This is a genomic window from Neisseria sp. P0020.S003 (assembly GCF_051957095.1).
GTDB lineage: Bacteria > Pseudomonadota > Gammaproteobacteria > Burkholderiales > Neisseriaceae > Neisseria > Neisseria subflava.
Genome location: NZ_JBQCWU010000014.1, coordinates 1 through 56,115 on the forward strand (window position 1 = coordinate 1; position 56,115 = coordinate 56,115).

Consider the following 56,115-nt stretch of genomic DNA (forward strand, 5'->3'; position numbering starts at 1 on the left):
GTGGGATCTAATCCCGTTGCCCGACAGCATCAATGAGCACGGCCAGCTCGACCGCCTATACCGCAATACCGTCAGCTAGCCCTACGACTGGTTCGGTGCCGTCGGCGTGGTATTCAAAACCCGCCAACGCGGCGACAAGTGGTTTTGCTCCGAGTGGTGCGCCGCCGCATTGGGGCTGCCCGACGGCTGGCGCTGGTCGCCCAATGACCTTGCCGCCATCGTGCCCGCCTTATTCCAACGGGAGGCGCAATAAAAACCCCGCCACAGGGGCGGGTATACGCAATAAGTGGGACGGCGACGTAGTGGTGCTGGAACACCGCTACGCCAGCCAAGCAGATCACCCCTGCATTGACTTCTAAGGCCGCCTTAGTCTCTAGAGACCGAGGCATTCTATCTGATACAGGAGTGGATGCAAATGCAAATCTATCGTGAATTACGCTGTAAGTTTTGTGGGAAATTGCTGGCAAAAGGCAGCGGTTGTGTACAAATAAAGTGCGCTCGTTGTAAAAATATCAACTCTTTCAGCTAATTAATAAATCAAAAGAATGCCTTTGAGCGTCATATTAAATCTGATTTAGAGCATCCCGAATGCCGAAAATTAGGAGTATATATATGATGCAAAAAACACAACAAACTCTACCGATTATCCCTTGGATGGGCGGCAAACGACGACTAGCAAAACACCTGTTGCCCATGTTTCCCGATCATTCCTGCTATGTCGAGCTGTTTTCCGGTGGTGCGGCGTTGTTCTTTATGCGCCAAACGCCTGCTAAAGTAGAGGTACTTAACGACATCAACGGACAGCTCATCAATCTCTACCGTGTGGTACAGCACCACTTTGACGAGTTCGTCCGCCAGTTCGAATGGACGTTGACCAGTCGCGAGGTATTTGCCCGCCTGCAAAGCACACCACCTGATTGCATGACCGATATTCAGCGTGCCGCTCGGTTCTTCTACCTTCAACATAATGCCTTCGGCGGCAAGACCGTCCATCAACATTTTGGCACGGCAACCACATCAAAAGCTTGGGATGCGTCGCAGATTAGGGCAAAATTGACAGCAGCCAAAGCCCGGCTGAGAGGTGTTTTCGTCGAAAACGAGACGTGGGATCGATGCTTCAAGCGGTATGACCGAGAGCATACCTTCTTCTACGCCGACCCGCCGTACTGGCAAGTCGCAGGGTACGACCACGCATTCGATTGGTCGCAGTATGAGCTGCTGGCTAAAGCGATGGCGGGGAGCCGAGGAAAATTCATGCTATCTATAAACGACCATCCTGATATAAGGGAGTTGTTCAAAGACTTTCGCATCACCCCGCTTGAGCTTGCCTATACGGTCGGCAGAGACAAAACCGGTAAAACAAGCGGCGAGTTGGTTATATGTAATTGGTAAAATAAAAAGCGACGGTGACGTCGCTTTTATAAAAAAGTGAAAAAAGATTGCAGATAGTGCAACAAAAAACAAAACGGATTTTCTCAAGAATCAGCGCAGTTTTTCGCAGGCCGCTTCAATTTGTCTTGTATATCAACAATATTTTGTTTTAAACCATCTTTTGCTACAATCATTCTTATTATTATATTAATCATTAAATGTTTTCAGACGGCCTGAGGAGAAGCAATGAAAGTAGCGATTGTCGATTATGGAATGGGAAACCTGCATTCAGTATTGAAATCTGTTCAGGCGGCGCAGGTTTTGTCTAATCAAAATGCCGAAGTTTATCTGACTTCTCGGCCTGAAGAGGTGATGGCGGCAGATAAGGTTATCTTTCCGGGGCAGGGTGCCATGCCGGATTGTATGTCGGCGCTGAAGGCAAGCGGTTTGGGTGAGGCTGTTTCAGACGGCCTGAAAAACAAGCCGTTTTTTGGAATTTGCGTAGGTGCGCAATTATTGTTTGAACACAGCGAAGAAGGCGATACAGATGGTTTGGGTTGGTTTGAAGGTCAAGTAAAACGGTTTTTGCCCAATCAAACCGATGCACAGGGAGGCCGTCTGAAAGTGCCGCATATGGGTTGGAATACAGTGCGCCAAACCTGTCCGCATCCTTTATTTCAAGACATTGGGCAGAACGAGTATTTCTATTTTGTTCACAGCTATTATTTTGCGCCGAAAAATGAAGAGGTTGTTTTAGGCGTCAGCGAATATCCGAATGAATTTGCCTGCATTGTCGGTAAGGACAATGTGTTTGCTACACAGTTCCACACGGAGAAAAGCCATCAGGCAGGATTGCTGCTGCTGCGTAATTTTTTAAATTGGCAGATTTGAGATTTTTAACATAAATCTGCTAAAAATCGCTAATTTGTGTAAAATATACTGAAATTGGATAGAGGAGAAAAAAATGCTGTTGATACCTGCCATTGATTTGAAAGAAGGACGCTGTGTTCGCTTAAAACAAGGCTTGATGGAGCAGGCGACGGTGTTTTCCGATTCGCCGGCAGAGATGGCTTTGCATTGGCGCAATCAAGGCGCACGCCGTTTGCATTTGGTTGATTTGAACGGCGCATTTGCAGGTGTTCCTCAAAATTTTCCGGCGATTAAAGAAATTTTGGCAGCCGTGGCTAAAGATATTCCGGTACAGCTTGGCGGCGGTATCCGTGATTTGGGCACCATTGAAAAGTATTTGGATTTGGGTCTGACCGATGTGATTATCGGTACGGCCGCGGTAAAAAATCCTGAATTTGTGCGCGAAGCATGTAAGGCATTTCCGGGTCAGATTATCGTCGGCTTGGATGCCAAAGATGGGATGGTGGCGATAGACGGTTGGGCAACGGTAACGGAACACCATGTCGTCGATTTGGCCAAGCGTTTTGAAGACGATGGCGTCAACAGCATTATTTATACCGATATCGGCCGCGACGGCATGATGAGCGGTGTGAATATCGAGGCTACCGTCAAATTGGCTCAATCAGTGAATATCCCGATTATCGCTTCCGGCGGCTTGACGAATTTGGACGATATCCACGCATTGTGTGCCGTTGAAAAAGAGGGTGTGAGCGGTGCGATTACCGGCCGCGCAATTTATGAGGGAAGTATTGATTTCGCACAGGCTCAAAAACTGGCCGATTCTTTGGCTTGACCTAAGTGCGTTTAATTATGCAGATTAGGGCTTTGCAAGGTGTAACAGCGCAGGAGTTGGCGTATAGCTGAAAATACCTTCAAAAGCGGCATTTTGCAAAGTCCTTAGACTTAAAATCTGTCTGAAATAATTATAAAAAACAACTCACTCAATATCTTATTTTATTAAGGGATTGGTATGCTTGAAGCGTTTGTTTTGGGTTTTTGGATTATCTGGTCATCCGATCGCGAAGTGTATCCGCTAAGCGAAAGTTTGTGGTTTACACTGATTGCAGTGATACTGCGACAGCTGACGGCGTTTGATTTGCCGATTATTGATACCTATTGGATGATTTTCAATGGGATAGTGTGGGCATTTGCCGGTTTGATTTTTTCCATTGTCGGCCGCATCGACAGCAATTTCATCATCTCCTGCATTTTGGCAATGATAGCGGGGATTGGTTATTTTCAGCTGTTGCAACATTTGCCGGATTGGTTGAGCAAATTTTTGGCCTGACGGTTTCAGACGGCCTGATAACGGATAAGAGGTATTGAGTATGGCATTGTCAAAACGAATAATTCCTTGTCTGGATGTAAAAGACGGTCGCGTGGTAAAAGGTGTCAACTTTTTGGGTTTGCGCGATGCAGGTAATCCGGTTGACGTTGCCAAACGCTACAACGATGAAGGCGCGGATGAGTTGACCTTTTTGGACATCACTGCTTCCAGCGACAATCGCGACACTATTTTGCACGTTATTGAGGCAGTCGCTTCACAAGTTTTTATTCCATTGACGGTAGGCGGCGGTGTGCGCACAGTTGCCGATATCCGTCGTCTGCTTAATGCCGGTGCTGATAAGGCCAGCATCAATACGGCCGCTGTAACCAATCCTGATTTGGTAAACGAAGCGGCCGGTTTTTTTGGTTCGCAAGCGATTGTTGTTGCCGTGGATGCCAAAGCGGTCAACCCTGAAAACACCCGTTGGGAAATCTTTACCCACGGCGGACGTAATCCGACCGGTTTGGATGCGGTGGAATGGGCTGTCGAAATGCAACGACGCGGTGCGGGCGAGATTTTGCTGACCAGTATGGACCGGGACGGTACCAAGCAAGGTTTCAACCTGCCTTTGACACGCGCGGTTAGCGAAGCGGTCGATATTCCGGTTATTGCTTCCGGCGGTGTCGGTTCGGTTCAACACTTGGTGGACGGTATTAAAGAAGGAAAGGCCGATGCGGTATTGGCCGCCAGTATTTTCCACTTCGGCGAAGCGAGTATCCGCGAAGCGAAACTGGCCATGCGTGAAGCAGGAATCGAAGTGCGTTTGTGATTGCTATCCAAAGGCCGTCTGAAAAATATGGGAGAAAGACGCACATGTCGAATATAAACGAAACGCTGCTGAATGCCGTAAAATTTGATGAAAAAGGTTTGGTTTGCGCCATTGCCCAAGATTGGCAGACACGCCGTGTGCTGATGGTTGCCTGGATGAACGCCGAAGCCCTGCAAAAAACTATAGAAACCGGTTTTGCCCACTATTACAGCCGTTCCCGCCAGAAACAATGGATGAAGGGCGAGGCGTCCGGACATAGGCAAAAAGTACATGAATTGCGCCTGGATTGCGATGGCGACGCGGTGGTCATGCTGATTGAACAAAATGGCGGCATTGCCTGTCATACTGGGCGAGAAAGCTGTTTTTACAAAGTTTGGCAAGAGGGCGCATGGCAGACAGTCGATGCCGTGTTGAAAGATGAAGAAGCAATCTACGGACATAAACATCCTTAAGGCCGTCTGAAAGAAAATAAGAGAAACCGACCATGACCGATACTATCCTTACCGAAATTCAAAACGTCATCGATTCGCGCAAAGGCGGCGATCCTGATGCTTCTTACGTTGCCCAACTGCTGCATAAAGGCGAAGACAAGATTCTGAAAAAAGTCATCGAGGAAGCAGGTGAAACCTTGATGGCCTCTAAAGATGGCGGTGGCGAACATTTGGTTTACGAAGTGGCGGATTTGTGGTTTCACACCATGGTTTTATTGGCGCATCACGGCTTGCGCACCGAAGATGTGGTCAACGAGCTTGCGCGCCGTCAAGGTTTGTCGGGATTAGTGGAAAAAGCTTCTCGCAAAGAATCTTGAATTTATATTACAATCCCGTATTTGACCTGTTTCAGAATCCGTCTCTTGGGGCAAAAACGATTTCCCTTTTTGGGTCGAAACCCGTCACGCCTGTTTTCAGACGGCCATTGGAGCCATTATGGATAATTGTATTTTCTGCAAAATCGCAACCAAAGATATTCCGGCACAAACCGTTTACGAAGACGACGAGATGCTTTGTTTCAAAGACATCCGTCCTGCTACGCCGGTGCATCTGCTGCTGATTCCGAAAGTGCACTTCGATTCACTGGCACACGCCACTGCCGAACATCAAACCCTGTTGGGCAAAATGATGTTGAAAGTTCCTCAAATCGCCCATGAGGCTGGTTTGACCGACGGTTTCAAAACCCTGATCAACACAGGCAAAGGTGGCGGACAAGAAGTCTTCCACCTGCATATCCATATCATGGGTACGCCTGCATAACTATTATCTATTTTTAACAAATTCAAGGATTTATCATGGGTAGCTTCTCTCTCTGGCACTGGATTATCGTACTGATTATCGTCGTTTTGGTATTCGGTACCAAAAAATTGCGCAACGTCGGCAAAGACCTCGGCGGTGCGGTACATGACTTCAAACAAGGCCTGAACGAAGGTACAGACGGCAAAGATGCCAAAAAAGATGAAGTCATCGAACACAAAAAAGACGAAGACAAAGCATAATCCATGTTTGATTTTGGTTTGGGCGAATTGCTGCTGGTCGGCGTTGTCGCCCTGATAGTGCTTGGCCCCGAACGTCTGCCGCAAGCTGCGCGCACGGCTGGGCGTTTGGTCGGCAAATTGCAAGGATTCGTCAATAACGTCAAGCAGGAACTTAATACTCAGGCTGAGTTGGACGAATTGCGCAAGGTGAAGCAGGAATTTGAAACCGCCGCATCTGAGTTTCGCGATGGTATCAAAGACTTGGGCAACGATGCGCAAAAAAACCTGAGCGATATTTCAGACGGCCTCAAGCCGTGGGAACGCCTGCCCGAACAGAAAACGCCTGCCGATTTTGGTGTGGACGAGTTGGGCAATCCTTTGCCTGATCTGGCTTCAAACAGCACTGAGCATGAAAGTGCAATCCAAACTTCTGAGCAGGGTGGGGCAGTGCAAACTCAAGAGCTTGTCGAGGCTGAAAATGCCGAGTCCGAGCAAGACCGCGCTTGGCGTGAGTATTTGACGGCTTCAGTTTCACCTGCACCTGCTCCGGCGGTAGAAGTCAGCTATATCGAATCCCCTGTTGCCGATGTTCCTCCGCTGCATACGACTTCTTTGCGTAAGCAGGCGATGAGCCGCAAACGCGATATGCGCCCGAAATTCCACGCCAAGCCCAAACTGCGTGTCCGTAAGTAAAAAGTGAGTCAACCGGTGTCCGAACCTCAACACGAACAACCCGTCCAACCGCTTATCGAGCATCTTCTCGAGCTGCGCCGCCGCATGATGTGGATCGTCATCGGTATCGTCGTCTGCTTTTTGGGCATGATGCCGTTTGCCCAGCAGCTCTATACCTTTGTTGCCGAACCATTGATGGCCAATCTGCCTAAAGATACCAGCATGATTGCGACCGATGTGATCGCGCCGTTTTTTGTGCCGGTCAAGGTTACTTTGATGGCGGCGTTTCTGCTATCGTTGCCGCACACGCTGTATCAAGTTTGGGCGTTTGTCGCTCCTGCCTTATACCAAAACGAAAAACGTTTGATTACGCCGCTGGTGTTGTCCAGCGTGACGCTCTTCTTCGTTGGGATGGCGTTTGCCTATTTTTTGGTATTTCCCGTGATTTTCAAATTCTTGGCCGGTGTAACCCCTGTCGGCGTCAATATGGCGACCGATATCGACAAATACCTGTCCTTTATTTTGGGCATGTTTGTCGCATTCGGTACGACGTTTGAAGTGCCCGTCGTTGTGGTGTTGCTTGCAAAAATGGGCATTGTTTCGACTGCACAGCTTAAGAATGCGCGTCCGTATGTGATTGTCGGTGCGTTTGTCGTGGCCGCAATCATCACGCCACCTGATGTAATTTCTCAAACCCTGCTTGCTGTTCCGCTGATTCTGCTCTACGAAGCAGGCATTTGGTTCAGCCGCTTTGCCAAAGTGAAAACGCAGCAGGAAGATGAAGATACACCGTAACCACCGGCAGAAGTTTAAGAATTAAGGCCGTCTGAAGAATTTTTCAGACGGCCTTTGTATCATGGCACTTCAGTTTTTAAGAAAAAGTATGATGGATGTTTGGGGAATCGTACAAAAACGCTACAGCCCCAAATTCTTTTGATGTGACTAAAAATTTCGACCTTACCCATGGCTGGGCAATTTGCGTGACTGGATGACGGAGCAGGCAAAAAATGGGGAAAAATATTCCATTGTTACTTGTTCCGCACTCAAACGCCAATACCGCGATATTCTACGTGGTGCAGAAGGGAAGGTGGCTTTTATCCATCTGGCCCCGCCTCAAGCAATCAATCTTGAGCGTATGCTGTCGCGTCAGGGGCATTATATGAAAGCCGGAATGCTGGATTCTCAGCTGGAAATTTTGGAAGAGCTGGGTGCTGATGAGTACGGTGTCAAAATCGACAATCCGGGTTCGCCTGAAGCCGTTGAGGCAGATATTGTGAACTGGGTGAAAGCGCAAGGCTTGATTGAGTAATGATCAGAAATGGAAAGGCCGTCTGAAATATTTCAGACGGCCTTTTTTGATGGAATTTAGAATGTTTTTTGCGAATCAAGCAATAAGGTAACCGGCCCGTCATTGCAAAGGGAGACCTGCATATGGGTTTGGAATCTGCCGGTTTCGACAGTCAATCCATGTTCGCGTAGAAGTTGTGTGGTGTATTGATAAAGTTTATCCGCTTGTTCTGCGGGCGCAGCATTGGAGAAAGAAGGGCGGCGGCCGCTGCGCGCATCGGCGTAAAGGGTAAACTGGGAAACCAGTAATATCGAGCCGCCGACATCTTTGAGCGATAAATTTAATTTGCCGTTTTCGTCTTCAAAGATACGTAGGTTGGCGGTTTTATCTGCAATGTATTTGGCGTCCGCTTCTGTATCGGTGTGGGTAACGCCGAGCAATATCATAAATCCGTTGTTGATTTCGCCGCAGGTTTCACAGGAGTTTTCGGACAAAACGTCAACTTTGGCTTGGGTAACTTTTTGGATAACAGCGCGCATAATCTTGTGTGAATAAAAGGAGTTGTAAAAAAAGGGCGTAAGATACGCCCTCTGAGTTCAAATATAGTTTCAGACGGCCTGAAACCATTGAATTAATTTACGGATTAATGCCGTTTTCTTTCAAGATACGTTCGATCTGATTCTCGACTTTTTGTCGTTTGACAGCTTGGGCAATCTGATTGCGTACCAGTTCGAAAGGTTCGGCATTAGGATTACGCTCTACGGCGCTGAGTTTAAACAGATAAAAACGGTTTCCCATCTGAATCGGCTCATGCGTTACATCACCTCGGTTCATGTCGGCAAAAGCGGTAGCCAGTTGAGGCGAAAGCTGCTGCGGAGAGATGAAGCCGTCGAACTCTTGTTCGGGGTTGGGATAGCGTTTCATCAGCTCTTCAAATGACAAGCCTTTGAGCAGCAGTTCTTGCGCTGCGCGGACTTCTTCGGCTGAAGCAAAGCTGACTTGTTGCAGCTTGATGATGCGTGTTTGCTGGTCGTAGAAACGGCGCAACTCGGCATCGTCAACCACAGTTTGGCGTTCTAAATAAGCAGCGTATTGGTTGGCATAAAACTCAGCTTCAACGTTTTTAAACTGATTCTGTACTTCTGCATCTTTATCCAAACCAGCCTTGATGGCTTCATTTTTCAAAATTTCCAAAGTCTGCAAACGTGTAACCACATCTTTGCGGATTGCCTGACCATCGGGTTTGGCAGTCTGGTTGGGATGTTGATCGGCTTGTCTTAATACTTCGGCGACCATGCTGTCGATACGTGCAGGATCGATTTCAGGTGCTTTGGCGGTTGCCAAGCCGACGGTCGATAGGGTGAGGATAGCCAAAACGGCAGTTTTGGGCTTGATGTTCATGTGAGTTCCTTATTGCCCGCCGTTATCACGGCGGGCACGTTATATTATTTGTTGACTTTGATGCTGGCTTTTTTCAGCAATGATTGAATGGCCGAATCAACACGGGCTGCCTGTAAGTCGCTGCCAATCTCGTTTTTAGCGGCTTCGTAAGAAGGTACGGTAACGTTGCGACGGTCATTGACATAGAAAACGGCGTACAAATTACCGTTTTGCAGTGGCGTTTTAGTGTGTGCACCTTTTTTCAGGTCTTTGACAGCAGCGTAAAACGGAGGCGCTGATTCTTGTAAATCTTTAAGCGGAACATAAGCTTTAGGGATGCCGCCGGCTTTTTTGGCCGCTTCGTCAATTGAGTATTGGTTCAATACCGAAACAAAGCTTTTTTTCGCATCCAAATCGGCAATGGCTTTTTGGGCATTGCTGCTGCTGTCGGTCACGATTTCGCCCAGTTGGACTTCCTGAGTACCTTTATAGAAGTTGCTGAAGTCGTTGTAAGCGGCTTTGACATCTTTTTCTTGAACAGGATATTGACGGACGATATGCGCCGCGAAAGCTTGGCCTAACAAATCATTTTCGAAAGCTGCCCATTCGGTTTTGAAGGTGGCTTTTTTATCTGCACCTTGCTTGGCGGCATCGGCACGCGCTTGCTCCAATGCTGTTTTGAATTCAGCGCTTTGATCCAGTTTTAATTTTTTGGCTTCTTGGGTAACAACAGTGCTGATAATTTGGCGTTCAGTCAGCATTTGACGCAATTCAGGAGTGTCTTGAACGTTCGGGTTACTGGCACGTACGGAAGCAACTTGGTCATCGATAACGCTGCTGTCGATGGCTTGACCGTTGACGGTAACCAAAGTTTGGGCAAACAGGGTGCCGGAAGTCAGGGCAAACATCAAGGCTGAAGCAAAGTAGGTTTTTTTCATCGTATTTCTCATTTAAATTAATGATTGGAAATCAAAGTTTGGGCAGTAATCTTAATGGAAGTATTCGTCCGGCGTGGCCGCTTTGATACTGAGTGCATGAATCAGGCCGTCTGAAAACAAGTCCTGTAAAAGCTGCTTAATCATACGTTGCCGCTGGAGGCGGCCAATGTTTTCAAATGCGTTGCTGACCACCACTATGGCGTAATGCCCGCCGCCTTTATTACCGGCATGGCCGGCATGCAGATGGCTTTCATCTTCAAAATCGAAGAACTCAGGCTCAAGCGTTCGCAGGCGTTCCTCGATAATTTGACGAATATTGCTCATTTGAACACGGCTTTAAAAGGTTTAATCAATACTTCTGCGTATACGCCGGCATCAACGTAAGGGTCTTGTTCTGCCCATTCTTGTGCAGCGTCCAAAGATTCAAATTGAGCCACAATCAGGCTGCCGGAAACACGTTCCGGATTATCTGGTAGAGGATTGGGGCCGGCAGTCAGCAGACGGCCTTGCGCTTTCAATTCTTCCAAGCGTGCCAAATGAGCAGGGCGTGCTGCCATGCGTGCTTCGTGGACATCTTCGGCATCAGTGGCCAAAAGCATGAAATATTCCATTATTGATCCTCCTTAGACTGGAAACGCATCAGATACATACCCTGTGCGATGGAAAAAATGATTGTGAAGCCCAATGTGCCGAACAGTTTGTAATTGACCCATTGGTCTGGAAAATACGTAAAGACAAAGAGGTTGGCCGCACCCATAAAAATTAGGAAGCCAATCCATGCATAAGTCAGGCGTGTCCATACAAAATCAGGGAGCTGCATTTCTTTGCCCATGACGGCTTTAAGCCCGTTTTTACCGGCCAGGTGGCTGAACAGCATGACGATCGCGCCGATCCAAAACAGAACGGTTGGTTTCCACATGATAAAGCGGTTGTCTTTCAGCAGAATCGTTGCACCGCCAAAAAAGACAATCAAAATCAGGCTGACCCATTGCATGGTGTCCAGCTTGCGGTGTTTCCAAAAGGTCAGCGCAGCTTGGGCAATACCGACGATAACCGCAACAGTTGTTGCGGCAATCATGTCTTTGGTGATGATGTATGTGATGAAAAATAAGAATACGGCGAATAAGTCGCTCAAAATCTTCATATATTAATGATGAAACTAATTGAGTAAATGCTAATCATACAGGGAGATGTGTTTTTTTGCACGTTTTACCATGACTTTAATATCGCACATATTTATATGAAATATTTGTTTTGGGTTGGCGAAATTTGTAAAAAAGAAACACAAGCATGCAAAAGTAATAGATTTGCTAAGGAATTTTAGGCTGAATAGCCTCTATTGCTTGGCAGGAATGGGTTAAAAATATATCATGGCGTAATATCTAGTAAATATATGGTTAAATGCGTGCACATTGGTTAGTACCATAATTTCCGAACAGGGGATCAGTTTTGAAAAAACATCACAATATTAAATTAATTACAGCTTCTATCGCTTTAATGACATCGCTCAGTGCCTCTGCAGGTTTGGGCGGCTTGAATGTTCAATCTCATTTGGGTGAGCCTTTTACAGGCAGTATCACTGTAACTGGCGAGGAAGCCCAGGCTCTGCTTAATGGCGGTAAGGCCACTATTTCAAATGGCAATTTGCGCGCAGCGGTACGCAAATCAGGCGATAAGGCAGTCGTTACCATCCGCTCTTCTAAAGCCATCAAAGATCCTGTTTTGGTTTTCCAAGTAGGTGTTGGCGCGCAATCGCGTGAGTACACCGCTATTATCGATCCGGCCGGATATGATTCTAAAGATGCTGCATCTGTTCGTATCCGTCTGGCCACTGAATCTCAATCTTCCGAGCCGACACGCAATGCCCGACAGCCTGCAACTAAAAACAATAAAGCAGCAGGTAATCAGACAGCTCAAGCGCGTAAGGATGTACAGCGTAAGGCTGAGAAAAAACAAGTTCAGACGGCCTCTGCTAAAAACGACACGGCTGCACGTTCAGGCAGACAGCATTTGGTGCGTACGGGTGAAACCCTGATTGCCATCGCGTCCAGCATCCGTCCGCAAGGTATGACCCTGGATCAAACCATTCAGGCTTTGGTAAATGCCAACCCGGATGTGTTTATCGATAACAATGCCAACCGTATGTTGGCAGGTAAAGTGCTGAATATTCCAAACCGTAGCGAATTACAACGCTTGGCTGCTTCTGCTCCTGTTAAAACCAATACAGCGGCAGAGAAAGGCAATGAAACCGTCAATGCAATAGAAGCTAAAACAGAAAAACCTGTTGTTCAGCCTGAGGCTCAAACTGAAGCCCAGGTTAAAGATGCTGGCGTAAATACACAACAACAGGAAGAAGTGAAACAAGCTTCGGCTGAACAAACAGAACAAGCAGCATCTGCAGCTGTCAATGAAAATGCTGCATCGACTGTTCCTGCATCTGATGGTCAAGAAGCTATGGCTTCTGATGCTCAAGAGAATGTAGTGGCTTCTGAGCCTGTTGCAACCACTGATTCTGTCGCTGAGCAAACAGAAAGCGAATCAGACGGCAATTTATGGAAATGGTTATTGGCAGGCGGTGCAGCCCTTATTGCTGCTTGGTTGTTGTTGAAAGCTGCCGGTAAACGTAAAGACGAGTCGGAAGCAGCACCTGTAAGCCGTAAGGATGAAGAGAAGGTTGTACAGAAAAATGCTGCTGCGGTTGCTGCAACTAAAGTAACGCCGTCTGAAAAAACTCAAGATGGCCTGCTTATTGAAGACGATTTTGAAGATGATGTCGTTATCAATGAAGTAGAAGAATCTTCCAATATCGATGATGTCAAACTTGATTTGGGTAAGATTGATAATAGTCAGTCAGGTATTCTTTCAGGTGCAGTAACGCATGATGTAGAGACAGAGCAACGCCGCCATGCTGATTGGGATAGTATCGAATCAACAGAAAGCGTATACGAGCCTGAACCGGAAAATCCGTATCAGCCGGTATCGGTTGTTATGCCGGAACGTAAAGAAGAGCAGGTAAATACATTTGCTGAGTTTGATTTGGCGACGGAGAAAAAAGTCTCCAAGGCAAGAAATGAAGAGCCACTCGAGTTTACGGTAGAAACCCCTGAAGCTTCAGACGGCCATGTGCTGCCATTTGATGTCAAGCAAGATCAAGACTTGCAAATTCAAGAAACCAAAGAAGAAGTAGAGAAAGAAGAAGCTGCTTCTGAGTTTGTGATTGAAGAAGGTGCATTGGAATGGGGAGCTGAAGATGTTTCAGTGGCTGCCGATAAAAGCAATAGTGAAAGAGGCTTTGTTTCAGAATCAGTCGGCATGACTGCACCGCTTGAAGCCAAATATGATTTGGCTAAGATGTATATCGAAATCGGTGATCCTGAAGCGGCTCGAGAAACATTGCAAGGGCTGATCGAAGAGGCTGAAGGCGATATTCTGCATAAAGCCCAAAAATTGATGAAAGAACTTGGCGCATAAGTGCCAGTCAAATGAAGATGCCGTTTCAGACGGCATCTTTTTTATGGTAAATTAAAAAGCAAGATTTTGTCTGAGTCTATGATTGGTTGGGTAAGATTTCAGCTTTATATGATGGTTGAAGATAAAGGCCGTCTGAAATACATGAGAGGCGTGTGTTGATCACGCCTTTTTAATATTGGTTACCTGAGTGTAGGCAACAATATCAATTTACAAGAAGTATAAGAAATGACTGAACAAGCAAATACAACAGGGCATCTGATGCAGCGTTGGGCTTTGACCCTCTCTTATGACGGTAGCCGTTTTTATGGTTGGCAAAAACAGGCTGGAGATTTGCCAACTGTTCAGACGGCCTTAGAGCAGGCGTTGTCTTCAATAGCAGGGGAGCAAATTAATACTATTGTTGCGGGAAGGACGGATACAGGTGTGCATGCAACTGCCCAGGTAGTGCATTTTGATACATCAGTAAGCCGTCCTGAGCAAGCATGGGTGCGGGGTGTCAATGCGCATTTGCCTGATGGTGTTGCTGTATTGGTTGCGCAAAAAGTTGCATCTCATTTTCATGCCCGATTTGATGCTTATGGCCGCCATTATCGTTATTTATTGGAATCCTCACCGGTTCGTTCTCCATTATTGGTTGGCAGAGTAGGGTGGACACATTTGAAATTAGATTTGAATCTGATGAGGCAGGCTGCTGCCTTATTGGAGGGAGAACATGACTTTTCTAGCTTTCGAGCGGCTGAATGTCAGGCGAAGTCTCCTATAAAGACACTATATAGTACAAAGATTAGTGGAACTTCTCGCTATCTGTGCCTTGATTTGCATGGGAACGCATTCTTACATCATATGGTACGCAATATTATGGGTGCATTGGTATATGTGGGTAGTGGCAGAATCAGTGTGGATGAGTTTGAGTCGGTCTTTCATGCAAAAAGTAGATTGAAGGCTCCGCCAACTTTTATGTCTGATGGCCTGTATCTAACAGGTGTTGATTATCCTGATGAGTTTGGAGTGACGCAGCTATCGTTGCCCGAGTGGATGAGCGTTCTAGGTAATGGTTTTCAGACGGTCTAGCTGTGGATTGTTGGTATAAAAGCAACAAAATAGCGTGATTGATGTGTAAACTGATAAAGTGTTGTAAAAGTGCAAATATTGGTTTTGAATAAATTGATCATTGATTTTAAATAATAAATTTCTACTTTTGGGGTTGTCTCTACCTTTATTTGGTTTCTGCGGTAGTGGGGGGAGTTGAATAAAGTTTGTTTTTTTAGAGAGGAACAATTATAGTGACAGTCATGGAATCGCTGATTCCAGCGATAAAGTAAGCCTAAGCGGATTATCCGGTCTGCTTAAGTTATTTCTTCACAATAGAAAAGGAATACAGCAATGAAAAAATCCCTGATTGCCCTGACTCTGGCGGCTTTGCCTGTTGCAGCTATGGCTGATGTAACTCTGTACGGTCAAATCAAAGCTGGCGTGGAAGTTTCTAAAGTAAAAGAGGGTAAGACTTCTTCTAAAACTGCTACTGAGATTGCTGACTTCGGCTCTCGTATCGGTTTCAAAGGCCACGAACACTTGGGTAGCAACCTGAATGCTATCTGGCAAGTTGAACAAAGAACTTCTATCGCCGGTGGTGACTCTGGTTTCGCAAACCGTGAATCTTTCTTGGGTTTGGAAGGTGGTTTCGGTAAAGTTCGTGTCGGTAACTTGGATACTGCTCTGAACGAAAGCAGCGACAGCTTCGACCCTTGGGAGTCTAGTGATGCTAACGCAGACACTCTGCAACTGGGTAAAATCAAACGTGTAGATGGTCGCAAAGTATCTGTACGTTACGATACTCCTGTGTTTGGTGGTTTCAGCGCAAGCGTACAATACCAACCTCGCGACAATGCTAATCCTAGCGATAAATACGATCACGCTGTGAAAAGCCGTGAATCTTACGATTTGGGTCTGAACTACGAAAACTCTGGCTTCTTCGGTCGCTACGCTGGTTCTTTCGCTAAACATGCTGTCTTGGATGCTGGCTACTTGGATACATTCAACGGCAACACTACCTTGACTGCTGGTACTTACAAAGATCACCAAGCACACCGTCTGACTGCTGGTTACGATGCTGACAACCTGATGGTTGCTGTTGTAGGTCAATACGAAGGCTTCAAAAAAGATGTCGCAAATGCTAAGAAAAACGAACGTGTTGAAGTTGGTGCAACTGCGGCTTACCGCTTCGGTAACGTAACTCCTCGTGTTTCTTACGCTCACGGTTTCAAAGCTAAAGAAGAAGGCGTGAAACAAGAGAACAGCGTTTACAACCAAGTTATCGTTGGTGCCGACTACGACTTCTCTAAACGCACTTCTGCCTTGCTGTCTGCCGGTTGGTTGAAAGAAGGTAAAGGCGACAATAAATACGAGAAAACTGCTGGTACTGTTGGCCTGCGTCACAAATTCTAATCTGACTTAAGATTAGTCTGAAAAAGAGCCTGTTTTATACAGGCTCTTTTTGTTTTTGCAAGAAATGTATTTTGTCATTGCAGGGGCAGGTTAAAGTATCTTCGATATTCGTTTTCAGACGGCCTATGAAAATTCAAGTCAGGTTATATTTTATTCAATATATGCTAAATGAAATTTTAGGAATTGTTTTGAGTATTATTATAAATAAGTTAACGATATAAAGATGGTCATTGGATTAAGTTGATTTTCCTATATTTCATGTCTACTAATAAAAGATTTATTTTTATAGTTCTAAAGTATTATTAGCATGTAGAATTTGGTTTTAAGATTTGTGAATTTGATTTTAATCAAATTATTGCCGATAGATGATTCATATAATATTAGTGTTTAGAGTATCGATATATCGGGAATAGCCATGTCCTGTCTTGAAATGAAGTGCTTAAGTGGCATTTGGAAACGAATCCTTGTGCTTTTTGCTGTGTTTTCTATGATGATAGTAAGCCTGCCTGCTTACGCGGAGCGCTTGCCTGATTTCTTGGCAAAAATTCAGCCTTCTGAAATTTTTCCTGGTGCTGATCGCTACGGCAAACCTGAAGGTAAGCCTTTGGTTGCTCGTGTATATAAAGGCGAAGAACAGCTTGGTTTGGTTTATATCACGACTGATGTGGTCAATACGCGTGGTTATTCGAGTAAGCCGATTGATACGATGGTTGCATTGGCCAATGATGGCACTATTGCGGGAGCAAAATTGGTTGAGCACCATGAACCAATTATGCTGATCGGTATTCCGCAATCCCGAGTCGATAAATTCATTGATAAATATATTGGCTTAAATTTTATTAAAAATCCTCCGCAGCCTGGCGTGGCTCCCGCGGATATCATCAGTGGTGCGACTGTAACGTTGATGGTGATTAACGACAGTATTCAGCGTTCTGTCAAATCGGTTATTCATCAATATCATTTGGGTACTGATAAAGCGACTCAAGCCGGTGCTGCTGCCGCTTCTGGTGAGCAGGCTGCAAATGAGCCTGCGGTTCAAACCCGTCCCCGTCGTGCTGTGAATCCTGATAAACAAGACATTCAGTCTTGGAATGCGTTGTTAGAACAAAAAGCTGTTGGTCATCTGCATATTTCTGTTGACGATATCAACAAACTGTTTGAAAAAGGCGGTAAAGCCGGTGTTGCAGATCATGCAGAGCAGGGCGATGGTAACGATACATTCGTTGATTTATATGTTGCTTTGGTCAGCCAACCTTCTATCGGTAAAAGCCTTTTAGGTGAAGCCGGTTGGAATAATCTGCAAAAACGTTTGCAACCAGGTCAACAGGCAATTATGGTTGCCGGTGAAGGCCGATACTCTTGGAAAGGCTCAGGCTATGTGCGTGGCGGTATCTTCGACCGTATCGAAATGATTCAGGGCGATACCAGCTTCCGTTTTACCGATGCACAACATGAGCGTGTGGTTACTTTGGCAGCGGAAGGTGCGCCTGCATTCAAAGAGGTTTCTTGGTTTACTATCCCCGAAGGTGTGGAATTTGATGCTGCCGAGCCATGGCGTTTACAACTGATGATTCAACGTGTGTTGAGCGTTAACGATAAAGCTTTCGTAACTGCAGATTTGGATTACGAATTGCCAAAAGGCTACTATGTCGATGATCCAAAAGCACCACCTGTTGAAATCAGCGCGCCGGTTGAGCAAGTTGCGGCTGTAGCTTCAGCTCCTGAAAGTACTGGTATTGCCGAAGATGCGACTGCCGGTGATGATGGTGTTTCCAACCAACTTTGGAAACAGGTTTGGAAAGCTAAACAAGGTCAAATTATTGTTGTCGGTATTGCTTTGACAATTCTCCTGTTGGTATTCCTATTCCAAGACTGGATTGTACGTTACGAAAAATGGTATGACCGTTTCCGCCTATGCTTCTTGACATTTACCTTGGTTTATATTGGTTGGTATGCGCAAGCACAATTATCGGTTGTCAATACGCTGACCTTGTTCTCCGCAATTTTGACTGAGTTCCACTGGGAATTTTTCCTGATGGATCCGCTGGTGTTCATTCTGTGGCTCTTTACAGCGGCGACCATGCTGTTGTGGAACAGGGGTACGTTCTGCGGCTGGCTGTGTCCTTTCGGTTCGTTGCAGGAGTTGACCAATCGCGTTGCTAAAAAACTGGGCGTAAAACAAATTACTGTGCCATATCTGTTGCATACGCGCCTGACAGCCATTAAATACGTCATCTTCTTCGGTTTGCTGGCTATTTCCCTGTACGACTTGGGCACTGCTGAAAAATTTGCAGAAGTTGAACCTTTCAAAACCGCAATTATTCTGAAGTTTATGCGCGAATGGTGGTTTGTATTGTTTGCTGCAGCTTTGCTGATTGCCGGATTGTTTATCGAACGTTTCTTCTGTCGTTATCTGTGTCCTTTGGGTGCGGGTATCGCATTGCCGGGTCGATTCCGTGTGTTTGACTGGTTGCGCCGCTATAAAATGTGTGGCAACCCTTGTCAGATTTGTACGCATGAATGTCCAGTACAAGCCATTGCACCAGAAGGCGATATTCATCCGAACGAATGTATCCAATGCCTGCATTGCCAGGTAATGTATCACCACGATACGCGTTGTCCTCAAGTAGTGGCAACGAATAAGAAAAAACAAAAACAAGCGGCGGCAAAATCTGAGCAGCATGATGCGGCAGCAACGCAAAAGGCTCAAGAACAAGTTGTTCAGTTTGTTAAAAAAGAATCGGCAATTAGTGTTGATAAGTAGTTATTTATAAAAAAGAGGGCTGTATCGGCAGCCCGACTTAGAAATTTTTTCATCGGTAGGCCGTCTGAAAAAAATCGGCCGCCGGATTTTATCCAAGGAGTGTCGTATGTCAGACGAAAAATTAGAACAAAACGGCTTAAGCCGTCGTTCATTCTTAGGTACTGCCGCTGCTTCCGGTGCAGGTATTGCCGGTGCCGGTTTGTTGGGCTTGGCCGGTTGCTCTAACGGTGAGGGTGACAAAGCTGCCGCTTCTGGCGCAGCTCCTGCTGAAAAAGCAGCTGCTCATTCTGCCGAGCCGGGCAAAATGACTTCCGAAGTGGGTCCAGGTGAACTTGACCAATACTACGGTTTCCTCTCAGGCGGTCAATCAGGCGAAATGCGCTTGATCGGTTTGCCGTCTATGCGCGAACTGATGCGTATCCCTGTATTCAATATGGACAGCGCTACCGGTTGGGGTCGTACCAATGAGAGCTTGAAAGTCCTCAACGGAAATATTACCGAAGAAACCCGTAAATTCTTGCAAGACAGCGGTTTGCGTTGCTACCCTAACGGCGACTTGCACCACCCACACTTGTCTTTCACTGACCAAACTTACGATGGTCGTTATGCTTACGCCAACGATAAAGCAAACACCCGTGTTTGCCGCGTTCGCTTGGATGTAATGAAAACCGATAAAATCATCGATATTCCTAATGCTTCAGGTATCCACGGTCTGCGTCCGCAACGTTATCCGAAAACCGGTTACGTTTTTGCCAACGGTGAACACATTGTTCCAGTTGACGGCGTAGGTAAATGGGATGATGCGAAAACTTGGAATGCCGTTTATACCGCAATTGACGGCGAAACCATGGAGATCGCATGGCAAGTTTTGGTAGACGGTAACTTGGACAACGGCGATGCCGACTACCAAGGTAAATACTCTTTCTCTACCTGCTATAACTCTGAGCGCGCTCTGACTGTACAAGGTGCTTCTTCTAACGAGCAAGACTGGTGTGTAGTATTTAACCTGGCTGCTATCGAAGAAGGCATCAAAAAAGGCGACTTCAAAGAAGTTAACGGCGTGAAAATGTTGGACGGCCGTGCAGAAGCCAACTCTCCATACACCCGCTACATCCCTGTGCCTAACTCTCCTCACGGCTGTAACGCAAGCCCTGACGGCAAATACATCATGCTCAACGGTAAACTGTCTCCAACCGTTACCGTATTGGATGTCAGCAAACTGGACGATTTGTTTGCAGGCAAAATCAAAGAGCGCGATGTTGTCGTAGCTGAGCCTCAACTGGGTCTTGGCCCTTTACACACTGCATTTGACGGTCGCGGCAATGCTTATACAACATTGTTTATCGACAGCCAAATGGTGAAATGGAACATCGATGATGCGATTAAAGCCTACAAAGGCGAGAAAATCGATCCGATCAAACAAAAACTGGACGTTCACTATCAACCTGGCCACAACCACACTACCATGGGCGAAACCAAAGAAGCCGACGGTAAATGGTTGGTGTCTTTGAACAAATTCTCCAAAGACCGTTTCCTGAACGCAGGTCCTCTGAAACCTGAGTGTGACCAATTGATCGACATCTCCGGCGATGAAATGCGTCTGGTTCACGACAACCCGACTTTTGCAGAACCGCACGACTTCTGTCTGGTTTCCGCTTCCAAAGTGAACCCAAGCAAAACTTGGGACCGCAAAGACCCATGGTTCTGGAAAGATGCTTTGGAACAAGCGCAAAAAGACGGCGTTGAGTTGGAAAAAGCCGCTAAAGTCGTACGCGAAGGCAACAAAGTACGCGTGTACATGACTGCCGTTGCGCCTGCATTCAGTATCCCTCAATTTGAAGTGAACCAAGGCGACGAAGTGACCGTATACGTGACCAACGTTGAGACTATTGAGGACTTGACTCACGGCTTCACTTTGGAAGGCTACGGTATCGCTATGGAGATTAGCCCGCAAGCGACATCTTCTGTAACCTTCAAAGCAGTCCGTCCAGGCGTACACTGGTACTACTGCCAATGGTTCTGCCACGCATTGCACATGGAAATGTCAGGCCAAATGATTGTTAAACCAAAATAATTTTGGTTTGATGATTTAATCCTTTAGGCCGTCTGAAAAGACATTCTTTCAGACGGCCTTTATAGCAAAGCTGTTTGTCAGTCAATATGTCAATGAAATATAAACCATCATCAGACAGCTTTGCTATAACATCAAAATACCTGTTTCTGCATATGTTTATCATGTAGAAAACAGGCCGTCTGAAATTGAGATATGATTATGACGCATACACCATCCCATCGTTCCAAATGGCAACGTGCCGCATTCGTATTGCTGTTGGGCAGTATGGTTCAGACGGCCTTTGCCGCAGTCATTAACGTATCTGCACAAGACAATCTCAATGATGCTTTAGCGCGCGCCCAAGCCGGCGATACGCTCAAGCTTGCCTCCGGTACATACAAGACCAAACTCTATATCGACAAACCGATTACCATTGAAGGGCCGACTGACCGCTCCGCCAAGATTATTGGCGACAGGAGCGGGCGTACCATTGCCGTTCATGCACCTGACGTGACCCTGCGCAATCTGACTGTTTCCAATTCAGGCTTGAGCCTGCCGGCCATGGATGCAGGGATTTATCTTGAGGAGACGGCTCCGCGCGCATTGATTGAACACAATAATGTCTTGGACAACTCTGTCGGCGTGTACATCCATGGAGCGGCAGAATCGATGGTGCGCGAAAATAAGATTGTCGGGGAAGCTACATTGCGCGTGAATGAGCGCGGCAATGGCGTAACGGTTTGGAATGCGCCGGGTGCGCAAGTAGTCGACAACGATATTTCCAAAGGCCGTGACGGTATTTTCTCCAATACCAGTACAAACAATACTTATAAAGGCAATCGTTTCAGCGATTTGCGTTTTGCAGTACATTATATGTACACCAACGACAGCGAGGTCAGCAACAACATCTCCGTTGGCAACAATATGGGTTATGTGTTGATGTTCTCAGAGCGTCTTAAAGTGTATGGCAATATCGCCGTGGGCAGCCGTGACCAAGGTATCATGCTCAATTACGTCAACTATTCCGATATTAACGACAATATTATCAACAAAGCCGGTAAATGCGTATTCGCCTATAACGCCAACTTCAATAAAATTTTTGACAACCATTTTGAAAACTGTCAAATCGGTATTCACTTTACCGCGGCCATTGAAGGCACAAGCCTGTTCAATAATTCGTTTATCAACAACGAAAGCCAAGTCAAATACGTCAGCACCCGTTTCCTTGATTGGGGAGAGGGCGGACGAGGCAATTATTGGAGCGACAACAGCGCATTCGATCTTGATGGCGATGGTTTTGGCGACAACGCCTATCGACCGAACGGCATCATCGATCAAATCATTTGGCGCGCTCCTGTGTCCCGTTTGCTGATGAACAGTCCTGCCGTCAGTATTGTCAAATGGGCGCAATCACAGTTCCCCGCTATTTTGCCGGGCGGCGTCATCGACAGTAAGCCATTGATGAAACCGATCAGCAACAAAACAAGTACCAAATACGAAGCCATGAAGGATGAGCTGTTGCACGAAGCCAATACGCGCCAATCCAATTGGAGTAATGCCGAAAACGGATCTTTGAATTAAACATGTTTTCAGACGGCCTTTTGAATGAGGCCGTCTGAAACGGCACAAAGGAATTATTCATGACCAACCACGTCGAATTAAGAAACGTGACTAAACAATTCGGCAGTCAAAAAGCCGTCAACCAAGTCGATTTAGTCCTCAAAGCAGGCGAAAGCGTCGGCATGGCAGGGCATAACGGTGCAGGCAAATCCACCATCATGAAGCTGATACTCGGTCTGATTACGCCGACCGAAGGTGAAGTCATGTTACTGGGCGAGCGTACCGGCAGCAAGGCAGGCGCACTGCTTCGCAGTCAAATCGGCTACCTGCCTGAAACCGTCGCGCTTCATCCTTCATTGACCGGCATTGAAACCATGGATTTCTATGCCAAGCTGAAAAAACAGCCCTTGAGTAAAAACCGTGAGTTGTTGGAACGCGTCGGCATTTCTCAAGCGGCACGCCGCCGTGTCAGCACTTACTCCAAAGGTATGCGCCAACGTCTCGCTTTGGCACAAGCCTTATTGGGCGAGCCTAAAGTCTTATTGTTTGACGAACCGACCACGGGCCTTGATCCGGCTTCACGCCAAATGTTTTACGAAGTCGTGCGCGAGCTGAATGGACGCGGTGCAACCGTATTGCTCAGCACGCACGCGCTTGCCGAACTCGATGGCCACGCCGACCGCATTATCGTCATGAAAAATGGCGTGAAAGTTGCCGATGGCAGCATGGATGAGCTGCATGTCCAAAGTGGTTTGCCGTTGACCGTCAATGTCCGTTTAAAAGAAGCGCGCCCGTTGAGCGAGCGTTGGCAGCCGCTTTCAGACGGCCTGTCGTATAAAGCGCAATGTAAAGCCGAAGAACGTATGGGACTTTTGAGCGAATTGGGTGATTTGGGCAACCTTGCCTATATCGATATCCATACCCCGACACTTGACGATATGTACGCACAATTCTTAAAAAGGGAAGACGTATGAACCCCGTTTGGATTATTACCGGCAAAGAAGTCCGCGACAGCCTGCGCAACCGTTGGGTCCTCGCCGCCGCACTCCTGCTTGCCGCGCTTGCCCTGTCATTGGGTTTCCTGGGCAGCTCGCCCACCGGCACAGTCAAAGTCGATCCGTTGACCGTTACCGTTGTCAGCCTCTCCAGTCTGTCGATTTTCCTGATTCCGCTGATTGCGATGTTGCTCTCTTATGATGCGCTGATTGGCGAAATCGAACGCGGCACGATGGCGCTGTTGTTGAGCTATCCGATTTCGCGCAACCAAATCCTTGCCGGCAAATTTATCGGCCATCTCATCATCCTTGCCCTTGCCACCACGGCTGGCTACGGATTGGCGGGCATTACCCTCCAGCTTGCCAACGGCGGCTTTGACCTTGCCGCATGGAAGCCTTTTGCCCTCCTGATTGTTGCCAGTGTGATTCTTGGTGCAGCTTTTTTGTCTATGGGTTATTTGATCAGCGCGAAAGTCAAAGAACGCGGTACCGCCGCCGGTATCGCCATCGGCGTATGGCTGTTTTTTGTGGTGATTTTCGATATGGCGCTTTTGGGTATTTTGGTTGCCGATACTGAACAAGTCATTACCGCGCCTGTTGTGGAAACCATTCTCTTGTTCAATCCTTCCGACATTTACCGTCTGCTCAACCTGACCGGTTATGAAAACACCGCCATGTACGCAGGTATGGCCGGTTTGAGCGATCAAATCAGCCTGACTATGCCGGTTTTGCTGACGGCGCAGGTATTATGGGTTATCATTCCCTTGGTCTTAGCCGCCTGGATTTTCGGAAAGAGACAAATATGAGAAAAATATTATTTACAGCATTCACCATCCTTGCTTTATCTGCTTGTAGCAAACAGGAAAATACTCCTCCGCCTGCGCCCCAACAAATCAGCGACAGCGCAGTCGGTCATTACTGCAGCATGAATTTGACCGAACACAACGGTCCTAAAGCGCAAATCTTCTTGAACGGCAAACCTGACAAACCGGTTTGGTTTTCCACCATCAAGCAGATGTTCGGCTACACCAAGCTGCCTGAAGAGCCTAAAGGTATTAATGCCATCTATGTTACCGATATGGGTAAAGTCAAAGATTGGGAAAAACCCAATGCCGACGCCGAATGGATAGATGCGAAAAAAGCCTATTATGTCATCGAAAGCAGCTTTATCGGCGGCATGGGTGCAGAAGACGCGCTTCCGTTTGCCGACAAGGCTCAGGCTGAAAAATTCTCCAAAGAAAAAGGCGGCAGAGTAGTCGGTTTTGCAGAGATGCCCGACGAATACATTTTCAAATAAAACAATCAATAAAAGGCCGTCTGAAACAGTTTCAGACGGCCTTTGTGTTGGAAGCTGCCGATTGATGATTTAATGAATGCGGCTTTCAATGTAAAGATAAAAAATCCAAGGAATACTTTATGTCCACCCCTTTAACGCGCCGCCGTTTCCTTGCCATCGCCGCCACATTTGCCGCCGGTGTTGGCATTCCTTTTGCCATCAGCCGCAAAACCAATCAGCCGACTCATTCGGCCAGCCAGAATCAAGAAGAGCAGCCAGTTATTTGGAGAGGCATTGCATTGGGTTCGGGCGCGGAATTGCGGTTGTTCGGCGTTGAGCGCAAGCAGGCGGAAATACTGGTCAACAAAGTATTGGCGGAAGTTTCACGATTGGAAAAAATATTCAGCCTGTATCGGGACGACAGCCTGATCAGCCGTTTAAACCGAGAAGGCCGTCTGAAAAATCCGCCATCCGATTTTTTGCAGCTGCTCAGCATCAGCCGAGATATCCATCAGCTGACGCAGGGTGCATTTGATCCCAGCATTCAGCCATTGTGGAATCTGTATGCCGACCATTTCAGGCGAAACCCCAAAACCGAAACGCCGCCATCCGAACGCAGTATCAAAGACACGCTCAAATTAGTGGATTTCAACAAAATCGATTTTGATACCAAAGAAATCCGTTTTGCCCAAAAAGGCATGGGCTTGTCGCTCAACGGCATTGCGCAGGGCTATATCACTGATAAAGTAGTCGAATTGTTAAAGCAGCAAAGCGTTACCCAGGCATTGATTGATATGGGGGAAATTTACGGCTTTGATAATGCCAACCGGCGCGAGTGGAATGTCAGCATTCGCAATCCCGACCAAGAAGACCAGATCCTGACCACCATTGCCATGAAAAACCAAGCCTTTGCCACATCGGGCGGCTATGGCACGGTAATGGACGAAGCTGGCAAATTTACCCATCTTTTTGATCCTCGTACAGGCGGAAGCCAACCGCGTTATAAAAGCATGAGCGTCATGGCGGAGAGTGCGGCGGTTGCCGATGCCTTTTCTACAGCGTTCTCCATTATGGATGAGGCGGCCATCCGTACTGCGGCTCAAGTTAAAAAGGCACAGGTTTGGCTGGTGATGCCGAATAATGAATTGAAGAAGATTGGAAGTTGAGGAGAAGGGCGGCCTTGCCTGCGATTTTGACTATGTGTATAGGGCAGGGAAGGCTTGATTGCTGAAAAAATGGAAGATAAAAAAGAAGGGCTGCCCAAGGGGGCAACCCTGAAACTCTTGCAGCTGGGAGTAATTAGCAAGAGATTACGACACTTAAAACAAAAATTCACTCATTTCAAAGCACGAAGCTTTAATATCTAAGCAATACGGTATTTCGACCGCTCAAACCCCTTCGATACGGAGAAACACAACATACTATAGGAAAATCCGACAAAGTGGTTTGAAGCAATTCAGATGAACGGTCTTTAATGCAGATAACCGGATGTCTTTAGATGAGCGGTATAATATCAGGATAAGCGGAACATTACTAGTGAATATTATAAAAAAGTAGAATAATTCATTTAGTGATTGATTATATTGAATAAAAACATGATTCCTTATTGAACTTTTTTAAAACATATTGATTTGGTTTAAAAAGGGAATTGTGTAAGTATTTGGCGTTAATCAAAAAACTTGTTTCAAGCTTTGGGAATAGATAATCAATAGAAAAAGGCCGTCTGAATGTTCAGACGGCCTTTTTCAAAAAGTTACTTATTTGGTTGCAGAAGCAGTAGAAGCAGCTTCGGCTTGAGCACCTGCAGCTGCATTTTCACCCCATGCAGCAGGATATTTGTAACCGGCAAAGCGTTTTTGTGAGTAGGCTTTGAACTCGTCAGAGTTGTAAGCTTCGGTTACATCTTTCAGCCATTGGCTGTCTTTGTCGGCAGTGCGGACGGCAGACCAGTTAACGTAGGCAAAGCTTGGCTCTTGGAACAGGGCTTCAGTCAGTTTCATGCCGCTGCTCATGGCGTAGTTGCCGTTAACGACGGCAAAGTCAACGTCGGCACGGCTGCGTGGCAGTTGGGCGGCTTCAAGTTCTACGATTTGGATGTTTTTTGGATTTTCAGCAATATCGTTTTTAGAAGCAGTCAGCGGATCAACGTCGGCTTTCAGTTTAATCCAGCCCAATTCGTTCAACATAACCAATGCACGGGCAAAGTTAGATGGGTCGTTAGGTGCAGAAACGCTGACACCGTCTTTCACTTCGTCTAAAGATTTCAGTTTGCCAGGGTACAAGCCCAAAGGTGCAGTCGGTACTTGGAAGGCTTCAACAATGTCCAGTTTGTGTTCTTTTTTGAAGTCGTCTAGATAAGGTTTGTGTTGAAAGATGTTGATGTCTAATTCGCCTTCAGCCAAAGCAAGGTTGGGGCGGACATAGTCGGTGAACTCGATCAGTTTGACTTTATAGCCTTTTTTCTCCAAAGCCGGTTGGATTTGGTCTTTTACCATATCGCCGAAGTCGCCGACGGTTGTACCGAAGACGATTTCTTTTTTCTCTGCGCCGTTGTCGGCAGAGGAAGCGGCAGAAGCAGCAGGCGCGCTGTCTTTTTGACCGCCGCAGGCAGCCAGTACGATGGCGAGCGCAGCGGCTGAAAGGGTTTTGAAGAATGTGTTGATTTGCATATTTTGCTCCTGATGGATGATAAAGCGGTTTCAGACGGCCTCAAGCTGCCGCCGTCAAAATAAAGAGGGATTGTAAATCTATTTTGGAAATATGAGGATGTTTTTTGTAAACTTATTTGGAATATATATATCCTAATATGTTCTAAATAGATAATAGGCCGTCTGAAAAATAGTAAGTCCATTTCAGACGGCCTGGTTTATTTAACGTTTATCCAGTTTGCGTGCCAATCTGTTGCCGATACCTTGAATCAGGATAACGAGTAAAACCAGGATGGCGACGATGAAGATGATGACTTCCATTTGATAGCGGTAGTAGCCGTAACGGATGGCAAGGTCGCCCAAACCGCCACCGCCAATCATACCTGCTGCCGCGCTGTACGACAGAAGGCCGATAGCCAGTACGGTAATGCTGGAAACCATACCTGCACGCGCCTCATTTAAAAGCACTTTACAGATGATGCTCATGGTCGAAGCACCCATTGCGGAGGCCGCTTCAATCACGCCTCTGGGCACTTCGCGCAGGTTTTGCTCGACCAGACGGGCGAAGTAGAACAGGCCGGATACGCTCAATACCAATGAGGCGGCAACCGGGCCGATGGTCGTGCCGATGATGGCGCGTGTAACAGGAATCATGGCAATCATCAGGATGACGAAAGGGAATGCGCGCATCAGGTTGACCAGGTTGTCTAAAAATAAATTCAGCTGTTTGTTGTAGTGCAACTGATGACTTGACGTCACAAACAGCAATACGCCCAAAATCGTACCGAAGATAACGGCGAAAGTAGTCGATAGACCGACCATAATAAAGGTTTCGCCCAAGGCTTGGATAATTTCGCCCTTCATGCTGACGATGGTCTCAACAGCACTTTCAAATGTCAAATTTGCCATATTAGTCCTCTCGAATCAGCTCTTGCCCGATTTCGGATTGGGCATGGATTTGGTTGCCGTGTACTTCAACGATTTCCAGCAGACGGCCTTTGTCCAAGAGGGCGGCACGGTCGCACAGGCGGCGGATAACGCTCATTTCGTGGGTAACGATGACGATGGTTACGTTGAAACGTCGGTTGATGTCTTCCAAACACTTCAAAACGCTGCGCGTAGTGGCGGGGTCGAGGGCGGAAGTGGGTTCGTCGGCGAGGATGACTTGAGGTTGCGGCGCCAGCGCGCGGGCAATGCCGACACGTTGTTTTTGACCGCCGGAAAGTTGGGACGGGTAATGGTTGGCACGGTCTTGCAAGTCGACGATTTCCAAACATTCTTCAACACGCGCTTGGATTTTTTTAGACGGCCATTTGGCAATTTCTAAAGGAAAAGCGACGTTTTCGGCAACGGTACGGTTGCTCAATAGGTTGAACTGTTGGAACACCATGCCGATGTTTTGTCGGGCGTGGCGCAGTTGCGTGGCGTTGAGCGCGGTCAGTTCTTGGCCGCACACGCTGACGGTACCTGTATCCGGACGTTCCAATAAGTTAATCAGACGCAACAAGGTGGATTTGCCTGCACCGGAGTAGCCCATCAGGCCAAAGATTTCACCCTGTTTGATTTCGAGGCTGGTCGGCTCGACGGCGACAAAGTCTTTTTTGTCGCGTGTTTGATAGTGTTTGGAAACGTGATCCAGAATAATCATGGTTTATCCGTGTTTTCTTTAATTCGTGTGGCCATCAGGGTGTGCAGACGGCGGTTGTCGGCGCGTGCAACAGTAAATTGCAGGCTGCCGATGATGACTTTTTCGCCGCGTACGGGCAGATGCCCCAACTCTTGAATGACCAGGCCGCCGATGGTGTCGGCTTCTTCGCTGCTGTATTCCGTACCGAAGAAGGTGTTGATGTCTTCGATTTCGGTAGCCGCGTGGATGCGCCAGCGTTCGGAAGAAACGGCATGGATGTTGTCGGCGCTGTCGTCTTCGTCAAACTCGTCTTCGATTTCGCCGACGATTTGCTCGATGATGTCTTCAAAGGTGACCAAGCCGGATGTGCCGCCGTATTCGTCGATGACAATCGCCATGTGGTTACGCTGTTCGCGGAACTCTTTTAAAAGGGCGGTCAAAGATTTGCCTTCGGGAACGAAAACGGCAGGGCGCAAGACGGATTGCAGGTGGAACTGCTCGGGGTTGAACATATATTTGAGTAGGTCTTTGGCGTGCAAAATACCCAAAACTTCGTCTTTGTCTTCGCCGATGACAGGGAAACGCGAATGGGCGGTTTCGATGACGTAGGCCGTGATGCGCTCGATGCTGTCGTTCTCTTTCAATACGTTCATGCGGCTGCGCGTAATCATCGCATCGCGCACTTCCAGCTCGGCAAAGTCCAATACTTTTTCCAGCCGGGTCAGTGTCTCGGCGTCAAAAACTTCCTGCTCGTGTGCTTGGCGCAGCAGGGTCAATACGTCTTCGGCGGAGTCGGGCTCGCCGGCAAGTCGGGAGATTAGGCGTTCGAAAAATTTTGGTTTCGACTGCGTACCGTCCATTTTAATATTCGTCCTCTTGGTAGGGGTTGGGGAAGCCTGCCGCCAGCATCAGGCGGATTTCTTCGGCTTCCATTATTTCGGCTTCATCGTCTTCGATGTGGTCGTAGCCCATCAGGTGTAAAGTACCGTGTATGGTCAGGTGGGCAAAATGCTGCTCGGGTGTTTTGCCTTGTTCGGTGGCTTCTTTCAAAACCACTTGCGGACAAATCACCAAATCGCCATACAGGCCGTCTGAAAACTGGTCGGGTAGGATTTCGCCTTCGTTGAGCGCGAAACTCAATACATTGGTGGCGTAATCTTTGCCGCGGTAGTCGCGGTTGTAAGCGCGGGCTTCTTCTTCGTCCAGAAGAATCAGGCTGATGTCTGCGCGGCAGTATTCGTTTTTCAAGGCAGACCACGCCCAGCGGTAGAAGTCGCGTTCGCTCGGAAGGTTGGCGGCGGAAGAGGCGTTTTCAAAGTTTAGATGAAAACGTTGCCGCTGTAAGGATAAAAAAGGATATTGTTTGGCGCGTTTCATGTTGTCCGGAAAATTGGGTTTTTAGGCGTAAATATAACATATTCACCCTCATGCCGTCTGAAAAACCGCCCAAAAAAAGTGTATCACAACACCACCAAACCATTAGTGGATTACTACCAAGCAGAAGCCAAAGCGGGCAACACCTAATATTTCCGCTTAGACGGCACGCAAAAAGTAGAAGATGTCAGCAAAGCATTAGACAAAATCTTAGCATAATTTCTCATCGCAACAAAAAAGCCATTCTATTTCAGAATGGCTTTTTTATTATGCTCCGATTAACTCGGAATTAACAGTTTATTACCATTGGTAAAACGCACCGGCACCCACACCGTAGTTACCACGACTGTTGGTAGAAACGCTGGCTTTAAACACCCAGTTTTCATTAGGGGTAACACCGGACACACCAAGAGAAACCGCAGATTGACCACCATAGAAACCGGTACCCACGCCCACACCGATAGCACCGGCTTTGGTGGATTGAGGAACAGAAGCGTGAGCAATCGCACTCGCAACACCGCCTCTCAAGTCTTTATTTAAGAGGTTTACATTGCCACGCAATTCATTGATGGAATCGTTATTATCCGCTAATTGAGTGTTAATCGCCGCAATATTATTCGCGTTAGTCTGAATGTTAGCTGTGTTAGCCGCAATATTAGCTGTATTAGCCGTAATCTTACCCGTGTTAGCAGCAATATTAGCTGTATTAGTCGCAATATTACCCGTGTTAGCAGCAATATTAGCTGTATTAGTCGCAATATTACCCGTGTTAGTCGCAATATTGGTTTTGTTGGTTGCGATATCGGCTTTATTAGTTGCAATATCGGTTTTGTTTTTCTCAACTTTACCGTCTAAAGATTTCAATTGAGCCACGTTCACTGCATCAGTATCTTTTGTACCCGCAGCAACGCTGGTGATTTGACGGGTGATATTGTTGTCAACGTCACCAACAGAAACCGCAGCATGTGAAGCTTTCCAAGCTGCACTTGTCTCAGTTGTAGCAGCTTGAGTTGACGGATCATATCCTACAGCCTCTTTATTAACAGTTGCTTTAGAGTATGAACCTAATGCAACGCCATTTTCTACATCAGCGCCTGAATATGCCCCGACAGATACAGTAAAATTTTTAGTTGCTCCAGTACCCGCTGTAGATGCCAAACCAATACCTACAGCCCCTACGCCTGTAGCTTTAGCATTTGAACCTACAGCAACAGAATAAGCGCCTGTTGCTTGGGTAGATACCCCAACCGCAGTTGTAGCTAGCCCTGTAGCATTAGCTTGATTACCAAGAGCCGAAGCATTAGCTCCATCAGCTTTAGCACCATAACCGTATGCACTAGCACCGTTTCCTTTTGCAACGGTGTCTGCACCTACTGTTGTCGCACCGCCAATAGCAACGCTAGTGTTTCCTTAGCATTGCGACCAACAGCGACATCCTTTGAAATACCAACTGTAGCTTCTTCAGTGCCATCACTAACACGAATAAAATTATCTGCTGCATTAGCAATCGTAGAAACACCCAATGCAGAAAGAAGTACGACCGCTGCCGTAGATAATTTCATGCTTGTATTTTTATTTAACTTACTTACATTTTTCATAATAGGTACCATAAAGTTAAAAAATAGACTAGTTATCATCAATGATAAGAAATACACCCTTGCACTTCGCTTAAGATTTTAGCATAAAAATTAAACTTTTTTACTCCATTTGATATTTTATGCATATTAAATTTATGCTTCTCATTGCAATTAAAAGAAGTAAAAATGGCACAAAAAGAAGACAGTCTTTTCAATAGCGCTCATTTTCAGAATTATGATAGACTTCATGCCGTTTTCCATCTTTCAGGCAACCATTATGAACCCGAAAAAACTCGTTATCGCCAGTCGCGAAAGCCTGCTTGCCATGTGGCAGGCAAAACATATCCAAGGCCGTCTGAAAGCCCTGTATCCCGATTGCGAAGTCGAGATTTTGGGCATGACCACGCGCGGCGACCAGATTTTGGACAGAACTTTGTCAAAAGTCGGCGGTAAAGGCTTGTTTGTCAAAGAGTTGGAACAGGCTTTGTATGACGGTCGAGCCGACTTGGCCGTGCATTCGATTAAAGACGTACCGATGGATTTGCCTGAAGGTTTCGCGCTTGCAGCTATCGGCGAACGTGCCAATCCGTTTGACGCGTTGGTGTCCAACCAATACGCGCGTTTGGAAGAAATGCCTAAAGGCGCCGTCGTCGGTACATCCAGCCTGCGCCGCGAAGCCCAGTTGCGTGCGCGCTATCCGCATTTGGTTATCAAACCTTTGCGCGGCAATGTGCAAACCCGTTTGTCCAAACTCGATAACGGCGAATATGACGCAATTATTTTGGCCGCCGCCGGTTTGCAGCGTCTGGAGTTGGACGAACGCATCCGCATGATTTTGTCGGAATCCGACAGCCTGCCTGCCGCCGGACAAGGTGCATTAGGTATCGAAATCGCAGCGCATCGCGAAGATTTGTATGAAGTCTTAAAGCCGTTGAACCACGATACCACACACGCCTGTGTTACGGCCGAACGCGCGTTGGCGCGCGCTTTGGGCGGAAGCTGCCAAGTGCCACTGGCCGCATATTGCACTGAAGAAAACGGCTTGCTGACCTTGCGCGGCTTGGTCGGCCATCCTGACGGTTCGGTCATTTTGCAGGCGGACGCGCAAGCTCCTGCCGAATACGCCGATGCCTTGGGCCGTGCAGTCGCCAAAAAACTGGCAGATGATGGTGCGGAAGAATTGATTGCCGCCGTATTGCAAGAACAGGCTTAAAACAGCATAGATAATTTAAAAAGGCCGTCTGAAACTTTCAGACGGCCTTTATTTTGTTGATGCTTAAGGATTCATAATCCGCGCAACCAAAGCTTTTTCTTTGCCCTGCATATTGGGGATTTTGACCTGAATGCCGTTGCCTGGGGCAACATCGACAGGCTGGCCTTTGCGGGTCATTTGTTCCAATTTGATGGTTTGGTTGCCGCTCGGATGGATAATTTCGAGTGAATCGCCGATGGCAAAGCGGTTTTTGACTTCGATTGTCGCCCAGCCGTTTTCGTCGATTTCGGTAACGTGGCCGACATATTGGCTTTGTTTGGCGATGGAGTGGCCGGTCAGGTAGTTTTGGTAATCCTGAGTTTGGTGGCGCTCGAGGAAGCCGCTGGTGTAGCCGCGGTTGGCAAGGCCTTCGAGTTTGCTCAACAGGCTGTAATCAAACGGACGGCCTGCAACGGCATCGTCAATCGCTTTGCGGTAGGACTGGGCCACGCGTGCAACATAATAAAGCGATTTTGTGCGGCCTTCAACTTTGAGGCTGTCGACGCCGATTTTGGCCAGTTTCTCAACCACTTCAATACCGCGAAGGTCTTTGGAGTTCATGATGTAGGTGCCGTGTTCGTCTTCCATAATCGGCATCATTTCGCCCGGGCGGTTGGACTCTTCAATCAGGAAAACTTTGTCGGCGTAGGGATGGCGTTTTTGACCGTTGATGCCTTCAAAGTTTTGGTTGGCTTCTTCTTGGGCTTTTTCAAAGTTGAAACCTTGCAGAAGCTGGGCATCGCCTGCATCGCTTTCAGTGGCGTTGTGAACCTTGTAGTCCCAACGGCAGGAGTTGGTGCAGGTGCCTTGGTTGGGATCGCGGTGGTTGAAGTAGCCCGACAATAGGCAACGGCCGGAGTAGGCGATGCACAATGCGCCGTGAATGAAGACTTCGAGTTCGATGTCGGGGCATTCTTGGCGGATTTCGGCGATTTCTTCCATGCTCAATTCGCGCGACAGAATAATGCGTTCGACACCGATGTTTTGCCAGAATTTCACGCCCCAGTAGTTGGTGGTGTTTGCCTGAACGGACAGGTGAATCGGCATTTCCGGCCATTTTTCGCGCACGGTCATAATCAAACCCGGATCCGCCATAATCAGTGCGTCAGGTTTCATGGCAATCAAGGGCTCCATATCGGAAACAAAGGTTTTGAGTTTGGAGTTGTGCGGCAGCGTATTGACGGTCAGGAAGAATTTTTTGTTGCGCTCGTGCGCTTCTTTAATGCCTTGCTCGAGGACGTCGAGTTTGGCAAATTCGTTGTTGCGGGCGCGCAGGGAGTAACGCGGGCTGCCGGCGTAAACGGCATCTGCGCCGTAATCATAGGCGGCGCGCATACGTTCGAGGCCGCCTGCCGGTAATAAGAGTTCGGGTGCTTTCATGTTTTATGCTTTTTAAAATGTTTTCAGACGGCCCTCAAGGGAAGAGGGAAGGCCGTCTGAAAGATGTTTGAAGAATGGGCGGATTATCCGCTGTTTTTGTGTTTCGGTCAATTTTGTGTCGGGTTTGCGCTTTGTTTTTTATACGGAAAATGTCCTATATGATGAAAGGTGAAAAGGGGCTGTAATTCATTGGAAATGTAAAAAAAGCAGGGTTGGGCGGAATAATTTAACAAAAAACCGTTCAAGCAATGTATTTTCTTGTAAAATATCAAGCTTCATTTTAAAAAATATTCGGATTAGTTACCGATTTTGACCGACGGAAGGGTTATGGATTTTCGTTTTGACATTATTTATGAATACCGCTGGATGTTTTTTTACGGCGTATTGACGACGCTGGGGCTGACGGTGGTTGCAACGGCAGGCGGCTCAATTTTGGGTTTGCTGCTGGCATTGGCGCGTTTGATCAATCCGGAAAAAGCTGGTGTGCCGATGCGTGCCTTGGCTTGGGTGTTGCGTAAGATTTCTTTTTGGTATGTTACGCTGTTTCGCGGTACGCCATTGTTTGTACAAATTGTGATTTGGGCTTATGTTTGGTTCCCATTTTTTGTTCATCCGGCCGACGGTGTGTTGATTAGTGGCGAAGCAGCCATTGATTTGCGCCGTTCTTATGGTGCGTTGATTGCCGGTTCTTTGGCTTTGATTGCGAACTCGGGTGCGTATATTTGTGAGATTTTCCGTGCCGGTATCCAGTCGATTGATAAAGGCCAAATGGAAGCTGCGCGTTCTTTGGGTCTGACCTATACTCAGGCGATGCGTTATGTGATTTTGCCGCAAGCTTTGCGCCGTATGTTGCCGCCATTGGCCAGTGAGTTTATTACGTTGTTGAAAGACAGCTCATTGCTTTCCGTCATCGGCGTGGCAGAGTTGGCTTATGTACAAAGCACGATTACCGGCCGCTATTCTGTCTATGAAGAGCCGCTTTATACAATCGCGCTGATTTATTTGGTGCTGACAAGCTTTTTGGGTTGGGTATTCCTGCGATTGGAAAGCCGTTACAATCCACAACACCGCTAATCGGTTTGAATCAAAAAAAGGAAGACTTGAAAAAGTCTTCCTTTTTTATTTACCGTCAATGTTTCAGACGGCCTTGAATCAGAATGCTTCGCCGACTTTGATACCGCCTGCGATGTCTTTTGGCGTTGCCAGTTTGGCAGTTGCCTGTTGGGCAGCTTGGAATTCTTCGGTTGCCATGATGTCGGCAGCTTCTTGTACGGTCAATGTGTTGGCCATGTATTGCCAACGTGCTGCCAAATCGGCGTTTGCCGGTGCGTGGAAACCGTCTCGCAATTCATCTACCAAATCGGGACGGTTGCATACCAGTACAATATCGCAGCCTGCTTCAAAAGAAAGGCGGGCGCGTTCTTTAATACCGCCGACACCGCATGCGCCTTCCATGGTCAGGTCGTCTGAAAAGATAACGCCGTTAAATCCGATTTCTTGGCGCAGGATTTGTTTCAGCCATTTTTCGGAGAAACCGGCAGGTTGGTTGTCGGTTTGCGGGTACACGACGTGGGCAGGCATCACTGCCGCCATGCCAGCTTGGCTCAATGCGCGGAAGGGGATAAGGTCGGCAGCTTCTAGCGCTTCGCGGCTGCGTTCGTCACAAGGCAGGACGTGATGGCTGTCGCCTTCGACAAAGCCGTGGCCGGGGAAGTGTTTGCCGCAAGATTTCATGCCGCCTTTGTTCAGTCCTTTTTGCAGGGCAAGGGCAAGCTGGGTAACAATGTTGGCGTCGCGGTGGAAACTGCGGTTGCCGATGACGGCGCATTGCCCCCAGTCCAAATCCAAAACAGGCGTGAAGGATAGGTCGATACCGCAGGCGGAGAGTTCGGTTGCTAAAACCCAGCCGACTTGTTCTGCTTGGGCGCAGGCGGCTTCTCTGCCTTCGTTGTCCCAAATTTCGCCCAATACGTTCATGGCCGGTAGGCGGGTGAAACCGTCAATAAAACGTTGAACCCGTCCGCCTTCGTGGTCGACAGCGATGATGAGTTCAGGCGTGCGGACGGCTTTGATTTCTTGAACCAAAGCTTTGAGTTGGCAAACGTTTTCAAAGTTGCGGCGGAACAAAATAACGCCACCGACGGCAGGGTCGAGCAGGCGTTGTTTTTCTTCTTCGGTCAGATGATAGGCGGCAACATCGGCCATGACTGGGCCGCGTGGAAGATGAGGCGTATTCATTGGTTTGTCCTGAATAATGTATCTATTGGATAATCGTTATGTTCAGACGGCCTGAGAGTGTATGAATATCTCAGGCCGTCTGAATATTGGTTTTGAATTAGGCAGTTGCTTTTTTCTTGTCTTTTAAGATCAGAATCAACACAACCATCACGATGCCGGTTACCACAAAACCTAAAGGCGCAGAGCCGGTCATGCCCAGTGCAAGGTAGCCTGTGGCGGCAGACGCGGCTACGGTCAGCGCGTAAGGGAATTGCGAGGTAACGTGATCGATGTGGTTACAGTGTGCGCCGGTAGAAGAGAGGATGGTGGTGTCGGAAATCGGCGAGCAGTGGTCGCCAAATACGGCACCGGCCATTACGGCAGACATGCAAGGGATAATCAGCGAAGGTTCGACTTTGACGGCCATGGCGGCGGCAATCGGCAACATGATGCCGAATGTGCCCCAGCTTGTGCCGGTAGCGAAGGCCATCACGCCTGCGAGCATAAACAAAATCACGGGCAGGAAGCCTGCGTGGATATTGCCTGCCACCAAAGTGGAGAGGTATTCGCCAGTGTGCATCTCGCTGACAACGGTACTGATAATCCATGCCAAAATCAAGATGGTAATGGCACCGCGCATAGAGATGATGCCTTGCCAAATGGCTTTAGGGTAATCGCTGGTTTTGATGGTGCCGATGGTGCAGAGGATGACGGCCAATACGCCGCAAGTACCGCCGAACACGAGGGAAGTGTTCACATCAGTATTTTCAAATGCGCTGAGCAAAGAGAAGGTCTCAGAAGCTTGCGCACCAGTGTAAATCATGGCGGAAACCGTGGCGACGATCAGTACCAAAACCGGCACAATCAGCGCGAATACACGGCCGTTGGGATGGCCTGTTTCAATGGTTTCATCATGAGTTTCATTCAAAGCGGCACGTTCCAAACGAGCCATAGAGCCGATGTCGAATGAGAACCAGGCAACGATAAACACCATAATCAATGCGAAGACGGCGTAGTAATTCATCAGGCTCATGGCCACGAATGCGCCCATTGGTGTGTAGTCTGTGATGTTGTAAGTCACCAAAAGGCCGGCTAAAGTAGCGATAATCGATGCGCCCCAGCTGGATACTGGCATCAAAACGCACATCGGCGCGGCAGTGGAGTCAAGGATATAAGCCAGTTTGGCGCGGGAAACTTTGAATTTGTCGGTTACAGGGCGGGCAATCGCACCGACGGCAAGACTGTGGAAATAGTCGTCAATAAAGGTAACGAATACCAAACAGGCGGTCAGCAGTTTCGCACCGCGACGGCCTTTGATGTGCTGTTTTGCCCAATCAGCAAATGCTTGGTTGCTGCCGGAATGCGTCAGCAGGGAAGTGAAAATCCCCAAAAGCACCAAAAAGAGCAGGATTTTGGGTTTGCCCAAAGACCAATCGCCGTCCGCCCAAGTCAGACTGACAGCCATGTCTTTTAAGTGAACCAAGGCATTGAGTGGATGACCGCCTACCAGCAGGAATGAGCCGACGATAATGCCGATACCCAGGGACAGCAATACACGGCGCGTGGCAATGGCCAAGGCGAGCGCAATGGCTGCCGGGACGATAGATAAAATAGAATTCGAATAATTAATAAGTTGCATAATTATATTGTATATAAGCGGTGAAATATTTTCAGACGGCCTAAATTGGAAGATGGATAACAAAATACCCACTGCCTCTGACAGATGGGTATTTTATCATCTAACACATCATCATGCCGTCTGAAAATCGGGCTATTGCAGATTTAGCGCGAGGAACAAAGTATTGCCGTCGCGTTGTACCAAAAGCGGTACGTTTTTGCCTGCGCTTTCCAATGCGCTACGGAAAGTGGATTCGTCATTGACGCTGATTTGGCTGACGGCAATGATTTCGTCGCCGCGCTTGAGGCCGGCACGTTCGGCTGCACCGCTAACGCGCAGAACGATTAAGCGTTGTTTACCGTCTGCGTTTTCAACCTGCAGGGTAACGCCTGCATTTTCAACGGTGAATCCGTCATGGCTGCCTTCGTGTTGCGGGTGTTCGGCTTCTTTTGCAGAAGTTTCCGTTTGCTCGGCTGCGCTGCCAAGTTTAACTTTGACATCGGTTTGTTTGCCGCCGCGCCAAATGCTCAAAGTCACTTCTTTACCCGGCATAATCGAACCGACCATGACAGGCAAATCGCTGGAAGCGCGGACTTCTTCGCCGTTGACTTTGCGTACGATGTCGCCAACTTGCAAACCGGCTTGTTGTGCCGCGCTGTTCGGCATGATTTTGGCAATCAGGGCGCCGCTTGCTTTGTCCAAACTGAAAGATTTGGCCAAATCGTAAGAAACTTCTTGAATAACCACGCCTAATTGACCGCGTTGGACTTTGCCGTTGGCTTTTAATTGTTCGGCCACATTCATGGCAACATCAATCGGAATGGCAAATGAAATGCCCATGAAACCGCCGCTGCGGCTGTAAATTTGCGAATTGATGCCGACTACTTGGCCGCGGAGGTTGAATAATGGGCCGCCTGAGTTACCGGGGTTGATGGCAACGTCGGTTTGGATGAACGGCGTGTAGTTTTCATTCGGCAGGCTGCGGCCTTTTGCGGAGACGATGCCGGAGGTTACGCTGTTGTCAAAGCCGAAAGGCGCGCCGATGGCGGCTACCCATTCGCCCGGTTTCAAATCTTTCGGATTGCCGATTTTGACAACCGGCAAGTCTTCTTGCGGCTCAATTTTTAAGAGGGCAACGTCGGATTGGGCATCTGAGCCGACCAGTTTGGCCGTGTATTCGCGTTTGTCGTTGAGCAGGACTTTGATATTGCCCATGCCGGCAACCACGTGGGTATTGGTCAGGATGTAGCCGTCTTTGCTGATGATGAAGCCGGAACCGAAATTCAAAGCGTCGCCTTCGGTATCTTCTTGCGGCATGTCGGGCATATTGGGAACGAGGCGTTTGAAGAACTCGTAAAACGGATCGTTGTCGGGGAATTGACTCAGGTCCATGCTGTGGTCGTCATCCGGTGTCGCAGTGCGTTTCGCCGGTGTTGCTTGAATATTGACGACTGCCTGTCCTTCGTTTTGCACCAGTTGGGCGAAGTCGGGCAACAACATACCGACTTTTCCGTCATCGGTATTGGTTTCTATGCGTTGGACGAGTTCTTTGTTTTCGTCTTTGCCGAAAAAGGTACTGACTTTGTCGCAACCTGAAAGAAGGGAAGCTGAGAGGACAGCGAGGGCCAGATATGTGTTTGTTTTAATATTCACGAAAGTTCCTTTTGCCGGTGCCTATCGTATTGTCGGCATGCGTTTGAGCCGGCAGGCAGTTTTATTGTTTGAATGCTGTTTAAATGTATAAGGTAGGATTTTTACACTTTAACGGTTTTTTTTCAAGCATTTCATTTTAAATGAAAAAATGATAATTGGGATTTTATTGTTTTAAGGCCGTCTGAAAACTTTGGGATATGAACTGTCGGTCGGTTCGCTTCTTTCAGACGGCCTTTACATTGTGGTCAGTCGTGTTGATCCAAATGGTAGATCTGCGCCACGGCATCGATTAATTCGCTGTTGTCCGAGCCGGCTTTATTGAGCGTGCGTGTCGGAGAGTGGAGCAGTTTGTTGGTCAACTGGATGGAGAGGCGTTCGAGGACATCCTCGGCAGATACGCCTTTTGCCAGTTGCTTCATGGCATTTTCCAATACTTGGCGGCGCGCACGTTCGCCTTCGTCGCGCAAGGCGCGGATAAGCGGAACGCTTTGACGGTTTTTCTGCAGGCGGATAAATTCGCTGACTTTTTCTTCCACCATGCTTTCAGCCGCCGCCGCTGCTTTTTTGCGCGCATCTTTACCGCTTTGGACAATGTCCATCATGTCGTCTACGGTATAGAGATATGCGTCTTCCAATTCGCCGACTTCGGCTTCGATATCGCGCGGAACGGCCAAATCCAGCAGGAAAACGGGCATATTGTGGCGTTTTTTCAATGCGCGTTCAACCATGCCTTTGCCGACGAGGGGAAGTTGGCTGGCGGTGGAAGAAACAACCACGTCGTAATCGTGAAGAATATCGGGCAATTCATTCAACAGGCAGGCTTCGGCGTTGACACCGAGTTTGTCGCACAATTCCTGCGCGCGCTGGTGTGTACGGTTGGCAACGGTAATGAGCTTGGGATTTTTGGCGGCAAAATAAGTGGCCACCAGTTCAATCATTTCGCCTGCGCCGATAAAGAGGACGTTCAGATCGGAAATAGAAGGGAAAATTTGCTCTGCCATTTTGACCGATGCCGAAGCCATGGAGACGGAGTTTTCGCCGACAGCAGTGTCGGTACGCACTTCTTTGGCAACGGCAAAGGTTTTTTGAAACAGGGCGTTTAAGTGGGTGTTGATGCTTTCCTGTTCTTGAGCAACGCGGACGGCATCTTTGATTTGACCGAGAATTTGCGGTTCGCCCAAGACCATGGAGTCCAAACCGCAGGCGACACGGAAGGCATGGCGGACGGTTTCATTGTTATCCAAGGTATAGAGGTAAGGGCGGATTTCTTCGGCAGGCAGGTCGTGATATTGCGCCAACCAGTCGATGATTTTTTCGGTTTCACCGACGCAGTAAAGCTCGGTGCGGTTGCAGGTAGAAAGAATGACTGCTTCTTCCGCCGCCTCACTGCGCGCGAGGTTGGACACGGCATCCGGCAGATTTGCAGCTGCAAATGCCAGTTTTTCGCGTATGCTCAAGGGCGCGGTTTGGTGATTGAGTCCGACGACGGTAAGTTGCATGGTTATGGTATGACTGGGTAGTGTGTGTGGTGGGTATTATAGCTTAAGTGGGCTTTAAAATGAATGTGTTGGGGATGAAGATACAATGAGGTTTACCATCGAAAAGGCCGTCTGAAAAGATTCAGACGGCCTTTTTATCATGAAAGGCTTAAACCGCTTCTGCTTCTTCTGCCAAGAAACCGCGCAATTTTTGCATGGCTTTGGCTTCGATTTGGCGGATGCGTTCGGCAGATACGCCGTATTCGGCAGCCAATTCGTGCAGGGTTAAACCGCCATCGTCTTGCAACCAGCGGCTTTCAACGATACGGCGGCTGCGGTCGTCCAGTTGTGCCAAGGCGTTTTGCAGACCTTCGGTTTGCAGGGCGTAGTGAGCTTGTTTGGACAACTGACGGCTAGGCTCTGCATCGTGATCGGCCAACCAGTCGATAGGGGCGAAATTGTCCTCGTCATCGTTGTTTTCCGCCATGATGCCGATGTCGTGACCGGTCATGCGTTGTTCCATTTCCAAGACTTCGGACAATTTGACGCCCAAATCGTCGGCGATTTCTTGCGCTTCTTTTGGAGACAAGGCATTTAGGTTTTTACGCATGCTGCGCAGGTTGAAGAACAGTTTGCGTTGCGGTTTGGTGGTGGCAACGCGAACCAAACGCCAGTTGCGCAAAATGAATTCGTGGATTTCGGCTTTAATCCAATGCACGGCAAACGAAAACAGACGCGCGCCGCGACTTGGTTCGTAGCGTTTGACGGCTTTCATCAGGCCGATATTGCCTTCTTGAATCAGGTCGGCTTGGTTGAGGCCGTAGCCGTCGTAGCCGCGTGCAATGGATACGACGACGCGAAGATGGGACAGAATAAGCTGTTTGGCAGCGTTGAGATCGCCTTTTTGTTGACGTTCGGCCAGTTGTGTTTCTTCTTCAGCGGTAAGCATGGGAATGCTGTTGACAGTATGAATGTATTGCTCGAGGCTACCGTTGCCGCTGTGGATAACGGGTAATGCAAAAGCTTTATTCATGAAGGGTGCTTTCCTTGATTGGGCCGTCTGAAGACGGCTTTTTGTTTATTGTGTGACAAGCAGTATAACACTGCCTGTGGTTTGTTTTGTTATGGGTTGGATTTTTTCTGTAAATTAACGATAGATTCAATAGTTTTTACTGCTTGAATCGCAAGGGTTGATTGTCTTAGAAAATTTGAGTGATTTGCTAGGTTTTGGCTAAGTATATTACAAACATTTCTGTATGTAAATAGTTTTGGTTATAAAAAAGACCTTGTATAACAAGGTCTTAAAAATTTTTTATTCTGGTTTTTTCCGGCCAATCAGGATAAGGAATACGCCGATAACGGCCAAAATGCTGATAAGCCATGTTGAGCCGCCTGCTTTCATATAAGGCGTTTCGCCGATATAGCCTTTGACGTGGCCTTCGAGGACGGTTTCTGTATCCGGTTGGGCTTCGGCAACCATCGTACCTTTAGGGGAAATAATGGCGGTCGCGCCGGTATTGGTGGCGCGAACCATGTAGCGGCCTAGTTCCATTGCACGCGCTTGGGACTGTTGAAGCTGCTGATACATGGCATTGGATTTGCCGTACCACGCCATATTGCTGATGTTGGCGAGTAGGGTGGAGCGTTTCGCCGTTGCGATGAGTTCGTCGCCGAAACCGTCTTCATAGCAGATATTGAAGGCAACTTTTTGATCTTTCATCACCAAAGGTGCTTGGTTGTCGCCGCCTTTTTGAAAGTCGGCCAAAGGCATATCCATCATTTTATAGAGACGCTCGGTAATGGCGGGCAAGGGCTTGTATTCGCCAAATGGAACGAGGTGGTTCTTGGCGTAGTAGGGGATGACATCGGAAGTGCTGTTGTGATAGTCGCTCAAATTGATGACAGCATTTTCGTAGCCGTTGCCGTCGGGCGTATATTGGCTGATGCCGATGGCCAACGCGCTGCCGTTGCTTTGTGCCTGTTCGGCGAATTGTTCCAAGATGCCTTCGGGCAGGTCTTGGCGCATCAGCGGCAGGGCGGTTTCAGGCAGGATGACGATGTCGGCACTGGTCTTGCTGATTTGTTCGTAGTATTTCTGAATGGTCGGAATGATTTGCTCTTCCTTCCATTTCAAATTTTGCTTGATGTTGCCTTGAATCAGGGCAACCGTGCTGGTGCTGCCGTCGGGGCGGGTGTATTCGGTTTGTTGGGAAATGTAGCCGACGGAGCAGAGCGCAACGATAAGGAATAAGGGCAACAGGCGGTGTTTCAGACGGCCGTGGTTGTCAATCAGCAACACCAGCCATGCGCTGAGGAAAGCAGTTGCCAGCGTAACCATATGAATGCCGCCCAAAGGCGCGAAGCCTGCCAACGGGCTGTCTTTGATGATTTGGGAATAGCCGATTGCGCCCCAGCCGAATCCGGTCAGGAAACGTTCGCGGGCAAATTCTGCCAGCGTCCACAAAATCGGCAGCAGGAGGCCGGTTTTGGCCCAGCGCGACAGGTTGCATTTTCTCCACACCCAAAAACAGATGGCCGGATAAAGCGCGAGAAACGCCGGCAGCAGGAAGGTGAGGGGGATGGCGTATGAATCCGGCAAACCCGAAACATCATGCAAGGCAGTGTGTATCCAATAAAACTGCGCCGTATAACCGATTAATCCGAACAGATAGGCAGTCATGACGGCAAAGCGCGGACGCAATTCAATCAGGCGTATCAGCGCGCCAAACAACAGCGGCATCAGCCAGAAATGATAATACGGGGCGAAAGTGAACGGCGTCGCGGCGGCAATTAAGATGACCAGCGGCCAGTACAGCAGCTGGTGTTGCCAGTATTGTTCGAGTTTACGGAAAATATTCATGCTTTAAATGGTATTGAGGCCGTCTGAAAAGTTTTCAGACGGCAGGGAAACAAAATCAGTCTTTTTGAAACAATTTCATTGCAGGCAGGACGATTGCGCAAGCCAAGGCACCGGCGGCTACTCCGACCACCAGATTGGCGATATGTTCCATCATGCCGCTGTCCCAATGCTGCGCGTGGAGGAAATCGTGCAAAAAGCCAAGGTTGTGGGCGATCAGTCCGCCGCCAACCAAGAACATCGCCAGCGTGCCGACAATGCTCAAGCCGCGCATAAACCAAGGCATAAATGAAATCAAACCGCGTCCGATACCTTGCACAGCAACGCTTTTTTGGCGCATCAACATCATACCGAGGTCGTCAAGTTTGACGATAATGCCGACCAAACCATAGACCAATACCGTCATGCCAACACCGATGGCAGCCATTACCAAAGAACGCGTCATCAGGTCATATTTTTCAACAACGCCCAGCGCGATAATGATGATTTCGGCGGAGAGAATGAAATCTGTGCGGACCGCGCCTTTAACTTTTGTTTTTTCGTCTGTGACTTCAGGCTCGGCATCGTGTCCGTCTTCGTGTTCATTGCGGTGCAGGAATTTGTGCAACAGTTTTTCCACGCCTTCAAAACACAAATACACACCGCCGATCATCAGCAAGGGCGTAATCAGTGCAGGCAGGAAAGCGGAAAGCAACAGCGCAAGCGGCACCAGAATCAGCTTGTTGACCAGAGAACCTTTTGCCACCGCCCAAATAATCGGCAATTCGCGCTCGGCAGATACGCCGGTTACTTGATTGGCGTTGAGCGCCAAATCGTCACCGACCACGCCGGCGGTTTTTTTGGCGGCGACTTTGGTCATCATCGCTACGTCGTCCAAAACGGCGGTAATGTCGTCCAAAAGCGTAAAGAGAGAGGCGAAGGCCATAATGTTGTCCGGATAAAATCAAATAAACGCGCGATTATATATGAAAATTCAGTTGCTTGAATGTTTTTCAGACAGCCGTTGACGGAAATTAACCAAAGGCCGTCTGAAAATGCTATTTCGGCGTATAACGTCCCGCCATGGCTTTATACACCATATTTTCGTATTTTAAGGCTTCATAGCGTTGGTTCAGCAGGTTTTGAGCCGAGCTGTATTCCGAATTCAAAGCCTCCAGCCAGTCTTTCAGTTCGTTTTTACCATGCTGGTAGCGCACTTGATAGTAATGGCTGTTTTTCTTGTCCAACTGATAACGCTGTTCCTGATTGGCAAGGCTGGCCTGCGCGTTTTTGTAGGCAAGGTAGTTGGTGTTGACCTCGTTGAGCGCGGTGGTCAGGGCTTTTTCAAAATTCAGCTTGGCACTGTCCATCTCCGCTTGTACGGTTTTGTCTTTCCATTTCATGGTTTGCCAGTTAAGGAAAGGCAGACTGATGGTGGCCGAGCCGCCCAACATGGGGATATTGAACGTACTTTTCGCTTTATCGGAAGACGTACTCAGACTTGCACCCAAAGTAATCGACGGATACCAACTGCGTTTTTGCGCGTTGACCGATTGTTGCGACGCTTGCAGGCGGTATTCGGCGGCGCGCAGGTCGGGGCGGTTGGCCAAAACGGTAATCGGTACGTCCAAGTTCACGCCTTTGACAGGTAGCAGGCGGAATTGTGCCGGATCGGCAGCCATGTTTTCAGACGGCCTTAAATTCAACAAATTACGCAAAACCTGTTTTTGCGTATCCAAATTGTTTTGCAAAGACAACAGGCTGTTTTCCGCACTCAGCAATGACTGTTTGGCTTGGGTCGGCTGGCTTGAGTCGGCCCTGCCGTAGCGGAACTTGGCATTCGCGATGCGGTTGATTTCCTGATATTGCTTCAGCGATTTTTTTGCTAACTCGATGGCTTCGTTCAGGTAGGCGATATTGAAATACGCATCAGCGACATTATTAATCAAAGTCAGGCGCGTGTTGGCCATGTCTTCATGCGTAGCTTGGTATTCCCATACCTGCGCATCGGCAGTAGCACTGAGTTTGCGCCACAAATCCAATTCGTAGCTCAAACCAAGCTGGCTGCTGAAGGTATTGCCGTGGCTGCCGGTTTTCAGGTTTTTAGAAGCATTTGCGCCCAACGAACCGCTGAACGAAGGCACCAAATCCGCACCCAAAATATTGGCTTGGTACAAAGCCTTGTTGACGCTGATGGCCGCCTGTTTCAAATCGACATTATTCGCCAGCGCCTGCTCCATCAGCGCATTAAGCTGCGGGCTTTGGTAGATTTCCCACCAGTTGCCGTTTACATCGTAGCGTTTGGCAGTTTCGGCCGCGCTCATGACTTGGCCGGTTGCTTCCAGCGTCAGATTCGGATTGGCTTTAGGCGCGGCGCACGCACTTAGGGCAAGGGCAACAGCCAAGGATAAGGCTGCTTGGGAAAAAGGTTTCGTCTTCATAAAAATCTTTCGGGGAACAGAGTTTCGGACGGCATAGATGGTTTTGAATGCTAACCAAATAATGTTGGCTACTTTTGTTTATCTGCTAAGAACGCCTTTCGCTGTTCCGTAAAATGCCACCACAGCTTCGGTTCGTTCCCTTGCATAAAATCAACCAGCGATAGGAAAATATCGATCATGCAGGGATCATGTCGGGTTGCGGTCAGGCTGCACAGGCGGTCGTACATTTCATAAGCGTCCTGTCCTGCCAAATCCTGCGGCTGCGTGATACCGAGCAAAGCCAAATCCTCCGCCACAGCTTTGCCGACATTGGGCAGGTCGCTCAGCTTATTTAATTTATCTCTTTGTACTTTATTGGGATGCATGTTTGAATTTGAGTTTATGCAGTGAGGGTTGAAATTATTTCTTGGTAGACTTCTTCTAAAAGTCGTTCCTCTTCTTCAGTGTCAGCGTCAATTTCAGTAACTAGATACCAACAATTATTCGAGATATTGGCATATTTTTCAAAGGCTTTATTTTGTCGTAATCGACTCATCACACGACGACAGGTATATAGAAAGCCGTTACCAAATGCTTCAAATTCTGCATCCAGATTTTTATTTCCCAACTCCTGCATAATGTCGGCAATGGCATAACGGTGTTTTTCTTCGAAAGGTTTAAATGTTTGATAAACAGCTTCATTCCATTCATCACTCCAATCGGGTGGTTGTATATCATTTTCACGTAAAAATGAGCCATCTTCTCCATTTTCAGCACGATTAAAAGACAAGCCGCAAGTGCCGTAATAAGAATGAACGTTTAAGGCAATACCGTTAATCACAGTGCCTTCATATTGTTGCCAGTTTTGCATTGTTTATCCTTATCGTGCTTTAGTGATGTATACATACCATTATTCTTAAGGTTATCTGAATATTGTTTGTTGCATCTAACTGAATCAATCCTGAGCCAGCGCATCAATCGGGTTGAGCTTGGAAGCTTTGTTGGCAGGCATAAAGCCGAACGCAACGCCGATGGCGGTGGAGCAGACAACTGCGCCGATGACGGAAGTCATGGAAATGCTCATCGGGAAGTCGGTGACAAAGTAGTTGAACACCAGGCTGATGCTTGCGGACAGCAATACGCCTGACAGGCCGCCGATGATACAGATTAAGACGGCCTCAATTAGAAACTGTTGCAAAATATTGTTGCGGCGTGCGCCGATTGCCATGCGGACGCCGATTTCTTTGGTGCGCTCGGTAACGGAGACCAACATAATGTTCATCACGCCGATACCGCCGACCACCAAAGAGATGACCGCGATGGAAGAAATCAGCAGCGTCATGGTGCCGGTTGTGCTTTCAACCATTTCTTTGATGCTGTCGCTGTTGTTCATAAAGAAGTCTTCTGTACCATGGCGTGCTTTCAGCAGCTCGGTCAGGCTTTTTTCGGCAACTTGCGTGTTGGCATCGTCTTTGATTTTGACAACGATGGAATTGGTATGGCTCTCGCCGGTAATTTGGTGCATGACCGTTGTATAAGGCGACCAAAGCATCAGCGAGTCGGAATTACCGAACGAGTTGTCATCCTTTTTCATAATGCCGATGACGGTTAGCGGGCGTTTTTTGAAGAGGATGGTTTTGCCTAAAGGATTGACGCCTTCGCCGAAGAGTTTGGTTTTGGTGTTTTGGTCGATAACGACGACTTGTGCATCGGTTTTTACATCGTCATCATCAAACAGACGGCCTTCTTCCAATTTCAAACCGCGCACGTCGAAATATTGTTCGCCTACGCCGTAAAGCGAGGCAGTCAGGTCGGTGTTGCGGTAGGTCAAGGTGCCGTTGGAGTTGGTTTGAGGGGTGGCAGAGGCGACGTAGCTTTGTTGGCTGATGGCTTTTGCGTCATTAATCGTCAGCGTTTTGATTCGTCCGCTGCGGCGGTCGCCAAAACCACGGCCGGGGAAGATACTGATGGTGTTTGTACCCATTGAGTTGATGTCTTCCAAGATTTTTTGCTGCGAGCCATTGCCCAATGCCACTACCGATACCACCGAAGCGATACCGATGATAATCCCCAGCATGGTCAGCAGCGAACGCATTTTGTGCGCCATAATCGCCTGCACCGACATTTTGAATGCTTCCATAAATTGATCGTAATAAAACGACCAGGAAGCTTTTTCTTTAATCCGTTCTACTTTGCTTGGCGGGATATCGGGATTTTTAGACGTATCCGAAATAATCTGACCGTCGCGGATTTCGATGACGCGGTTTGCGTTTGCCGCAATACCCGGATCGTGGGTGACCATAATCACGGTATGCCCGTCTTCGTGCAGCTTGTGGATGATTTCCATCACGTTTTTACCGCTGGCGGTATCCAATGCACCGGTCGGCTCGTCGGCAAAGATGATTTCGCCGCCGTTCATCAATGCGCGGGCAATCGAAACGCGTTGTTGCTGACCGCCGGAAAGTTCGCTGGGTTTGTTGCCTTCTTTATTTTGCAAACCCAAATCGCCCAACAGTTTTTCCGCACGTTCCGCGCGCTCTTTGCTGTCCATGCCCATATACACGGCAGGCAGGGCAACGTTGTCTCGGGCAGTCAGCGAGCTTAACAGGTTGTAACGCTGGAAAATAAAGCCGAAACGCTCACGGCGCAAAGCCGCAAGCTCATCCGGCTGCATTTGCGATGTTTCGATGCCGTCGATTTGATAAGAGCCGGAAGTAGCGGTATCCAGACAGCCCAAAATATTCATCAGCGTCGATTTGCCCGAGCCGGATTGGCCGATAATCGCCACAAAGTCGCCTTTCTCAATAGAAAGGCTGACATCTTTCAATACATGCACACGGTTTTCACCGTTACCGAAAAAACGGTTGATATTCTTACATTCGATTAAACTCATAATCTTTCCGGGCGAAAAATAGAAACACAGGAACTAAGGCCGTCTGAAACACAGCCAAATCTTTCAGACGGCCTTAATCAATCAGCGAGGAGGGCCGCCACCCATCATCGCGCGTTCGCTGCTCTTATTCTTTTCATCTGCGCTCATTTCAGAAATGATCACTTTTTCGCCTTCTTTCAAGCCGCTTTTGATTTCGGTATTCATGCTGTCTTTCAAGCCGACAGTCACTTCACGCTCAACAGCTTTATTGTCTGTACCCAAAACGCTGACAAATGATTTGCCGTTATGCTTTTTCACGGTCAGTGTCGGTACCAGTAAGACATTCTTCACGCCGTTGATTTCGATCGTGTTTTGAGTGGTCATACCGATAGAAAGTTTGCCTTCGGGATTTGGCACCAGTGCACGGGCATAGTAGTAAATCGCATTGGAAGTCGTGTCCGTGCTGCTGGTGTAGTTGCCCAAAGACATGGTGGTCAGGCCGGGGTCGACGCTGTCTAATTTTGCTTTAATCGGGGTGTCCGGTTCGGACAGAATGGTGAACGAAATATCCTGACCGGCTTTGACTTTCGTGATGTCGCCCTCGGCAATCTGCATTTTGTTTAACATGGTTTCCAAGTTGGCCAGTTGAATAATGGTCGGCGTAGATTGCGCCGCATTGACGGATTGGCCTTCTTCAACAGGAATGGCGACTACAGTGCCGTCCATGGTGGCGGTAATCCGCGTGTGGCCTAGTTCGGATTCGGCTGTATTGATGGAGATTTTTGATTGTTTGATGGCGGCCTTCAGTTCGGCGACATTGGCTTTGGCTGCGGCTAAAGAGTCTTGTGCAGATTCCAAGTCTTCTTTGGAAGTTGCCTGCTCTTTCCATAATGCAAGTTCGCGTTTATATTTTTTCTCCGCACTGGAAAGCGCGATTTCGGCAGAAACCAATTTTGCCTGATAGGTTTCCAGTTTGGATTTTTCGGTATTTAAGGTATTGATCTGATTGGTTGAGTCGATTTCTGCAATCAGATCGCCTTTTTTCACTTGTTGGCCCAGTTTCACATACAGTTTTTTAATCTGACCTGAAGCTTCCGCACCCACGGATACCAAATTGGAAGGCGAGATTTCGCCGGTTGCCGACACGGTTTGACGGATATCGCCGCGTTTGACTACTTCTGTAATAAAAGAAGACTGAGGCTCAGGCTTCATCAAAGACCAGCCACCGAAAGCCGCTGCTACTACAACAGCCGTACCGGCCGCCCACTTGAAAACTTTAGACATATAAAAGGAACCAATTCAATAAAATAACGTCGCAGACAAGCAACAAATGTATTGATAGAAACAAAAAAACAACTGGATTTTACTGTAAAGACCAAGGCTGACCAAGAGATGGTCGGCTCAAATTGAAGTTTAACTTATTGAAATAAAAAATAAAGGGTAGTAAACATTTTTCAGAACTTGCACCTCATTTACATAAATTCCCAAACTCCCTCCGAATCTGAACATTTAAGCCGCAAGAAAACTACTATAATATTCACGTCTTATTCTAATTATTTACGACATAAATACAATGAAACACCAACAAGGCTTCACGCTTATCGAGCTGCTGATAGTCGTTGTGATTGCAGCCATTCTTGCTACCATCGCGTATCCGTCTTATCAAAACTACATCCGCCAAACGCGCCTTGCCGCCGTCCGCACGCAGATGCTTCATAACGCTCAACAGCTGGAACGCTACTACACTCAAAAAAGTACATTTGTAGGGTTTCCTGCTGGAAATTTACAGCAGAATCAATATTTCGATATTAGTTTTTCCGAGGGTACGGCTTCTATGCCTAATCCTTCCGATTCAGGTTATATTTTGAAGGCTGAACCCAATAAAGAAACCAACGCTAATGAAACCTGTACCGTTTATTACAACGACAGCGGTATCATCTGGGCAAACAGCGACAAGCAAAACTGTCCCGGTTATGAAATGCCAAAATCAGAATAAATCGAGATATAAAAGGCCGTCTGAATTTCAGACGGCCTTTTTAATGGTTTGGCTGTATAAGTACATTAGCTTAAACAGGGCAAAGATCAGTAATCCCGACCCGATGCGAAGTCAATCTTAGCCTTTGCGGCGCGGTTCGTCAGGTCGGATGCGGGAAGCCAGTTGGTCGAGGATGCCGTTGACGAATTTATGGCCATCGGTGCCGCCGAAAGTTTTGGTAACTTCGATGGCTTCGTTGATGATGACAGGATAGGGGGTTTCAGGCATGGTGCTCAATTCATGGCAGGCAACCAGCAAAACGGCGCGTTCGATAGGGCTGAGGTCTTTCTCGTCGCGGTCGAGCAGGGGGCTGATTTTTTCCATGTATTCTTCGGCATGGGTTTGTGCGCCGAAAAACAGTTTGTTGAACAGCTCTTCATCCATATTGGACGATTGGGACAGTTCGTGGATGTTTTTGGCAATTTCGGGAGCGGCTGTTTTGTTGATGCCTGCTTGATAAATAGCTTGTACGGCAAGCTCGCGTGCGCGGCGGCGTGGGCTTTTCATGGGTATTCCTTGTGAAGAGAGTGCCGAGGGTTGTCGGCTGAATATTGAATGATTCAGACGGCCTCAATGTCATGATTGAGAGGCCGTCTGAAAATATGCGGTATTCAATACGGAGAGAAACTTATTCTTCGTCGTCTTCGTATTGTTCTGACAAAAGATGGTTGACCAAGTTGGCACATTCTACGGCAACTTTGGCAGCATCGGAGGCTTTTTCTTCGATACGCGCAATGGCTTGTTCGTCGTTTTCAGTCGTCAGAATGGCGTTGGCGATAGGGATGTTGTAGTCAAGGGCAACGCGGCTGACACCTGCGCCGGACTCATTGGATACCAATTCAAAGTGGTAGGTTTCGCCACGAATGACAACGCCGATGGCAATCAGGGCATCGAATTGTTCGGATGAAGCAAGGTTCATCAGCGCGATAGGCACTTCAAGTGCGCCGGGAACGGTGGCAAGCGTGATGTTGTCTTCGGATACGCCCAATTCTTTTAAGGTGCGGCAGCAAACTTTGACCATTTCGCTGCCGATTTCGTTGGTAAAACGGGCTTGAACGATGCCGATGCGCAAGTTGGTGCCATCGAGGCGTGGTTCGATAATGTTCATGATGATTCCTTCAATATATGTGAAATAGGGATTCGGCTCGGTTTCAGACGGCCTTGTTATAGGGAATGCCGTCTGAAACGAAATGGGGATGGGCTATTCTTGCGGCTGCCAATCGGCAACGGCTTGGAACTCGCCGTCTTCGTTCAATTCCCACGCGCTGCCTTCTGCCTGAGTCAGCAGGGGCGCAATGTCGGGATTGTCTGCGGTAATGGCGGAGAGACTGACAATGCTGAAGTTGTCGGGATTGTCGGTGTATTCGTCGGTTTCGTCGCCGCTGAAAATACGCCAGCCGCTGTCATTTTCAAATACGGGGGCTTCGCGGTAGAGGAAGCCGACGGGCTCGCCTTGTTCGGCGACGGTGTTGGTGACGATGCAGCGGTCGAGCGCTGCGGCCAATGCTTGGGCAAATTTGTTCATGGAGTTGACAAAGAGATGATTTGGCATGATTTTACACGATTCGCCGCTTTTCCGCACGGATGTGTGCAGGGGCGGTTTGATGGTACAATGTCGGCAAGTGCCGTCAGGTTTGAACATGACGGCTTTTGATTGTTTATCGGCTTGAGGGACGCAAGAAACAATGAGCCAAAATAAAAAAGTTGCCGGTGTTGTAGCCTTTTTATTTTGTTTCACTGCGGATGAGGCGTGCTTTCCGGCTGTTTTTTTGAAAGTATGGAATGAAACCTGATTTGCTCAAACAGCAGGCGCATCGAGCGATTCAAAAGCGTCTGGGCTATGAGTTCCGCAATATGGAGCTGCTTCAGCAGGCTTTGACCCACCGCAGCTACAATGCCAAACACAATGAGCGTTTTGAATTTGTCGGCGATTCGATTTTGAACTATTCCGTGGCGCGGATGTTGTTTGACGCGTTTCCGAAATTGTCGGAAGGCGAGTTGTCGCGGATGCGTGCGGCTTTGGTAAATGAAGGCGTGTTGGCTGAAATTGCGTTGGAAATGAATGTCGGCGACGGTTTGTATCTAGGGGCCGGCGAGTTGAAGAGCGGCGGTTTCAGACGGCCTTCGATTTTGGCCGACGCGATGGAGGCGATGTTTGCGGCGGTCAGTTTTGATGCTGATTTTTCTGCGGCGGAAAAAGTGGTTCGCCATTTGTTTGCGGAACGCGTGAAACGTGCGGATTTGAATATCGGCAAGAAAGACAGTAAAACCGCTTTGCAGGAAGCCTTGCAGGCACGTCGCTTTGCCCTGCCGAAATACCGAATCGAAGAGCAGGCGGAGCAAACGGCTGATGCGATGTTTGTGATTTCCTGTGATTTGGGCGAACTCGGTTTCATCTGTAACGCACGCGGCAGCAGTCGGAAAGTAGCCGAGCAAAAAGCGGCATGTGAAGCCTTGGAGTGGTTGGAACAGAAGTTCCCTTTGAAAAAAGCTAAAAAATAATATTTCAGACGGCCTTTGAGAAAATGCAAAGGCCGTCTGAAACAATCAAGAAAGTCATATATAAATGGATATTGAAACCTTTTTGCAGAACGAGTCGCAACACCCGACGGATTATCGTTGCGGCTTTGTAGCCATTGTGGGTCGTCCGAATGTCGGCAAATCCACGCTAATAAATCATTTAATCGGTCAGAAAATTAGTATTACCAGTAAAAAAGCACAAACCACGCGCAACCGTGTAACCGGTATTTACACCGACGACACGGCGCAATTTGTGTTTGTCGATACGCCGGGTTTTCAAACCAATCACCGCAATGCTTTGAATGACCGACTTAATCAAAACGTAACCGAAGCGTTGAGCGGCGTGGACGTAGTGGTTTTTGTGGTGGAAGCCATGCGCTTTACCGATGCCGACCGCGTGGTACTGAAGCAGTTGCCTAAGCATACGCCTGTGGTATTGGTGGTCAATAAAATTGATAAAGACAAAGCCAAAGACAAATTTGCGCTTGAGGCGTTTATCAATGAAGTGCGCCAAGAGTTTGAATTTGCCGCCAGCGAGGCAGTCAGCGCGAAACATGGCCTGCGTATTGCCAATCTGTTGGAACTGCTCAAGCCTTATCTGCCGGAAAGTATCCCGATGTATCCGGAAGATATGGTCACGGACAAATCCAGCCGATTCCTGGCGATGGAAATTGTGCGTGAAAAACTGTTCCGCTATTTGGGCGAAGAGCTGCCGTATGCGATGAATGTTGAAGTGGAGCAGTTTGAGGAAGAGGAAAGCGGACTGTTCCGCATTTATATCGCTGTGTTGGTCGATAAAGACAGCCAAAAGGCGATTTTGATTGGCAAGGGTGGGGAGAAATTGAAGAAAATTTCTACTGAAGCCCGCCTTGATATGGAAAAATTGTTTGATACCAAAGTTTTTTTGAAGATTTGGGTGAAAGTAAAATCCGGTTGGGCAGATGATATTCGTTTTCTGCGCGAATTGGGTTTGTAATTTGATGTGTTTGAACAAAAGGCCGTCTGAAAAACTTTCAGACGGCCTTTTGTTTGATTAAGTCAACAATTCAGCCAGGCGTTTGACGATTTCATCCGCTGCTTGGCGTTTGGATGTTTCCGGAAATGAAGTTTCGGCAAGGTCATCAATAATGGTGATTTGATTGGTTGGCTTACCCATGGAAACGGAAACTTGGTTGGCTACCAGCATCGGTACGTTTTTGCGCAAACGTTTTGCCCGTGCAAATTTCAAAACCTGATGGCTTTCGGCAGCAAAGCCAACGCAGAATGGTGGAGAAGGCAGGGCGGCAACGGATGCGAGAATATCTGGATTTTCCGTCAGTTCGATAACCGGGGGCTGATTACCGTTTTTCTTCAGTTTCTCGTTGCTACTGTTTTTGACTTTGTAGTCTGCAACGGCTGCAACGGAAATAAAGATATCTTGTTCATGGATATGGCGGTGAACTGCCTGATACATGGCTTCTGCGCTGACAGCTTGTTCGGAATGAGCCAAGCCTGCTGGCAAGGCCGTCTGAATTTGACCGTAAATCAGCGTGACTTTCGCTCCGGCAGCACGGCACGCACGCGCTAAAGCCATGCCCATTTGTCCGCTGGAAATATTGGTAATGCCGCGGACAGGATCAATGGCTTCAAACGTTGCGCCGGCTGTAATCAGAACTTTTTTGCCGCTCAGTAGCTTGGGTGTCCATAAATCTTCTAGCAAATCTGCCAGATCGACCGCTTCGACCATTCTACCTGTACCTGTTTCACCGCAAGCCTGTTCGCCACTGTTTGGGTAAAACACGGTAATGCCGTCTGAAACCAGTTGCTCAATATTGCGCAGGTTGGCAGGGTTATTCCACATTTCGACATTCATTGCAGGTGCAACGGCCAAAGGACATTTTCTAGCTGCCACCAAGTTGGTCAGTAGATTATCAGCTAATCCG

At 47.9% G+C, this 56,115-nt stretch carries 58 protein-coding genes and 2 pseudogenes (1 of these 60 only partly in view); 29 read left to right on the forward strand and 31 right to left on the reverse strand.

All coding sequences use genetic code 11. The features are described from left to right. Window positions 1-106: 106 nt before the first annotated feature. From ACTHTQ_RS08150 to ACTHTQ_RS08215, 14 genes and pseudogenes are all read left to right on the forward strand, one after another. Window positions 107-253 (forward strand): hypothetical protein, encoded by a 147-nt coding sequence (locus tag ACTHTQ_RS08150; RefSeq protein ID WP_440363620.1) that lies wholly within the window; start codon window positions 107-109, stop codon window positions 251-253. Window positions 254-415: 162 nt separating this feature from the next. Further along, entirely contained in the window at window positions 416-529 is a 114-nt protein-coding gene (locus ACTHTQ_RS08155) for a zinc finger domain-containing protein (RefSeq protein ID WP_079453713.1), read from the forward strand. A gap of 83 nt (window positions 530-612) precedes the next feature. Then, window positions 613-1,392 (forward strand): DNA adenine methylase, encoded by a 780-nt coding sequence (locus tag ACTHTQ_RS08160; RefSeq protein ID WP_440363621.1) that lies wholly within the window; start codon window positions 613-615, stop codon window positions 1,390-1,392. Window positions 1,393-1,617: 225 nt separating this feature from the next. Further along, window positions 1,618-2,262 carry an imidazole glycerol phosphate synthase subunit HisH gene (gene hisH, locus ACTHTQ_RS08165; protein WP_440363622.1) on the forward strand — a complete coding sequence of 215 codons (645 nt, stop codon included), beginning with the start codon at window positions 1,618-1,620 and terminating at the stop codon, window positions 2,260-2,262. A gap of 73 nt (window positions 2,263-2,335) precedes the next feature. Then, window positions 2,336-3,073 (forward strand): 1-(5-phosphoribosyl)-5-[(5-phosphoribosylamino)methylideneamino]imidazole-4-carboxamide isomerase, encoded by a 738-nt coding sequence (gene hisA / locus ACTHTQ_RS08170; RefSeq protein WP_070606856.1) that lies wholly within the window; start codon window positions 2,336-2,338, stop codon window positions 3,071-3,073. Between the two features lie 177 nt (window positions 3,074-3,250). Beyond that, window positions 3,251-3,568, forward strand: a complete 318-nt coding sequence (locus ACTHTQ_RS08175) for a hypothetical protein (protein WP_003684447.1) — start codon at window positions 3,251-3,253, stop codon at window positions 3,566-3,568. Window positions 3,569-3,608: 40 nt separating this feature from the next. Beyond that, window positions 3,609-4,376, forward strand: a complete 768-nt coding sequence (hisF, locus tag ACTHTQ_RS08180; protein WP_036472644.1) for an imidazole glycerol phosphate synthase subunit HisF — start codon at window positions 3,609-3,611, stop codon at window positions 4,374-4,376. A gap of 44 nt (window positions 4,377-4,420) precedes the next feature. After that, window positions 4,421-4,828, forward strand: a complete 408-nt coding sequence (gene hisI, locus ACTHTQ_RS08185) for a phosphoribosyl-AMP cyclohydrolase (RefSeq protein WP_036472643.1) — start codon at window positions 4,421-4,423, stop codon at window positions 4,826-4,828. Between the two features lie 32 nt (window positions 4,829-4,860). Next, window positions 4,861-5,184, forward strand: a complete 324-nt coding sequence (locus tag ACTHTQ_RS08190) for a phosphoribosyl-ATP diphosphatase (protein WP_440363623.1) — start codon at window positions 4,861-4,863, stop codon at window positions 5,182-5,184. A 118-nt stretch (window positions 5,185-5,302) separates the two neighbouring features. Next, on the forward strand, window positions 5,303-5,626 hold the full coding sequence (locus ACTHTQ_RS08195; RefSeq protein WP_440363624.1) for a histidine triad nucleotide-binding protein: 324 nt from the start codon (window positions 5,303-5,305) through the stop codon (window positions 5,624-5,626). A gap of 35 nt (window positions 5,627-5,661) precedes the next feature. Then, a complete protein-coding gene (gene tatA, locus ACTHTQ_RS08200; RefSeq protein WP_003679438.1) occupies window positions 5,662-5,865 on the forward strand; it encodes a Sec-independent protein translocase subunit TatA in 204 nt (67 codons plus the stop codon). A gap of 3 nt (window positions 5,866-5,868) precedes the next feature. Beyond that, window positions 5,869-6,537, forward strand: coding sequence for a Sec-independent protein translocase protein TatB (gene tatB / locus ACTHTQ_RS08205; protein ID WP_154953209.1), 669 nt, complete (start codon window positions 5,869-5,871; stop codon window positions 6,535-6,537). A gap of 15 nt (window positions 6,538-6,552) precedes the next feature. Next, the gene (tatC, locus tag ACTHTQ_RS08210) at window positions 6,553-7,311 is read left to right on the forward strand and encodes a twin-arginine translocase subunit TatC (protein ID WP_003684374.1); all 759 of its coding nucleotides are present in this window, start codon (window positions 6,553-6,555) and stop codon (window positions 7,309-7,311) included. Window positions 7,312-7,474: 163 nt separating this feature from the next. Further along, window positions 7,475-7,825: pseudogene (locus ACTHTQ_RS08215) on the forward strand (gluconokinase, GntK/IdnK-type); the annotation flags it as partial. A gap of 56 nt (window positions 7,826-7,881) precedes the next feature. On the opposite strand, the gene dtd reads toward ACTHTQ_RS08215, so the two are convergent. The 6 genes from dtd to ACTHTQ_RS08245 all read right to left on the reverse strand — a co-directional run bounded on the left by dtd (window position 7,882) and on the right by ACTHTQ_RS08245 (window position 11,266). Further along, window positions 7,882-8,343, reverse strand: a complete 462-nt coding sequence (dtd, locus tag ACTHTQ_RS08220) for a D-aminoacyl-tRNA deacylase (RefSeq protein ID WP_440363625.1) — start codon at window positions 8,341-8,343, stop codon at window positions 7,882-7,884. A 97-nt stretch (window positions 8,344-8,440) separates the two neighbouring features. Then, window positions 8,441-9,205, reverse strand: coding sequence for a peptidyl-prolyl cis-trans isomerase (locus ACTHTQ_RS08225; RefSeq protein ID WP_070749339.1), 765 nt, complete (start codon window positions 9,203-9,205; stop codon window positions 8,441-8,443). A gap of 44 nt (window positions 9,206-9,249) precedes the next feature. Further along, entirely contained in the window at window positions 9,250-10,122 is an 873-nt protein-coding gene (locus ACTHTQ_RS08230; RefSeq protein WP_440363626.1) for a peptidyl-prolyl cis-trans isomerase, read from the reverse strand. 51 nt (window positions 10,123-10,173) lie between these two features. Continuing rightward, on the reverse strand, window positions 10,174-10,446 hold the full coding sequence (locus tag ACTHTQ_RS08235; protein ID WP_049329542.1) for a BolA family protein: 273 nt from the start codon (window positions 10,444-10,446) through the stop codon (window positions 10,174-10,176). Beyond that, the gene (locus ACTHTQ_RS08240) at window positions 10,443-10,733 is read right to left on the reverse strand and encodes a YciI family protein (protein WP_004519663.1); all 291 of its coding nucleotides are present in this window, start codon (window positions 10,731-10,733) and stop codon (window positions 10,443-10,445) included. Before ACTHTQ_RS08240 ends, ACTHTQ_RS08235 begins: the two co-directional genes overlap by 4 nt. Beyond that, window positions 10,733-11,266, reverse strand: coding sequence for a septation protein A (locus ACTHTQ_RS08245; RefSeq protein ID WP_049329543.1), 534 nt, complete (start codon window positions 11,264-11,266; stop codon window positions 10,733-10,735). The genes ACTHTQ_RS08240 and ACTHTQ_RS08245 overlap by 1 nt, the downstream gene beginning before the upstream one ends. A 353-nt stretch (window positions 11,267-11,619) precedes the next feature. On the opposite strand from ACTHTQ_RS08245, the gene ACTHTQ_RS08250 reads away from it, so the two are divergent. From ACTHTQ_RS08250 to ACTHTQ_RS08295, 10 genes are all read left to right on the forward strand, one after another. Beyond that, on the forward strand, window positions 11,620-13,593 hold the full coding sequence (locus ACTHTQ_RS08250; protein WP_440363627.1) for a FimV/HubP family polar landmark protein: 1,974 nt from the start codon (window positions 11,620-11,622) through the stop codon (window positions 13,591-13,593). Between the two features lie 225 nt (window positions 13,594-13,818). Then, the gene (gene truA / locus ACTHTQ_RS08255) at window positions 13,819-14,664 is read left to right on the forward strand and encodes a tRNA pseudouridine(38-40) synthase TruA (RefSeq protein ID WP_070632498.1); all 846 of its coding nucleotides are present in this window, start codon (window positions 13,819-13,821) and stop codon (window positions 14,662-14,664) included. A gap of 312 nt (window positions 14,665-14,976) precedes the next feature. Then, on the forward strand, window positions 14,977-16,038 hold the full coding sequence (porB, locus tag ACTHTQ_RS08260; protein WP_049329546.1) for a trimeric porin PorB: 1,062 nt from the start codon (window positions 14,977-14,979) through the stop codon (window positions 16,036-16,038). Between the two features lie 487 nt (window positions 16,039-16,525). Continuing rightward, complete coding sequence (locus ACTHTQ_RS08265; RefSeq protein ID WP_440363628.1) at window positions 16,526-18,802, forward strand: 4Fe-4S binding protein; 2,277 nt, start codon at window positions 16,526-16,528, stop codon at window positions 18,800-18,802. A gap of 106 nt (window positions 18,803-18,908) precedes the next feature. Next, window positions 18,909-20,876, forward strand: coding sequence for a TAT-dependent nitrous-oxide reductase (gene nosZ / locus ACTHTQ_RS08270; RefSeq protein ID WP_440363629.1), 1,968 nt, complete (start codon window positions 18,909-18,911; stop codon window positions 20,874-20,876). 198 nt (window positions 20,877-21,074) lie between these two features. Beyond that, window positions 21,075-22,436 carry a nitrous oxide reductase family maturation protein NosD gene (locus ACTHTQ_RS08275; RefSeq protein ID WP_372340627.1) on the forward strand — a complete coding sequence of 454 codons (1,362 nt, stop codon included), beginning with the start codon at window positions 21,075-21,077 and terminating at the stop codon, window positions 22,434-22,436. Between the two features lie 59 nt (window positions 22,437-22,495). Beyond that, entirely contained in the window at window positions 22,496-23,389 is an 894-nt protein-coding gene (locus ACTHTQ_RS08280; RefSeq protein WP_049329549.1) for an ABC transporter ATP-binding protein, read from the forward strand. Continuing rightward, the gene (locus ACTHTQ_RS08285; RefSeq protein WP_003684339.1) at window positions 23,386-24,216 is read left to right on the forward strand and encodes an ABC transporter permease; all 831 of its coding nucleotides are present in this window, start codon (window positions 23,386-23,388) and stop codon (window positions 24,214-24,216) included. The genes ACTHTQ_RS08280 and ACTHTQ_RS08285 overlap by 4 nt, the downstream gene beginning before the upstream one ends. Further along, window positions 24,213-24,707: a nitrous oxide reductase accessory protein NosL gene (locus tag ACTHTQ_RS08290; protein WP_070632491.1), complete on the forward strand. Its 495-nt coding sequence runs from the start codon at window positions 24,213-24,215 to the stop codon at window positions 24,705-24,707. The genes ACTHTQ_RS08285 and ACTHTQ_RS08290 overlap by 4 nt, the downstream gene beginning before the upstream one ends. A 119-nt stretch (window positions 24,708-24,826) precedes the next feature. Continuing rightward, on the forward strand, window positions 24,827-25,852 hold the full coding sequence (locus ACTHTQ_RS08295) for an FAD:protein FMN transferase (protein WP_308186500.1): 1,026 nt from the start codon (window positions 24,827-24,829) through the stop codon (window positions 25,850-25,852). 591 nt (window positions 25,853-26,443) lie between these two features. Here the strand turns inward: ACTHTQ_RS08295 and ACTHTQ_RS08300 are convergent. The 8 genes and pseudogenes from ACTHTQ_RS08300 to ACTHTQ_RS08335 form a co-directional block, all read right to left on the reverse strand. Further along, window positions 26,444-27,355, reverse strand: a complete 912-nt coding sequence (locus tag ACTHTQ_RS08300) for a MetQ/NlpA family ABC transporter substrate-binding protein (RefSeq protein ID WP_003684378.1) — start codon at window positions 27,353-27,355, stop codon at window positions 26,444-26,446. Between the two features lie 201 nt (window positions 27,356-27,556). After that, the gene (locus tag ACTHTQ_RS08305; protein ID WP_049329551.1) at window positions 27,557-28,243 is read right to left on the reverse strand and encodes a methionine ABC transporter permease; all 687 of its coding nucleotides are present in this window, start codon (window positions 28,241-28,243) and stop codon (window positions 27,557-27,559) included. 1 nt (window position 28,244) lies between these two features. Beyond that, window positions 28,245-28,982, reverse strand: a complete 738-nt coding sequence (locus ACTHTQ_RS08310) for a methionine ABC transporter ATP-binding protein (RefSeq protein ID WP_003679393.1) — start codon at window positions 28,980-28,982, stop codon at window positions 28,245-28,247. After that, complete coding sequence (locus tag ACTHTQ_RS08315; protein WP_049329553.1) at window positions 28,979-29,821, reverse strand: HlyC/CorC family transporter; 843 nt, start codon at window positions 29,819-29,821, stop codon at window positions 28,979-28,981. Before ACTHTQ_RS08315 ends, ACTHTQ_RS08310 begins: the two co-directional genes overlap by 4 nt. Before the next feature lies 1 nt (window position 29,822). Next, window positions 29,823-30,338 (reverse strand): rRNA maturation RNase YbeY, encoded by a 516-nt coding sequence (gene ybeY / locus ACTHTQ_RS08320; RefSeq protein WP_250590532.1) that lies wholly within the window; start codon window positions 30,336-30,338, stop codon window positions 29,823-29,825. A 297-nt stretch (window positions 30,339-30,635) separates the two neighbouring features. After that, entirely contained in the window at window positions 30,636-31,493 is an 858-nt protein-coding gene (locus tag ACTHTQ_RS08325; RefSeq protein WP_440363630.1) for a YadA-like family protein, read from the reverse strand. Between the two features lie 69 nt (window positions 31,494-31,562). Further along, window positions 31,563-31,727: pseudogene (locus tag ACTHTQ_RS08330) on the reverse strand (YadA family autotransporter adhesin); the annotation flags it as partial. Beyond that, a complete protein-coding gene (locus tag ACTHTQ_RS08335; RefSeq protein WP_440363631.1) occupies window positions 31,706-31,933 on the reverse strand; it encodes a hypothetical protein in 228 nt (75 codons plus the stop codon). The pseudogene ACTHTQ_RS08330 and the gene ACTHTQ_RS08335, both read right to left, overlap by 22 nt. 256 nt (window positions 31,934-32,189) lie before the next feature. Here ACTHTQ_RS08335 and hemC point away from each other — a divergent pair, with 256 nt between their 5' ends. Continuing rightward, on the forward strand, window positions 32,190-33,125 hold the full coding sequence (hemC, locus tag ACTHTQ_RS08340; protein WP_440363632.1) for a hydroxymethylbilane synthase: 936 nt from the start codon (window positions 32,190-32,192) through the stop codon (window positions 33,123-33,125). A 63-nt stretch (window positions 33,126-33,188) separates the two neighbouring features. On the opposite strand, the gene trhP is transcribed toward hemC, so the two are convergent. Beyond that, window positions 33,189-34,544, reverse strand: coding sequence for a prephenate-dependent tRNA uridine(34) hydroxylase TrhP (gene trhP, locus ACTHTQ_RS08345; RefSeq protein WP_440363633.1), 1,356 nt, complete (start codon window positions 34,542-34,544; stop codon window positions 33,189-33,191). Window positions 34,545-34,871: 327 nt separating this feature from the next. Between trhP and ACTHTQ_RS08350 the strand changes: the two genes are divergently transcribed. Further along, the gene (locus tag ACTHTQ_RS08350) at window positions 34,872-35,618 is read left to right on the forward strand and encodes an amino acid ABC transporter permease (protein WP_188209874.1); all 747 of its coding nucleotides are present in this window, start codon (window positions 34,872-34,874) and stop codon (window positions 35,616-35,618) included. A 78-nt stretch (window positions 35,619-35,696) separates the two neighbouring features. Here ACTHTQ_RS08350 and nagZ read toward each other — a convergent pair whose 3' ends face one another. The 12 genes from nagZ to ACTHTQ_RS08410 all read right to left on the reverse strand — a co-directional run bounded on the left by nagZ (window position 35,697) and on the right by ACTHTQ_RS08410 (window position 50,922). Continuing rightward, the gene (gene nagZ / locus ACTHTQ_RS08355) at window positions 35,697-36,782 is read right to left on the reverse strand and encodes a beta-N-acetylhexosaminidase (RefSeq protein ID WP_440363634.1); all 1,086 of its coding nucleotides are present in this window, start codon (window positions 36,780-36,782) and stop codon (window positions 35,697-35,699) included. A 97-nt stretch (window positions 36,783-36,879) separates the two neighbouring features. Continuing rightward, window positions 36,880-38,400 (reverse strand): Na+/H+ antiporter NhaC family protein, encoded by a 1,521-nt coding sequence (locus ACTHTQ_RS08360; RefSeq protein ID WP_440363635.1) that lies wholly within the window; start codon window positions 38,398-38,400, stop codon window positions 36,880-36,882. A 132-nt stretch (window positions 38,401-38,532) separates the two neighbouring features. Further along, window positions 38,533-40,032, reverse strand: coding sequence for a DegQ family serine endoprotease (locus ACTHTQ_RS08365; RefSeq protein WP_440363636.1), 1,500 nt, complete (start codon window positions 40,030-40,032; stop codon window positions 38,533-38,535). Between the two features lie 245 nt (window positions 40,033-40,277). Beyond that, window positions 40,278-41,531, reverse strand: a complete 1,254-nt coding sequence (hemA, locus tag ACTHTQ_RS08370; RefSeq protein WP_003684306.1) for a glutamyl-tRNA reductase — start codon at window positions 41,529-41,531, stop codon at window positions 40,278-40,280. A gap of 148 nt (window positions 41,532-41,679) precedes the next feature. Further along, window positions 41,680-42,543, reverse strand: coding sequence for an RNA polymerase sigma factor RpoH (gene rpoH / locus ACTHTQ_RS08375; protein WP_004519690.1), 864 nt, complete (start codon window positions 42,541-42,543; stop codon window positions 41,680-41,682). A 279-nt stretch (window positions 42,544-42,822) separates the two neighbouring features. Then, window positions 42,823-44,370: an apolipoprotein N-acyltransferase gene (gene lnt, locus ACTHTQ_RS08380; protein ID WP_440363637.1), complete on the reverse strand. Its 1,548-nt coding sequence runs from the start codon at window positions 44,368-44,370 to the stop codon at window positions 42,823-42,825. A gap of 55 nt (window positions 44,371-44,425) precedes the next feature. Further along, a complete protein-coding gene (locus tag ACTHTQ_RS08385; RefSeq protein WP_440363638.1) occupies window positions 44,426-45,292 on the reverse strand; it encodes a DUF808 domain-containing protein in 867 nt (288 codons plus the stop codon). A gap of 112 nt (window positions 45,293-45,404) precedes the next feature. Next, window positions 45,405-46,787 carry a TolC family protein gene (locus ACTHTQ_RS08390; protein ID WP_440363639.1) on the reverse strand — a complete coding sequence of 461 codons (1,383 nt, stop codon included), beginning with the start codon at window positions 46,785-46,787 and terminating at the stop codon, window positions 45,405-45,407. A 68-nt stretch (window positions 46,788-46,855) separates the two neighbouring features. Beyond that, the gene (locus tag ACTHTQ_RS08395; protein WP_070822874.1) at window positions 46,856-47,152 is read right to left on the reverse strand and encodes a helix-hairpin-helix domain-containing protein; all 297 of its coding nucleotides are present in this window, start codon (window positions 47,150-47,152) and stop codon (window positions 46,856-46,858) included. 14 nt (window positions 47,153-47,166) lie between these two features. After that, entirely contained in the window at window positions 47,167-47,637 is a 471-nt protein-coding gene (locus ACTHTQ_RS08400; protein ID WP_440363640.1) for a hypothetical protein, read from the reverse strand. 84 nt (window positions 47,638-47,721) lie between these two features. Then, window positions 47,722-49,659, reverse strand: coding sequence for a MacB family efflux pump subunit (locus ACTHTQ_RS08405; protein ID WP_440363641.1), 1,938 nt, complete (start codon window positions 49,657-49,659; stop codon window positions 47,722-47,724). Between the two features lie 81 nt (window positions 49,660-49,740). Next, a complete protein-coding gene (locus ACTHTQ_RS08410) occupies window positions 49,741-50,922 on the reverse strand; it encodes an efflux RND transporter periplasmic adaptor subunit (RefSeq protein ID WP_250599783.1) in 1,182 nt (393 codons plus the stop codon). 289 nt (window positions 50,923-51,211) lie between these two features. Between ACTHTQ_RS08410 and ACTHTQ_RS08415 the strand changes: the two genes are divergently transcribed. Continuing rightward, window positions 51,212-51,634, forward strand: coding sequence for a type IV pilin protein (locus ACTHTQ_RS08415; protein WP_003683020.1), 423 nt, complete (start codon window positions 51,212-51,214; stop codon window positions 51,632-51,634). 117 nt (window positions 51,635-51,751) lie between these two features. On the opposite strand, the gene nusB is transcribed toward ACTHTQ_RS08415, so the two are convergent. From nusB to ACTHTQ_RS08430, 3 genes are all read right to left on the reverse strand, one after another. Continuing rightward, a complete protein-coding gene (gene nusB / locus ACTHTQ_RS08420) occupies window positions 51,752-52,180 on the reverse strand; it encodes a transcription antitermination factor NusB (protein ID WP_003748564.1) in 429 nt (142 codons plus the stop codon). A 121-nt stretch (window positions 52,181-52,301) separates the two neighbouring features. After that, window positions 52,302-52,781 (reverse strand): 6,7-dimethyl-8-ribityllumazine synthase, encoded by a 480-nt coding sequence (ribH, locus tag ACTHTQ_RS08425; RefSeq protein ID WP_003683012.1) that lies wholly within the window; start codon window positions 52,779-52,781, stop codon window positions 52,302-52,304. 93 nt (window positions 52,782-52,874) lie between these two features. Further along, on the reverse strand, window positions 52,875-53,198 hold the full coding sequence (locus tag ACTHTQ_RS08430) for a DUF2185 domain-containing protein (protein WP_003748560.1): 324 nt from the start codon (window positions 53,196-53,198) through the stop codon (window positions 52,875-52,877). A 257-nt stretch (window positions 53,199-53,455) separates the two neighbouring features. Here ACTHTQ_RS08430 and rnc point away from each other — a divergent pair, with 257 nt between their 5' ends. Next, window positions 53,456-54,175, forward strand: a complete 720-nt coding sequence (rnc, locus tag ACTHTQ_RS08435; RefSeq protein WP_003683027.1) for a ribonuclease III — start codon at window positions 53,456-53,458, stop codon at window positions 54,173-54,175. 64 nt (window positions 54,176-54,239) lie between these two features. Further along, window positions 54,240-55,169: a GTPase Era gene (gene era, locus ACTHTQ_RS08440; RefSeq protein ID WP_440363642.1), complete on the forward strand. Its 930-nt coding sequence runs from the start codon at window positions 54,240-54,242 to the stop codon at window positions 55,167-55,169. Between the two features lie 57 nt (window positions 55,170-55,226). Here era and coaBC read toward each other — a convergent pair whose 3' ends face one another. Beyond that, window positions 55,227-56,115: the 3' portion of a bifunctional phosphopantothenoylcysteine decarboxylase/phosphopantothenate--cysteine ligase CoaBC gene (coaBC, locus tag ACTHTQ_RS08445; RefSeq protein WP_070631895.1), read on the reverse strand. Its footprint extends 290 nt past the window's final position; only the last 889 of its 1,179 coding nucleotides appear in the window; the start codon falls outside the window, past its right edge — the gene reads right to left on this strand; it ends in the stop codon at window positions 55,227-55,229.

Excerpts from the sequence above, each read along its gene's own strand:
- ACTHTQ_RS08155 (WP_079453713.1), top strand. The coding sequence starts at position 416 with ATGCAAATCTATCGTGAATTACGCTGTAAGTTTTGTGGGAAATTGCTG.
- ACTHTQ_RS08160 (WP_440363621.1), top strand. The coding sequence starts at position 613 with ATGATGCAAAAAACACAACAAACTCTACCGATTATCCCTTGGATGGGC.
- hisH (WP_440363622.1), top strand. The coding sequence starts at position 1,618 with ATGAAAGTAGCGATTGTCGATTATGGAATGGGAAACCTGCATTCAGTA.
- hisA (WP_070606856.1), top strand. The coding sequence starts at position 2,336 with ATGCTGTTGATACCTGCCATTGATTTGAAAGAAGGACGCTGTGTTCGC.
- ACTHTQ_RS08175 (WP_003684447.1), top strand. The coding sequence starts at position 3,251 with ATGCTTGAAGCGTTTGTTTTGGGTTTTTGGATTATCTGGTCATCCGAT.
- hisF (WP_036472644.1), top strand. The coding sequence starts at position 3,609 with ATGGCATTGTCAAAACGAATAATTCCTTGTCTGGATGTAAAAGACGGT.
- hisI (WP_036472643.1), top strand. The coding sequence starts at position 4,421 with ATGTCGAATATAAACGAAACGCTGCTGAATGCCGTAAAATTTGATGAA.
- ACTHTQ_RS08190 (WP_440363623.1), top strand. The coding sequence starts at position 4,861 with ATGACCGATACTATCCTTACCGAAATTCAAAACGTCATCGATTCGCGC.
- ACTHTQ_RS08195 (WP_440363624.1), top strand. The coding sequence starts at position 5,303 with ATGGATAATTGTATTTTCTGCAAAATCGCAACCAAAGATATTCCGGCA.
- tatA (WP_003679438.1), top strand. The coding sequence starts at position 5,662 with ATGGGTAGCTTCTCTCTCTGGCACTGGATTATCGTACTGATTATCGTC.
- tatB (WP_154953209.1), top strand. The coding sequence starts at position 5,869 with ATGTTTGATTTTGGTTTGGGCGAATTGCTGCTGGTCGGCGTTGTCGCC.
- dtd (WP_440363625.1), bottom strand. The coding sequence starts at position 8,343 with ATGCGCGCTGTTATCCAAAAAGTTACCCAAGCCAAAGTTGACGTTTTG.
- ACTHTQ_RS08225 (WP_070749339.1), bottom strand. The coding sequence starts at position 9,205 with ATGAACATCAAGCCCAAAACTGCCGTTTTGGCTATCCTCACCCTATCG.
- ACTHTQ_RS08230 (WP_440363626.1), bottom strand. The coding sequence starts at position 10,122 with ATGAAAAAAACCTACTTTGCTTCAGCCTTGATGTTTGCCCTGACTTCC.
- ACTHTQ_RS08235 (WP_049329542.1), bottom strand. The coding sequence starts at position 10,446 with ATGAGCAATATTCGTCAAATTATCGAGGAACGCCTGCGAACGCTTGAG.
- ACTHTQ_RS08240 (WP_004519663.1), bottom strand. The coding sequence starts at position 10,733 with ATGGAATATTTCATGCTTTTGGCCACTGATGCCGAAGATGTCCACGAA.
- ACTHTQ_RS08245 (WP_049329543.1), bottom strand. The coding sequence starts at position 11,266 with ATGAAGATTTTGAGCGACTTATTCGCCGTATTCTTATTTTTCATCACA.
- ACTHTQ_RS08250 (WP_440363627.1), top strand. The coding sequence starts at position 11,620 with ATGACATCGCTCAGTGCCTCTGCAGGTTTGGGCGGCTTGAATGTTCAA.
- truA (WP_070632498.1), top strand. The coding sequence starts at position 13,819 with ATGACTGAACAAGCAAATACAACAGGGCATCTGATGCAGCGTTGGGCT.
- porB (WP_049329546.1), top strand. The coding sequence starts at position 14,977 with ATGAAAAAATCCCTGATTGCCCTGACTCTGGCGGCTTTGCCTGTTGCA.
- ACTHTQ_RS08265 (WP_440363628.1), top strand. The coding sequence starts at position 16,526 with ATGATGATAGTAAGCCTGCCTGCTTACGCGGAGCGCTTGCCTGATTTC.
- nosZ (WP_440363629.1), top strand. The coding sequence starts at position 18,909 with ATGTCAGACGAAAAATTAGAACAAAACGGCTTAAGCCGTCGTTCATTC.
- ACTHTQ_RS08275 (WP_372340627.1), top strand. The coding sequence starts at position 21,075 with ATGACGCATACACCATCCCATCGTTCCAAATGGCAACGTGCCGCATTC.
- ACTHTQ_RS08280 (WP_049329549.1), top strand. The coding sequence starts at position 22,496 with ATGACCAACCACGTCGAATTAAGAAACGTGACTAAACAATTCGGCAGT.
- ACTHTQ_RS08285 (WP_003684339.1), top strand. The coding sequence starts at position 23,386 with ATGAACCCCGTTTGGATTATTACCGGCAAAGAAGTCCGCGACAGCCTG.
- ACTHTQ_RS08290 (WP_070632491.1), top strand. The coding sequence starts at position 24,213 with ATGAGAAAAATATTATTTACAGCATTCACCATCCTTGCTTTATCTGCT.
- ACTHTQ_RS08295 (WP_308186500.1), top strand. The coding sequence starts at position 24,827 with ATGTCCACCCCTTTAACGCGCCGCCGTTTCCTTGCCATCGCCGCCACA.
- ACTHTQ_RS08300 (WP_003684378.1), bottom strand. The coding sequence starts at position 27,355 with ATGCAAATCAACACATTCTTCAAAACCCTTTCAGCCGCTGCGCTCGCC.
- ACTHTQ_RS08305 (WP_049329551.1), bottom strand. The coding sequence starts at position 28,243 with ATGGCAAATTTGACATTTGAAAGTGCTGTTGAGACCATCGTCAGCATG.
- ACTHTQ_RS08310 (WP_003679393.1), bottom strand. The coding sequence starts at position 28,982 with ATGATTATTCTGGATCACGTTTCCAAACACTATCAAACACGCGACAAA.
- ACTHTQ_RS08315 (WP_049329553.1), bottom strand. The coding sequence starts at position 29,821 with ATGGACGGTACGCAGTCGAAACCAAAATTTTTCGAACGCCTAATCTCC.
- ybeY (WP_250590532.1), bottom strand. The coding sequence starts at position 30,338 with ATGAAACGCGCCAAACAATATCCTTTTTTATCCTTACAGCGGCAACGT.
- ACTHTQ_RS08335 (WP_440363631.1), bottom strand. The coding sequence starts at position 31,933 with ATGAAAAATGTAAGTAAGTTAAATAAAAATACAAGCATGAAATTATCT.
- hemC (WP_440363632.1), top strand. The coding sequence starts at position 32,190 with ATGAACCCGAAAAAACTCGTTATCGCCAGTCGCGAAAGCCTGCTTGCC.
- trhP (WP_440363633.1), bottom strand. The coding sequence starts at position 34,544 with ATGAAAGCACCCGAACTCTTATTACCGGCAGGCGGCCTCGAACGTATG.
- ACTHTQ_RS08350 (WP_188209874.1), top strand. The coding sequence starts at position 34,872 with ATGGATTTTCGTTTTGACATTATTTATGAATACCGCTGGATGTTTTTT.
- nagZ (WP_440363634.1), bottom strand. The coding sequence starts at position 36,782 with ATGAATACGCCTCATCTTCCACGCGGCCCAGTCATGGCCGATGTTGCC.
- ACTHTQ_RS08360 (WP_440363635.1), bottom strand. The coding sequence starts at position 38,400 with ATGCAACTTATTAATTATTCGAATTCTATTTTATCTATCGTCCCGGCA.
- hemA (WP_003684306.1), bottom strand. The coding sequence starts at position 41,531 with ATGCAACTTACCGTCGTCGGACTCAATCACCAAACCGCGCCCTTGAGC.
- rpoH (WP_004519690.1), bottom strand. The coding sequence starts at position 42,543 with ATGAATAAAGCTTTTGCATTACCCGTTATCCACAGCGGCAACGGTAGC.
- lnt (WP_440363637.1), bottom strand. The coding sequence starts at position 44,370 with ATGAATATTTTCCGTAAACTCGAACAATACTGGCAACACCAGCTGCTG.
- ACTHTQ_RS08385 (WP_440363638.1), bottom strand. The coding sequence starts at position 45,292 with ATGGCCTTCGCCTCTCTCTTTACGCTTTTGGACGACATTACCGCCGTT.
- ACTHTQ_RS08390 (WP_440363639.1), bottom strand. The coding sequence starts at position 46,787 with ATGAAGACGAAACCTTTTTCCCAAGCAGCCTTATCCTTGGCTGTTGCC.
- ACTHTQ_RS08395 (WP_070822874.1), bottom strand. The coding sequence starts at position 47,152 with ATGCATCCCAATAAAGTACAAAGAGATAAATTAAATAAGCTGAGCGAC.
- ACTHTQ_RS08400 (WP_440363640.1), bottom strand. The coding sequence starts at position 47,637 with ATGCAAAACTGGCAACAATATGAAGGCACTGTGATTAACGGTATTGCC.
- ACTHTQ_RS08405 (WP_440363641.1), bottom strand. The coding sequence starts at position 49,659 with ATGAGTTTAATCGAATGTAAGAATATCAACCGTTTTTTCGGTAACGGT.
- ACTHTQ_RS08410 (WP_250599783.1), bottom strand. The coding sequence starts at position 50,922 with ATGTCTAAAGTTTTCAAGTGGGCGGCCGGTACGGCTGTTGTAGTAGCA.
- ACTHTQ_RS08415 (WP_003683020.1), top strand. The coding sequence starts at position 51,212 with ATGAAACACCAACAAGGCTTCACGCTTATCGAGCTGCTGATAGTCGTT.
- nusB (WP_003748564.1), bottom strand. The coding sequence starts at position 52,180 with ATGAAAAGCCCACGCCGCCGCGCACGCGAGCTTGCCGTACAAGCTATT.
- ribH (WP_003683012.1), bottom strand. The coding sequence starts at position 52,781 with ATGAACATTATCGAACCACGCCTCGATGGCACCAACTTGCGCATCGGC.
- ACTHTQ_RS08430 (WP_003748560.1), bottom strand. The coding sequence starts at position 53,198 with ATGAACAAATTTGCCCAAGCATTGGCCGCAGCGCTCGACCGCTGCATC.
- rnc (WP_003683027.1), top strand. The coding sequence starts at position 53,456 with ATGAAACCTGATTTGCTCAAACAGCAGGCGCATCGAGCGATTCAAAAG.
- era (WP_440363642.1), top strand. The coding sequence starts at position 54,240 with ATGGATATTGAAACCTTTTTGCAGAACGAGTCGCAACACCCGACGGAT.